Below are 56,725 nucleotides of genomic sequence, written 5' to 3'. Positions count from 1 at the left end.
TCGATCGTCGCCACGGTGCCCGCGGCGCCGACGACGATCGGGCTCTTGAGCTTCATCGCCTCCATGACGGCCACGATCTGGCCGGGGGAGACGGTGTCGCCGACGGAGACGCCGATCTCGACCACGACGCCGCTCATCGGCGCGAGGACGGCCGTGGCGCCGTCATCGCCGGCGTTCGCGCCCGTGGGGGCGGGTGCCGCCGGCCCGGTCGACGGGGAGGACCCGCCCAGGGCGTCGGGGGGCGCCGCGACGGGTGCGGTCACGGGTGCGGTGGCGTTCGTCGGGGTCATCGATCGATGGTCGGGATAGAGGTGGTTGCCGGTGTCCGTGAGGTCCTCGACGGTGACGTCGTAGGCGTGTCCCTCCACCGTCACGCGCAGGTGTCTCAGCATCGGTGGTCACTCCTGTGGGATCGGTCCGGCGGCGCGGCCGGGTGGGTCGGGTGGTGGGTGGTCGTCAGGCTCGGGTTCATGGCGTGCGGCGTCCCGGGTGGGTGCGGCCGACGTTGTGCGAGGTGTGGTGGGCGGTGCGGCCCTCCGCGGCCCAGCCGGCGCCACGGACGGGTTCGATGTGGACGACGACGGCGGCGTCGTCGAACACCCCGGCGACCGCGGCGGAGATCGCCGCGACGTGACGGGGGTCGTGCCCGGCGGCGGTGAGCGCTCCGGCGGTCCCTGCGGGACGTCCCCCCGCGGCGCCGGCGGGGGCGGCCGACGAGGCCCCGAGGCCGGCCGGGGCGGCCGACGATCCACCGTTGCGCCCGAGGATCGCGGTGAACCCCTTGATGAGGAGCGCGACGAGCATCGACACGACGATGACGATGACGAGGACCGAGATCGTCACCGATCCCGCCGACACCGGCTCCGTCACCGCCGGCGCGGGGGCCGCCATCGCGGCGCTCACGATCAGGAGAGCGCTCACAGCGGGATGTTCCCGTGCTTCTTGGCGGGCCGCAGCTCGCGCTTGGTGAGGCTCTTGCGCAGGCCGAGGGCGAGGGTGGCGCGCGTCTCGGAGGGGTCGATGACGTCGGTGATGTATCCGCGGGCGGCCGAGCGGTAGGGCGTCGCGTGTTCCTCGCGGTACCGCTCGATGAGTTCGGCCCGCGTCGCCTCCACGTCCTCGGCGTCCTCGAGTTCGCGCCGGTAGAGGATGTTGACCGCGCCCGCACCGCCCATGACGGCGATCTCGGCGCCCGGCCAGGCGTAGACGGCGTCGGTGCCCATCTCCTTGCTGCACATCGCGAGGTAGGACCCGCCGTAGGCCTTGCGCAGGATGACGGTGAACTTCGGCACCGTCCCGGAGGCGTAGGCGAAGAGCATCTTCGCGCCGTGACGGATGATGCCGCCGCGCTCCTGCTCGACGCCGGGAAGGAACCCGGGGACGTCGACGAGGGTGACGAGCGGGATGTTGAAGGCGTTGCAGAACCGCACGAACCGGGCGCCCTTGTCGGAGGCGTCGATGTCGAGGGCGCCGGCGAGGTGGGTCGGCTGGTTGGCGAGGAGGCCGACGACGATCCCCTCGATGCGGGCGAACCCGACGATGAGGTTCTTGGCGAAGTCGGCCTGCACCTCGAGGAGCCGTCCGTCGTCGACGAGGCGGTCGATGACGGCACGGACGTCCATCGGCATGGACGGGTCCTCGGGGACGAGGTCGTTCATGCCCTCGTCCCGGTCGAGGCGCAGCTCGCCGGTGAGACGGTGCGGGGGGTCCTCGGTGTTGTTCGTCGGGAGGTAGGAGAGCAGGTCGCGGACGATCTCGACGGCGTGCTCGTCGTCGTCGGCGAGGAAGTGGACGTTGCCGCTCACGCTCGCATGCATCTGTGCGCCACCGATCTCCTCCGCGGTGGTGGCCCGTCCCGTGACGGCGCGGATGACCTGGGGGCCCGTGATGAACATCTGGGCGTTCTCCCGGGTCATGACGATGAAGTCCATGAGCGCGGGGGAGTAGGCGGCACCGCCCGCGCACGGCCCGCAGATGACGGCGATCTGTGGGACGACCCCCGACATGAGGACGTTCTGGTAGAAGACCTCGCCGTAGCCGGAGAGCGCGTCGACGCCTTCCTGGATCCTGGCGCCGCCGGACTCCTGGAACGCGACGAGCGGGATGCCGAGGCGGGTCGCGGTGCCCATGAGCTCGACGATCTTCATCGCGTGGGTGTGGCCGAGGGTGCCTGCGGCGACGGTGGCGTCCTGCGCGAACGCGGCGACGAGTTCGTTGTCGACGTATCCGGTGCCGGTGACGACGCCGTCGGCGGGCAGGGTCTTGTCGCCGAGGTCGCGGCAGTCGTGGTGGGCGTGCATCCCCGACTCCTGGAACGTGCCGCGCTGGAAGAGGCGATCGAGCCGCTCGCGGGCCGTGAGCAGGCCCCGGGCGTGGCGCTTCTCCTGGGCGGCCTCGCCACCACCGGCCATCGTGTGGGCGCGGCGGCGGCGCAGTTCCTCGTGGTGGTCTCGTGACACGGCGTACTCCTTCGCCCCCAGGTGTGCGTCGGTGCCGGTGAGAGGAGCGACCCGTCGGCCCGTGGGGCATCGGAGCGGAGGTCGACCCTGGCCTCTGTTGCAGGGTAGACGCGTGGAGCGCAGCGAAGTCGGTCTGTGAGCAGGGACGGGACCTCAGGCCCGGTGCGATCGGGATCTTGGATCCGCACCGCCGCTAACGTGGATGGGTGACCGAGAAGAGGACGACCTGGCCGTCCCGGAGCCACGTGGTCGTGATCGCCGTCGTCGGCCTGATCGGCGGGGTGGCATACGCGGCGCTGTCACCGGCACTCACCGACGACATCGCGAGTTGGCCCCTCCGGCTGCTCGCCAAGCTCGGCATCGCGCTCGGCCTCGGCGCCGTCATCGCACTCGTGTCCGTCGTCGTCGATCGCCGCCGCTCCTGACCCCCCCGATCTCCCCGATGTCCCTGACCTCCTCCTGACCTCAGCCGACACCGCGGACACCACGGGGGCAGGGGGTGACGAGCGCCTCTCCCGTGGAGGGATGCCATGGGTGAGGGCGCTCGCTACCGTTGCCCGCATGGCCGACTACCCGCACCTGCTCGCTCCCATCGACCTGGGGTTCACGACCCTGCCCAACCGCGTGCTCATGGGCTCGATGCACGTCGGCCTCGAGGAGGCGCCGGACGGGTTCGAACGCCTCGCCGCGTTCTACGCCGAGCGGGCCCGCGGCGGCGTGGGTCTCATGGTGACCGGCGGCATCTCCCCCGACGAGAAGGGCCGGCCCTTCCCCGGCGGCGCGATGATGGTGAGCGAGGAGGACGCCGACAAGCACCGGGTCGTCACCGAGGCCGTCCACGAGGCCGGCGGCAAGATCTGCCTCCAGATCCTCCACTTCGGGCGCTACGCCTACCACGAGGACCTCGTCGCGCCCAGCCCCATCCAGGCGCCGATCTCCCCCCACGTCCCCAAGGAGATGAGCACCGAGGACATCGAGGCGACGATCGAGGCCTACGCCCGGTGCGCCGAGCTCGCGAAGTCCGCCGGGTACGACGGCGTCGAGATCATGGGCTCGGAGGGGTATCTCATCAACGAGTTCATCGCCTCCCGCACCAACCACCGCGCCGACGAGTGGGGTGGCCCCTACGAGAACCGCATGAAGTTCCCCGTCGAGATCGTCCGCCGCGTCCGCGAGCGCGTCGGCGAGGAGTTCATCATCATCTACCGCCTCTCCATGCTCGACCTCATCGAGGGCGGGTCCAGCCGCGAGGAGGTCATCCGCCTCGCCCGCGCCGTCGAGGAGGTCGGTGCGAGCATCATCAACACCGGCATCGGCTGGCACGAGGCCCGCATCCCCACGATCCACACCTCGGTGCCGCGCGCGGCGTTCACCTGGGTGACCAAGGGGCTCAAGGGTGCGGTCGGCATCCCGCTCGTCACGACCAACCGCATCAACACCCCCGAGGTCGCCGAGCAGGTCCTCGCCGAGGGCGACGCCGACATGGTGTCGATGGCCCGCCCGTTCCTCGCCGACCCCGAGTTCATGAACAAGGCCGCGGCGGGGCGCTCCGACCGCATCAACACGTGCATCGGCTGCAACCAGGCGTGCCTCGACCACACGTTCTCCGGGCTCACGACCTCCTGCCTCGTCAACCCGCGTGCCTGCCACGAGACCGTCCTCGTCATCGAGCCCACGACCCGCCCGCGCAAGGTCGCCGTCGTCGGCGCCGGGCCCGCGGGTCTCGCGGCCGCCACCACGGCGGCGCGGCGCGGGCACGAGGTCACGCTGTTCGAGTCCGACGACAAGATCGGCGGACAGTTCGACATCGCCCGCCAGGTCCCCGGCAAGGAGGAGTTCGCCGAGACCATGCGGTACTTCACGCACGAGCTCGAGGACAGCGGCGTGCAGGTGCGCCTGTCCACCCGCGCGGACGCCGACGACCTCGCCGGGTTCGACGCGGTCGTCCTCGCGACGGGCGTGACCCCGCGCGTGCCCGAGGTCGAGGGCATCGACCACCCCAAGGTCGTCACGTACTACGACCTGCTCAAGCACAAGGCTCCGGCCGGTCGCACCGTCGCCGTCATGGGCGCGGGCGGCATCGGGTTCGACGTGGCCGAGTACCTCACCCAGAACGGCCCGTCGGGCGCCGAGGACCCCGACGCGTTCGCCGCCGAGTGGGGCATCGACCGCGAGTACGCCCACCCCGGCGGCCTCATGACACCCGAGCGCCCCGAACCCGCCCGCCAGGTCACGCTGCTCCAGCGCAAGACGAGCAAGCTCGGCAAGGGTCTCGGCAAGACGACCGGATGGATCCACCGCACGTCGCTCGCCCACCGCGGGGTCGTCATGGTCCCCGGCGTCACCTACGACCGCATCGACGACGACGGTCTGCACGTCACCGTCGACGGCGAGCCGCGCACTCTCGACGTCGAGACCGTCGTCGTCTGCACGGGTCAGGAGCCGCTCCGCGAGCTGTACGACTCGCTCGCCGAGCGCCTCGGCGCCGACAACGTCCACGTCATCGGCGGCGCCGACGTCGCCGCGGAACTCGACGCCAAGCGCGCGATCAAGCAGGGCACCGAGGTCGCCGCCGCCCTCTGACCCCTCGCCCCTTCCGCCGCGGCGCCCCCACCCGGATGACGTCATCGACGACGTCATCCGGTGGTGGTGGGGGCGCACGGTGACAGAGTGGACCCATGCGCTTCCGCAACTTTCACGCCGGGTGCTGCGGGTACGTCCCCACCAGGGCGGACGGATCGGAGTGGTCCCACGTCCTCACCCTGCGTGACGGCAGCACGGTGTACGCCGACACCGCCGAGGAGGTCCTCGCCGAGCTCGTCGAGGGCTGGTCGGACATGTCCGAGGACGCCCGCGGGGAGGCCCTCGTGTCGCACGCCGCCGACGCCGCGCTCCAGGCGCAGCGGCAACGGATCGAGGCCGCCGCCCTGCAGGGTCGGCTCGACAGGTCCGACGCCGACGACCGGGCCCTCGTGCAGTTCCTCGAGGCCGACAAGCGTGCCTCGCTGCTGCTCGAACTCCCCGACGCACCGGGGGTGCAGGCCGACTGGTCGGCCGCCGTCGACCTCGTCCTCCTCACCACGAGCTACGCCCCGTACGGGGAGCACCCACCGATCGGCGGTCGCGTCGTGTGGCTCGACCCCACCGACCCCGTGTCCTACCTCGCGAGTCTGCGCACGGTGGGGCTGTACGACTACTGGACGCTCGCGGGCAGGACGGGGCAGGTGCGCCCCGCCTCGCGATGAGGCGGATCCCGGTGGTGCGCCACGAGGCCGGTCGACGCGGGCCGCTGCCGGTCGAGGGCGCGTGGTCGGTCAGTGACTCGCCGTGCTCCGGGACCGGGTGAACAGGAACAGGGCCATGGCCAGGATGAGCGTCGAACTCACGAGGATGAACCAGCCCACGGGTTCGAGACGCCCACCGGTGAGGAGCGTCCATGCCTGGGGACCGAGGATCAGCAGCATGCTGATCGCGATGAGCAGGTACACGCCCGGATTGGAAGTGTTCTCGGCAGCCACCCGGCGAGTCTAAGCGCGGGGACGCAGCCGTGCGGTCCACGAGACCGGCCCCCGGAGGACAGGCCCCGCAGGACAGGCGGGGCACCTCGACACGCGCCGCCGTGGCCGAGGCCGGAGCCGCCGCCCCGCCGTCGCGGGGTCCCCGTTCGGTCGAGCGACGGGGCCGAACGTCATCCTCGAGGATGATTCTGGCCGGGAGGCGTTGTCGAGAAACGGGTTCGGGCCCTTCGGCGCCCGTGTTGGTGCTCTGATGGGCGCATCACGCCGATCCCCGTCAAGGAGCTCCCGATGGATCGTCACACCCTCCGCTCCCGGTTGGTCGCCGGTCTCGGAGTCGCCTCTCTCGCCACCGCGCCGCTGATGGCGGCCACCGCTCCGGCAGGCGCGGCCGCGCCGACACCCGCACCCCCGCCGACCCCGGCCACGCCCGCCCCGACGCCGAGCCCCACGGGCCCCGTCCCGGCTCCTGCGCCTACGACGACCCCGGCGCCTCCCCCCGCGAAGGCGCCGATCACGTGGAGGCGATGCGGCTCCATGCAGTGCGGCGCACTCGACGTGCCCCTCGACCACGCCGACCCGCGCAAGGGCACGATCACTCTGGCGATCTCGCGTCGCCCGGCCGACGACCAGAAACGCAAGCTCGGTGTGCTGTTCGTCAATCCGGGTGGGCCCGGCGGGTCCTCGGTGACGGCGGTGCCGATGTTCGCGCAGATCCTCGGTCGGGACGTGCGGGCACGGTTCGACCTCGTCGGCGTGGACCCTCGGGGGGTCGGCGGCTCCGACCTCGCCATCTGCGAGGGCGTCAAGGGCGAGACGATGCCGACGACCGACGTGATGTTCCCGTGGCGGGCGCAGCAGGCGCCTCAGTTCCTCGCGGCGAACGAGTTCCTCCGCCACCTGTGTCGCACCTCGAAACCGAGGATCCTCCCGCACATGACCACGGCCGAGGTCGCCCGCGACATGGACCTCGTGCGCGCGGCCCTCGGGCAGAAGAAGCTCAACTACTACGGCGTCTCCTACGGCAGCTACCTCGGCGCCACGTACGCCAACCTCTACCCCCGGAACGTGCGCACGATGGTGATCGACGGCGTCCTCGACCCGGTCGCGTGGGCGACGGGCCGGGGGAACGAGGCGCGGAGCATCCCGGTGACCACCCGACTCCGCAGCGACATCGGCGCGCAGGAGTCTCTGATGTCCGCCATCGCCGAGTGCGAGGCCGTGGGGCCGACCGCCTGCCGGGAGCACGACACGATCCGCGACGACTGGGCGGCGGTCTCGGGGCGGATGCGCGACAAGGTCGTCACGGTGACGCCGGGGGACGAGGGCACGGAGCTCACCTACGACCTGCTCATCGCCATGACCCTGGGGTCCCTCTACGACCCCGAGGCCATCCCTGACCTGCTCGCGCTCGTCCACGAGTTCCGGGTGGCGGCGGATGATCCCGCGGCGAAGAAGACCAAGCCCGCCGCCTCGCTCACCCGGGCCTACGCCAAGGTCGTCGAGCGCGACCGGCGCAACCGCAAGGAACGCATCGGCTACGACCCGCCCACCCCCGAGCCGCCGGAGGAGGAGGCCCCGCCGACCTGGTCCCCGATGTTCGAGGGGGTCGTCTGCGGCGAGACGCGCAACCCGACCGATCCGGCGGCGTGGATCCGCGCCGGTGCGATGGCCGACCGACGCGCCCCGGGGTTCGGTCCCTTGTGGACGTGGGCGTCCTCGGTCTGCCCGGGGTGGCCGGCGAAGGGGGCCCGCGCCTACAGGGGTCCGTTCACGGCGCGTCCGGCGGGCGGACTCATGGTCATGACGACGGCGCACGACCCCGCGACGCCGTTCTCCGGCGCCCGGGCGATGCATGCGATGTCCCCCGGATCGCGGCTGGTCACCGTGCCCGGCTGGGGCCACGCCACCCTCGATGTGAGCGGATGCGCCAGCAAGACGCGCAACGATTACCTCCTCAGCGGCAGACTTCCCGCCACCGACAGGATCTGCCGCCCCGACCACCCGTTGTTCACCGACCTCGGTCGCTGATCTCCGCGCGCGACCTTCGGGCCGACCCGTCGGTCCCCGGACGCGACCACCGGTCGACGACCCGTCGACGCGCGTGCTCGACCCGGCCCGGCACCCCGCAGGTGCCGGGCCGGGTCGTGTCCGGGGCTTGTCGGTGGACGTGCTCGGCGACATGGAAGGAGGCCACCGGGGAGGCCGGCACCGGTCCGGGATCGACATGTGGGTCGCCCTCGGCCCTCGGGCCCTCGCCGGTGTCGGGAGACGTCCGCTCGACTCCGCCGCCGTCGCGGGTCGGGTGCGTGGGTGCGGGCCCGAGGTGGAGTCGTGCGCCGTCGCGGTCGGTCCCGGTCCACGGGATGCGTCATGCGCCGTCACGTGTCGAGCGTTCGGGGAGGTCGCCGCGGTGACTCACGCATGTCCCGGAGACCGCGGCGCGGCTCCCGTGTACCGCGGCGCGGCTCCGGGATGGCGCCGAGGTCACCCGGGGCCCGGCGCCCGCGAACTTCGAGGGCGTGGGCGAGCGCGCGGGACGGCACCGCGTGGGCCGCGGCACCGCCGTCCGCGGTGGCGACACGGTGGTCAGGACCGAGGGGCGAGGTCACGCGGGGCGAGGCGGACGGGGCCGGTCACGGTCGCCGGGTCGACGTCGACGCCCTTCTGTTGCACGCCCAGGACCCCGTCGGCCGCCAGCTCCGCGGCGACGTCGCGGGTCATGGGCATGAGGTCGCGCCAGTCGTCCCCGCCCACCACTCGTGCCGCCTCGCTCGGGCAGATCGTCGTGCCGCCCCGGTGCCGCAGCAGCGCCCGGATCGCTGCGCCGAGGCGTACGCGGCGTCCCGCATCGGTGGGGTACCACCACTCCTCCCCTCGCTCGCCGAGGGCCACCTTCGCGTCCTGGACCCGAGGTCGCGCCGCGGTCGGCTCGGTGCGGACGAGCCGTCGTGCCGCCATGAGCTCCTCGACGAGTTCGACCCGCAGCTTCTCCGGGATGCCGGGATCGCTCGCCCGCCAACGGCGCCCGGCGATCACGAGGTACCGCCCGTCGGGTGTGCGCTCGGGCACGGTCGCGTCGCGGTCGCTCCCGCCGGTCGGGGGTGACATGTCGGTCTCGCCGGTCTCGCCGGTCGCACGCCCGTCCCCGCGGCGGCGTCCGCCGGCATCGTTCGCCTGGCCGTCGTGTGTGCGGCCGTCGTGTCTGCCGCCGTCGTGGCCGCTGCCGTCACTCCCGCCGACGCGGGGCCTGCCCTCGGTCCCGCGGTGTGCCGTCGTCATGCCGTCAGCGTAGGCCCGCCCGCGTGAGCTGAACCACGCCCGCCGCACGGGCGCCGCCGCCGCGGGGCGGGGACCGGAATACCTCACCCCGGGGACCGGTTGCGGGGGCTGGCCGAGCCGCCCGGGTTCGGCAGTGAGGAGTGATGATGAGCGACACGATGCGTGCCGTCACCTACGAGCGTTACGGCGACCCCGAGGTGCTGACCGTCACGACGGCTCCCGTGCCGAAGGTCGGGCCGGGGGAGATCCTCGTGCGGGTCCGCTCGGTGTCGGTCAACCCCGTCGACTGGAAGATCATGGCCGGTGGTCTCGACGCGATGATGGACGCGGTCTTCCCGGTCGTTCCGGGATGGGACGTCGCGGGCGTCGTCGAGCAGGTCGGCATCGACACCCCGGAGTACGCCGTCGGTGACGAGGTCGTCGCCTACGCCCGCAAGGACGTCGTGCACGGAGGCACCTTCGCCGAGTTCGTCACCGTCCCCGTGCGGTGCGCCGCGCCGAAGCCGGCGTCCGCCTCGTGGAACGAGGCCGCCGGCCTCCCGCTCGCGGGACTCACGGCTCACCAGGTCCTCACCCGACTCGGCGTCGAGAAGGGCACGACGGTGCTCATCCACGGCGCGTCCGGTGGTGTCGGACGCATGGGGGTGCAGCTTGCGCGCGAGCTCGGGGCTCGGGTCATCGGCACCGCGTCGGAGAAGAACCACGACATGCTCCGCGAGCTCGGCGCCGAGCCCGTCACGTACGGCGACGGACTCGCCGACCGCGTACGCGAACTCGCGCCGGAGGGTGTCGACGTCGTCGCGGACTTCGTCGGAGGCGTCGTCGACGTGACGACCGCGGTCCTCGCGGAGGGTGGCCGCCACGGGTCCATCGCCGACCCCGAGGTGCTCGGATCAGGCGGCCAGTGGATGTGGGTGCGTCCCGACACCGAGGACCTCACCCACCTCTCCCGGCTGGTCGACGACGGGCGGCTCAGCGTCGAGGTCGCCGAGGTGTTCCCCTTCGAGAAGGCCGCCGACGCCTTCACCCTGAGCAAGGACGGACACACCTCCGGCAAGATCGTCGTCGTCGTCTCGGAGTGAGGCCGGGCGGGCGTCCGCGGTCGGGCCCGGCGTCACGCGCGCCCTTCCGTCGTACATCGATGAGAGGCGGACGGGAGCCACGACATCGTCGGCCTTCTGACCAGCAGTGTCGCGGCACCGCGTGCCGGGTCCGGCTCTACCGGCCCATCGACGTACGACGGAGCGGCGGTGCCTCGTCGATCGGGCCCGCTCCGGTCGCCGGGGGCGTCGAGGCGTGGGACTCTCTCAGAAGACCTCGTCGCCTCGTCCGAAGGAGTGAAGCCATGACCGCCGGCCCCGACACACCCCGCGACCACGCCCACGACCACCGGGACGGTGCGACATACGACGACGCGCACGCCCTGCGCGACGCCGACCGCGAGGCGGCCGGCGACGTCATCCTGCACGCCGAGGAGATGCGCGTCCGCACCGAACGCGTCCCCTCGGGGCGGGTCATCTTCCGCAAGCGGGTCGTCACCGAGGAACGCACCGTCGTCGTCACGGTCCGCCGTGAGGAACTCGAGATCATCGAGGATCACGACACGTCGAACCTCGACGCGGCCGACGTCGAACCCACGGTGGACGGCGACCACCTCGACGCCCCGGCCGGTGACGGGGACTCCCTGCGGGGCCTCCGGCGCACCGACGACGGCGACTACGAGATCGTCCTCCACGCGGAGGAGCCCGTCGTCACCGTGCAGACCGTCCCGGTCGAGCGCGTCCGCATCAGCCGCCGCACGGTCAGCGCCACCGAGAACGTCTCGGCCGAACTCGCGCGTGAGGAGGCCGTCGTCGAGCGTGACGGTGGCGAGGGCCGGCGCGTCCCGGGCCACGGTCGGAGCCAGGGGGCCGGTGACGACGTGCCCGCGCGCCACGATCACCGCTGACACCACCACTCCACGCCCCTGATCGACCAGCCGCCCATGGCCCACGACCCCGCCGCGGACCTCGGCCCCCCCGGGCCGGGGTCCGCGGCCGTGTCGCAGCCCACATCCGGGTGACATGCGCGGCGAGCGCCGCGCCGCGACACTCGTGATGCACGGGTGCATCGAGGTCGACGCCCCGCCTTTCGACAGCACAGGAGGATGCGGTGAAGCTCAGGCACGTCCACGAGGTCCAGGCGCCCGTGGCGGAGATGTACGAGGCCTTCACCGACGTCAGGCGCGTCGGTCGCGCGTTCCCCGGGGCGGAGATCACCTCGGTCGACGGTGACGACTTCACCGGGCTCCTCACGACGAGGATCGGCCCGTTCACCCTCACCTACGACGGCCGCGGCCGGATGACCGAGGCCGACCGCGAGGCCTACGTCGCCGCCCTCGAGGCCAGGGGCGGCGAGCGTCGGGGATTCGGTCGGGCGTCGATCGCGCCGCGGGTCCACCTCACGGCCCTCGGGGAGGACCGCACCCGGGTGGAGCTGGTGACGCGCCTGGAGGTCATGGGCGCGCCCGTCGATCTCGGCGGGGGAATCGCGCAGCGCGTGTCCGAGCCCCTCGTCGAACGGTTCGTTCGCACCCTCGCGGGCGAACCGGGGTCGCACGAGGAGGACTCCCTCGATGTCGCGGGCAGCATCGTCGCCGGGCTCATCGCCCCCGCCGGGCGCTCACTGGGCCGGTGGCTGCACCGCTGACCCGCCACGACGATGAGACCGCCCCACCGAGCGCACGGCGCGCGGTGGGGCGGTCTCGCTGTGAGGAGTGCGGTCAGTCGGTGAGGCCGAATCGGGCGAGGAGGTGGCTCACCTGGGGGTCGGCACCGCGGAAGCGGCGGTAGGTCCGGGTCGACTCGACCGACCCGCCCTTGGCGAGGAGGTCGCGGCGGAAGCGCTCCCCGGCCTCGCGGGTCATGCCGCCGGGGGAGTCGGGAGTGCCGTGCTCGCGGAACCACGCGACGGTGTCGGCGTCCATCACCTCCGACCACAGGTAGGAGTAGTACCCCGCCGCGTAGCCGCCACCGAAGATGTGGCTGAAGTACGTCGACCGGTAGCGCGGGGGGATGAGCGGGAAGGACACCCCGGCGCGGTCGAGGGCGTCGGCCTCGAACTGCTCGACGTCGTCGGGCCCCTCGGGGAGGTCCTCGGGGCGGGCCTGGTGCCAGGCCTGGTCGAGGATCATCGCCTCGAGCAGCTCGAGGGTGTCGTAGGCGGGGTTGGTGCGGCCGGCGACGAGGGCGTCGACCCAGGCGTCGGGAATCGGCTCACCGGTCTCGTGGTGGACGGCGAACCGTCGGATGAGCGCGGGTTCGAACGCCCAGATCTCGTTGACCTGGCTGGGGAACTCGACGAAGTCGCGCGGCACGGAGGTGCCGGAGCGCGAGGGGTACCGGACGTCGGAGAGCAGGCCGTGGAGGTCGTGCCCGAACTCGTGGAACAGGGTGATGACGTTGTCCCACGTCATGAGGCTCGGGCTGCCCGGGGCCGGCGGAGGCACGTTGCACGTGTTCGTGACGACGGGCGCGGTGTCGAAGAGCTGGGACTGCTCGACGATCGACGTCATCCAGGCGCCCCCTCGCTTGGTCGGGCGCGTGTAGGGGTCGAGGACGACCGCGCCGAGCGTGGTGCCGTCCTCCTCGGCCACCTCGTAGACACGTGCCTGGGGCGTGTAGCCGACGAGGTCGGGGCGCTCGGTGAAGGTGAGGCCGTACATCGCGGTCGCGGCGGCGAACACGCCCTCGGTGAGGACGCGCCCGAACTCGAGGTACGGCTTGAGCTTCTCGGGGTCGATGCCGGCCTCGCCTGCGCCCTGTGACGCGAGGTACTGCCAGTCCCACGGCTCGAGAATGGCGTCGGGATCGACGTCGGCGAGGCGCCGGCGCAGTGCGTCGGCCTCCCGCCCGGCGAGCTCGACGATGCCCGGGGCGAGGCTTGCGAGCAGCTCGTCGACGGCCGGGGTGGACCCGGCGCAGGTGTCCTCGTGGGCGTATGCGGCGTGGTGGTCGTACCCGAGGAGGGCGGCCCGCTCGGCCCGCAACCGGGCGATGCGCAGGAGGGTGGGCCGGGTGTCGAACTCCCCACCGAGCCCGCGCCCGATCGAGGCGCGGAAGATCGTCTCGCGCAGCGAGCGGTTCGCGAGGGTGTCGAGGACGGGCTGACCGGTCGTGTTGACGATCGGGATCACCCACCCGTCCTTGCCTTCGGCACGGGCGTTCTCGGCGAGGGCCTCGACGTCGTCCTCGGTGAGCCCGTCGAGATCGCTGCGCTCGGTCACGTGGACGTCGGCGGCGTTGCGCCCGGCGACGAGAAGGCGGTCGAACTCGTTTTCGGCGGAGGCGAGGGCGGTGTTGAGCTCCCGGAGACGGGCCTGGGCGTCCGTGGAGAGCGCGACCCCCGCCCTCTCGTGGGCGCGGAGGCGCTGGGTGAGGAGCCACTCGTCCTGTTCGTCGAGCGTGACCTCGCCGGCGTCGGCGCGCTCGCGAAGCGCCCGGAGTCGGGCGTGGAGGTCGGCGTCGAGGGTGATCGCGTCGGAGTGCTGGGCGAGCAGCGGGGCGACCTCCTCGGCGATCGCGTCGCGCTCGGGGGAGGTGTCGGCGGACCGGGCGACCCAGAACGCGTTCGACGCCCGCGTGAGTGTCGCGTCGCTCGCCTCCCAGGCGTGCAGGACGTTCTCGACGGTCGGCGGTTCGGGGTCGTGGGCGATCTCCCGCAGCGCGGCGAGCTGCTCGGCCATCCCCACCTCGAGCGCCTCGCGGTAGTCCGCGTCGGTGAGAGAGGCGTAGTCGGGGAGGGCGAAGGGCAGCCTCGAGGGCTGAAGGAGCGAGTTGGTCATGTCCTCCATGACACCACTCCGTCTCGTCGGACATGGCGCCTCTCGAGGAATGTCGACGCACCGCGCCTTCGCGGGCTCCCGCCGGCGGGCGGGGAGGCACTCTCCGCGCGCTGGTGCCACTCTCGGCGGGAGGAGGGCGCGGACGTGACACCACGTGGCCGGTCGGCACCTCGTCTCCAGCACCGCACCGATCAAGACCGGCCGATCCCTTGCGCGCAATTAAGTTGTGTGCAATTATTCAGGGGTGGAGCCGGACATCACCCTCGAGAACCAGTTGTGCTTCGCGCTCTACGCCGCCGCGCGGGCCTCGCAGGGCGCCTACCGCCCCGTGCTCGCCGAACTCGACCTCACCTACCCGCAGTGGCTCGTCCTGCTCGCCCTGTGGGAGGAGGACGGACTGTCGGTCGGTGCCCTCGGCACCCGGCTGCACCTCGACAGCGGCACGTTGTCGCCGTTGCTGCGGCGCATGGAGTCGCGTGGCGTCATCACGCGGCGCCGGGCCGAGTCCGACGCCCGCACGGTCACCGTCCACCTGTCACCGGAGGGCCGCGAGTTGCGTGCCCGCGCCGGTGACGTCCAGCGATGCCTCGTCCCCCTCGTCGACCTCTCGGCCGAGGAGGCGGGCACGCTCCGCGACCTGGCGCATCGCCTCGTCGCGTCCACCGAACGTCGGACCCTCACGGGTCGGAACGGAGAATCGGAATGAACGTCGTCTACACCGCAGAGTCCCTCGCCACCGGCGCCGGCCGCAACGGTCACGTGCGCAGCACCGACGGGCGCATCGACCTCGACCTCGCCATCCCGCGCGAGATGGGCGGCAACGGCGAGGGCGCCAACCCCGAGCAGCTCTTCGCCGCCGGTTACGCCGCGTGCTTCCACTCCGCCCTGCAGATGGTCGCCCGCGAGGCCAAGGCCAAGCTCGGCGACTCCAGCGTCGGCGCCAAGGTCGGCATCGGCCAGATCGAGGGTGGCGGGTTCGGCCTCGAGGTCGCTCTCGAGGTCGTCGTCCCCGAGCTGCCCCACGACGAGGCCCAGCAGCTCGCCGACCGTGCCCACCAGGTCTGCCCCTACAGCAACGCCACGCGGGGGAACGTCGAGGTCACGGTCACCGTCGTCGACGACTGATGACCACCCTCCACGACTTCCACGCCACCACGCTGACCGGTGAGGACCGCGACCTCGCCGACTACGCGGGCAAGGCCGTGCTCGTCGTCAACACCGCGAGCCGGTGCGGCCTCACCCCGCAGTACGAGGGCCTGCAGGCGTTGTACGACGCGTACGCGGGCCGTGGCCTGGAGATCCTCGGGTTCCCGTGCGACCAGTTCGCCCACCAGGAGCCCGGGTCGGCCGCGGAGATCGGCGAGTTCTGCACCCGCACCTACGGTGTGACGTTCCCGATGTTCGCGAAGGTCGACGTCAACGGCGCCGACGCCCACCCCTTGTGGGCCTGGCTCAAGCGTGAGCGGGGCGGGGTGCTCGGCGGCGCGATCAAGTGGAACTTCACCAAGTTCCTCCTCGACCCGAGCGGCGCCGTCGTGCGGCGCTACGCTCCGACCGTCGCACCGGCCACGTTGGCCGACGACATCGAACGTGTCCTTCCCACCGAAGGCGCCCCCCCGAAGGAGACCGCATGACCGACACCGCCGCCCACCCGTCCCGCGCCCTCGTGCTCGGTGGGGGTGGTGTCGCCGGGATCGCCTGGGAGTCCGGACTGCTCATCGGCCTCATGGAGGCCGGTGTGGACCTGGCGGCGGCCGACCTCGTCGTCGGCACGTCCGCCGGGTCCTCCGTGGGGGTCATGTTGCGTGCCGGACGTCTCACGCCCGAGCACCTCCAGGAGGCCCTCGCCGCCCCCGAGGAGGCGGTGGAGCACGGCGCGGGTGGCGCCCTCCCGCAGACGGAGGGGTCGCAGTCGTACGAGTCGCTCGCGTTCCACGAGGCGATGGCCGCCGCGACCCGCGGCGTCGCCGGCCACGAGGCCGTCCGCGCGCATCTCGGTGCGTGGGCCCGCTCGGCCACCGTCGACCTGGACGAGTCGACGTGGGTCGGGCAGATCGCGGCCCGCCTCCCGGCGGACTGGCCGCAGGGGCGTCTCGCGATCACGGCCGTCGATGCGGTCGACGGGTCCTTCCGTGCCTTCGGCGCCGAGGACGGCGTCGACCTTCCGCGCGCCGTCGCGGCGAGCTGCACCTTGCCGACGGTCTTCCCGCTCGTGACGATCGACGGCCGCCCGTACATGGACGGCGGGATGCGCTCGGCGACGAACGCCGACGTCGCCGCCGGTCACGACCGTGTCTTCGTCGTCGCCTGTTCCCCGGAGGGCGACTCGAGCAAGTTCGGGCTCGTCCTCGACGAGGCCGTCGTCCGATTGCAGGCCGAGGGCTCGGAGGTGATCGTCGTCGAGGCCGACGCGGCGAGTCGTCGTGCCTTCGGCCCCAACGTCCTCGATCCCGACTCCGCGGAGCCCTCGTTCTTCGCCGGGCTCGCCCAGGCGCAGGCGGTGGCCGACAGCATCACGGAGTTCTGGGGCTGACCGCTCCACCCGCCGACCTCCCAGGAGGACCCATGACCACCACCCCGTCCCGCGCCCTCGTCCTCGGTGGGGGTGGCGTCGCCGGAATCGCTTGGGAGAGCGGCCTGCTCGCCGGGCTCCTCCAGGCGGGCATCGACCTCGACGCGGCGGACCTCGTCGTCGGCACCTCCGCGGGGTCCAGCGTCGCGGTCTCGCTCCGTGACGGTCGGCTCACCCCCGAGCGGCTCGCGGAGCGGTTCGCCGCGACGTCCCCAGCTGCCGCCGCCCGGCCCGCCCACCTCGCCGAGGGCGGGGCCGCCACCGCCGACGGTGCGCCCGGCCGTGCGACTCCCGCGCAGGAAGTCCTCGAGTTCGACGGCATCGCGTTCTTCGAGGCGATGCGGGAGGCGGCCCGCGGCGGCGGCTCCGAGCAGGAGGTCCGAGCCCGCATCGGCGAGTGGGCCCGCCGGACTCCCGTGAGTACCCCGCTCGAGGCGTGGCTCACCCGCATCGGGGCACGCCTGCCGAAGGAGTGGCCGCAGGGTCGGCTCGCCGTCACGGCCGTGGACGCCGAGGACGGCGCACTGCGCACCTTCGGGGCCGAGGACGGCGTCGACCTCGTCCATGCGGTCGCGGCGAGCTGCACCGTCCCCAGTGTGTTCCCGCTCGTCCCCATCGAGGGCCGCCTCTACATGGACGGCGGCATGCGCTCGACGACGAACGCCGACGTCGCCGCGGGACATGATCGCGTGCTCGTCGTCTCCTGTGCCCCCGAGGGGCCTGCGGCGCCGCACGGGCCCGTGCTCGACGTGGCTGCGGCGGATCTTCGCGACCGGGGCTCACAGGTCCTCGTCGTCCAGGCCGACGAGGCGAGCCTGCGTGCGTTCGGCACCAACGTGCTCGACCCGGCCACCTCCGAGCCGTCGTTCCGCGCCGGGTTCGCCCAGGCGCAGGCGGTGGGCGAGCGCGTCCGGAGTTTCTGGGCAGGCTGAGGGGGGTCGACCTCTCACCACCCGCGCCGTGCGGGGTGGATCTGCGCCGCTGCCGTCCCCGGTCGAGGGCACGGCCCCGGGCGTCTGAGCCGGGCCGGCACGTGGCCGCCGCCACCCGGACGAGCAGGCGTCTTCACCCGCCGTGTCGCTCCTGCCGTCACGCGCCGACGCCGACTCACCCCGAGGCCGGTCTCTCGCCGAGAGTCGTGGTGCGGCGGGATTCCCGAGCCGTCAGACTGCCCGTGGACGGCGGCCACACACTGCCGCCACGAGAAGGGGAGTCGTCGTGCGGGTGGTCATCGCCGGGTCGGGATCCGAGGGTGACACCCGACCGTTCCTCGCCCTCGCGGCGGGCATGGCCGCGCGGGGGCATGGGGCGGCGGTCTGCCTCGACCGCAGCGGCGCCGAGTCCGCCGCCCACCTCGGCCTTCCCTACCGCGAACTCGACGCCGACTTCCGCGCCCACCTCAGCGGCGGACGGGCCGAGGAGGCTCTCGCGCGCGCAACCCGCGACGGCGGGCTCGCGGGACTCGCGTTCTTCGGCGACATCGCCCGCGCCCACACCGAGCGGTGGGTGGCAACCATCGAGGCGGCGATCGAGGAGCACCGGCCCGACGTCGTCGTCGGCAGTGGTCTCACCGTGTGGGCCGCGCAGACCGCCGCCGAGGGCCACGGCGTGCGGTTCGCGGCGGCAGCCGCCTTCCCCCTCGCGCCGACCCGGGCGTTTCCCTCACTCGTCACGCCGGGGGTTCCGCCCGCCCGGCTCAACCTCCTCACCCACCACGTCGCCACCGGGATGATGTCGGCGGTCTGGTGGCGTCCCGTCGCCCGGGCCCGCCGCCGGCGTGGTCTGGGGCGGTTCCGTGCGGTGTGGAACGACGTGCCGGTGCTCTTCGGGTACTCCCCGGCGCTCCTGCCGACGCCCGCGGACTGGCGGTCCAACGTCGCCGTCTGCGGCGACTGGCATCTCGACGACCCCGAATGGGCACCGCCGCCGGACCTGGCCGCGTTCCTCGAGGCGGGAGAGCCGCCGGTGTACGTCGGATTCGGGAGCATGGCCGGCACCGCGTCGCTGCTGCGCGCCGTCGTCGACGGGCTCGCCGGGCGTCGCGTCGTCGTCCACCCGGGGTGGGGCGACGTCGATCCGAGGGAGTGGGGTCTCGACGCCTCGCGTGTCCACGTCATCGGGCCGACACCGCACACGTGGCTGCTTCCCCGCTGCGCCGCGGCGGTCCATCACTGCGGGGCGGGCACGACGCACGCGGTCGCGCGGGCCGGCATCCCGTCGATCCCCGTCCCGTTCGCCGCGGACCAGCCCTTCTGGGCGCGTCGGCTCGCCGAGCTCGGCATCGCGTGCAGGCCGCTCGACCGACGACACGTCACGAGCGACGACATCCGCGCCGCCGCAACGGTGATCGACGACGAGCGCGTCCGGGACCGAGCCCGGATCGTGGCTGCGAGGATGGCGCGGGAAGACTCCGTCGGCGCCGCCGTCCACCACCTCGCCACCTGGTCGACCCCGGCGCGGTGAGCGGCGACCCGCCCCACTCGAGCGGTGGTCTTGGGGTCAGGGGGCTGTGGGCTCGACGGTCACCGCGCAGACCTTGTACTCCGGGATGCGGGCGTACTGGTCGAGGGCGGCGTTGGTGAGTTCGTTGACGGCGCCGTCGGCGAAGTGGAATGGCATCCACGTCTCGCCGGGAGAGACACGGGTGCCGATGCGGGCGGTGGTCTCGATGCGGCCACGGCGGGAGGCGACGGCCACGCGATCACCGTCGGCGACACCCATCCGGTGGGCGTCGTCGGCGTTGAGCTCGATGTAGGACGACCCGCTGATCTCCGCGAGACCGGGGGCGCGCATCGTCATTGTCGCGTTGTTGTAGTGGTAGAGCATCCGACCCGTCATGAGGATGAAGGGGTACTCGGCGTCGGGGACCTCCGCCGACGGGCGGTACGGCGCCGGGAAGAACCGCCCGAGGCCCCGCGTGAACCGGCCGATGTGGAGGATCGGCGTGCCCGGGTGGTCCGGGGTCGGGCAGGGCCACTGCAGGCTCTCGCCGCGCTCGAGGCGCTCGTGGGAGATGCCGCCGAAGCTCGGTGTCACCGAGGCGATCTCGTCCATGATGTCGGCGGGCGTGAGGGTCGGTTGCGGGTACCCCATGCGGCGCATGAGATCGGCGAGGACCTCGGTCTCGGGGCGCATCCCCGGCTCGGGGACCACGGCCTGCCGCACCATCTGCACGCGCCGTTCGGTGTTGGTGAACGTGCCGGTCTTCTCTGCGAAGCTCAACCCCGGGAGGACGACGTCGGCGTGCCTCGCCGTGTCGGTCATGAACAGCTCGATGATCGCGAAGAACTCGAGGTTCTCCATCGCCCGGATGATGTGCGCGGTGTCGGGGTCGGTGCGCACGGGGTCCTCGCCGTAGCTGAACAGCCCCTTCATCTCACCGCGGGCCGCCATCGCGAGGACGTCGGTCGCCATGATCCCCGGCTCGTGGTCGAGCTCGACACCCCACGCCTGCTCGAACTTCTCGACGACGCCGTCGGCGGCGACCTTCTGGTAGCCGGGGAAGTCGCCGGGCTGGGCGCCCATGTCGCACCCGCCCTGGACGTTGTTCTGGCCGCGCAACGGGTTGATGCCACATCCCGGACGGCCGAGCTTGCCTGTCGCCATCGCGAGGTTCGACAGGCTCATCACGCCCTCGGTGCCCGAGGAGTGCTCGGTGACGCCGAGACAGTAGATGATCGGCGCGCGCTCCGCTCCGGCGTACAAGCGCGCGGCCTCGCGGAGCATGTCGGGGTCGATGTGGCAGATCTCCCCGACGCGTTCGGGGGTGTAGTCGGCGACGAGTGCCTTCATCGCCTCGAACCCCTCGGTGCGCTGCGCGATGAACGCGTGGTCGACGAGGTCCTCCTCGATCATCACGTGGAGCATGCCGTTGGCGAACGCGACGTTCGTGCCCGGACGCACCCGGAGGTGCAGGTCGGCGTCGGCGCACAGGTCGATCTCGCGCGGGTCGACGACGATGAGACGCGTGCCGCGCTGCACGGCCTGTCGGATCTGCATGCCGACGACGGGGTGCGCCTCCTCGGGGTTGGACCCGACGAGCAGGATGGCGTCGACGTCGCCGGTGATGTCGGCGACGGGGTTCGTCATCGCGCCGGACCCCAGCGTCATCGCGAGCCCCGCCACCGACGCCGAGTGACACATCCGCGCACAGTTGTCGACGTTGTTCGTGCGTAGGCACGTGCGGACGAACTTCTGCGTGAGGTAGATGTCCTCGTTCGGCGACCGGCTGCAGGCGAACCCGGCGAGCGAGTTCGGCCCGTAGGTGTCGCGCAGACGGGTGAACTCTCGCGCGATGAGGTCGAGGGCCTCCTCCCAGCTCGCCTCCTCGAACTCACCCGTGTCGTGGTTCTTGATGAGCGGGGTGCGGATCCGGTCGGGGGAGTGGACGAAGTCGATCGAGCCCGAGCGTCCCTTCGCGCAGAGAAGTCCGTGGTTGACCGGGCCGTCGCCACCGACGGCGTCGACGATGCGGTTGTCCTTGACGCGCAGGTCGATCTGGCAGCCGGTGCCGCAGTGCGGGCACGTCGTCGACACCGTCTCGACCTCGCGGATCCGGTAGGTGTGTCGCCGCAGGTCGGTGATCGCCGCGGTCGGGCACGCCTGGACGCAGTTGCCGCACGACTCGCACAGCGTCGTGCGCCAGCCCTCGTGGAACGGGGCGTCGATGATCGTGTGGCGGCCCTCCTTGAAGGTGCCGATCGCGTGGCGCCCGACGACGTCGGCGCACATCGAGACGCAGCGCTCGCACGTGACGCAGAGCGTCGGGTCGAACCGGAGGAACGGGTGCCCCTCGAGCAGCGTGCGGTTGCGGTCGACCCGACCCTTGCGCCCGAGCGAGGAGTCCGCGGGCACGCCGTACTCCTCGCCCAGATCCTGCAGCTCGCAGTCCCCGGCCTTGACGCAGTCGAAGCAGTGCTCGCGGTGATTGTCCATGAGCAGCGAGAGCAGGCCCGTGCGGGTCGCCCGGATGCGCGGGTTCGTCGTCGTCACGCGCATGCCGGGTTCGACGACCGCGGTGCAGGCGGTGACGAGCTCGTCGCGTCCCTCGACCTCGACGACGCAGAGCCGGCACGAGCCGGTCTGGTTGACGCCGTCGAGCCAGCACAGGGTGGGGATGCGCCGCCCGTTCGCGCGGGCCGCGGCGAGGATCGTGGTCCCGCCCGGCACCTGGACCTCGCGACCGTCGATGAGGAGGTCGACCGTGCTCGGGGTCGGCGCGGCCGCGGCGCCCGCGAGGACGTGCTCTCCGTTCGTCGCCGCGACCAGCGGCGGAATCGTCGTCGTCATGTCAGGACCGTCCTCCCACGAGTGCTCCGCTGCCGTAGTGGTCACACCGCAGACAGCGGGAGACCTCCTGGCCGGCCTCCTGGGCCGTCATGCGCTCGCCCACATAGTCGAAATCGGTGCGTCGGAGGTCGGGTTCGCGCAGCGGCGCCTCGACCCGGCCGGTGGGCACGCGGTTGTTCGGGCCCGGGTGCGGCACCTCGATCCCGAAGTCGATCGTGTGGTGGTAGCCGAGCTCCTCGTCGATCGCGTACGCGGCGACCTTGCCCGCGGCGATCGCCTCGATGACCGTCGACGGACCGCTGACGCAGTCGCCGCCGGAGTACACGTGGGGGAGGACGCGGCCGGTGTCGTCGGCGACGAGGCGGGTCCGGTCGAGTGGAAGTGCGGACTCCGCGAAGTGGGTGCTCTCGATCCCTTGGCCGACGGCGATGAGGACGACGTCGGCCGGGAGGCGCACGGCCGGCTTGTCGGCGGGAACGGGGGTGGGCCGACCGGCGTGGTCGTGCGGCCCCGGCATCTGGGGCTGCACCCACAGCGCGGCGACGGCCCCGCGATCGTCCTTCTCGATGTGCGTCGGGGCGAACAACGCCGAGAGCCGCGCCCCCTCGCGCACCGCACCCACGATCTCGTGCGGCAGGGCCGTCATGTCCTCGCGCCGCCGCCGGTAGACGACGTGGACGTGCTCAGCGCCGCAGCGGATCGCCGTGCGCGTCGCATCCATGGCGACGTTGCCGCCGCCGATGACGACGACCCGCTTGCCGCGGAAGTCCGGCCGGTCGTCCTCGGCCAGTCCGTGGAGGACGTCGACCGCCGACATCACGCCCTCGGCGTCACCGCCCTCGATGTCGAGGGTGAGGCCCGCCTGCGCCCCGATGGCGACGTAGACGGAGTCGTACTCCTCCCGCAGGTCCTGCAGCGAGGTTCCCCGCCCGATGCGCACTCCGCAGCGGATCTCGATCGTGCCGAGCGCGAGGATCCCCGCGATGTCGGAGTCCAGACGGTGCTTGGGGAACCGGTAGCCGGGGATGCCGTACCGAAGCATCCCGCCGGGCTTCTCGTTCGCCTCGAAGATCACGACCTCGTGGCCCATGAGGGCGAGGAACCAGGCGGCGGTGAGGCCGCTCGGTCCGCTGCCCACGACGGCGATCCGCCGCCCAGTGGCGGGGCCGCGTGTCGGGACGGGTACCTCGTCGCCGGGCGCGTGGTCGACGGCGTACTCCTTGAGCCCGCGGATGTTGATCGGTTCGTCGATGAGGCGGCGACGGCAGTGCATCTCGCAGGGGTGCTCGCAGACGAGCGCGCACGCCGAGGGCAGCGGGTTGTTCTCGCGGATGAGGTTGATCGCCGCGGCGTGATCGCCCTTCTCGATGAGCGCGATGTAACCGGGCACGTCGGTGTGGGCCGGGCAGAGGCTCACGCAGGGCACGACCGGACGACGGTCGGTGAGACACCTGGTGTCGTGGACATGACTGTCGAACTCGCGCTCGAACGTCGTCATCGCGCCGAGCAGCACCGTTGCCGGCTGGTAGCCGATCGCGCAGTCGGAGGTGTCGCGAACGAGCTCGGCGAGGGCCCGCATCTCCTGGAGGCGCCGTTCCCGATCGGCGGGCTCCCCGTCGCCGTCGAGGAGCGACTGCAACATCCCCTCGAGCTGGGGGAGCCCGTCGCGACAGGGGACGCACTTGCCGCACGACTGCGTCTTCGCGTTGTGGAGCATCGTCAGCTCCATGGCGAGTGGACAGGTGCCCACCGGGTAGGCGTCCAGGGTGCGCCGGAACGTCTGCAGATGAGGCTCCATGGCTGCGTCGGTGCGATGTTCGTGCAGTAGTGGTGTCATCCGAGCGCCTCGCCTCCGGGTCGCAGCCATCTGGTCGTGGCTGACGAACGGCCCGCCCATCAGGACATCACCGGTGGTCGGCCGCTCGCAGGACCAAGGGCCTGTGGGCGTCGGGCCCCACGGGGAGGCGCGGAGAGATGCTCGACACATCACGTCAATTTGTTTTCCAACCGATAACGCCGCATGATGTTTGTCATGCGCTTCCCGGACCACCGCCTCACGCGGCCCCAGGCACCGGCTCCTCGGCTCCACCGCCGAATGCCGATGTGCTGCTGTCGCCGCTGACCCCGGTCCTCCGGCCCAGTCGCGCGTGAACGGCCCTTCGCGCCCACCCCTGCGCGAGGCCCCTGCACCCGAGGCCGACGTCCTCGCCCACCCGCGCCCCGTATCGCCGTGTCCCCCGGCGCCCTGCGCACCTCGACGCCCCGCGTCGGGGTGTCCCGCGCCGACGCCTCCACGTCCCCGTCCTCGAAGGTCTGGTCTCATGTCGATCGACACTCCCGCACGCGTCCGCCCGTCCCGCTCCGGCAAGCCCCAGGGGCAGTGGGCGGTCGACGGCCGCGCGCCGCTCAACCACAACGAGGAGTTCAAGGCCGCCGACAACGGCCTCAACGTGCGCGAGCGCATCGAGACGGTCTACGCACGAGAGGGCTTCGACTCCATCGCCGACGACGACCTCCATGGCCGTTTTCGCTGGTGGGGGCTCTACACGCAGCGCAAGCCCGGGATCGACGGCGGCCGCACGGCCCAGCTCGAGCCCAGTGAGCTCGAGGACCGTTACTTCATGCTGCGGGTGCGCATCGACGGTGGTGCGCTCACGACTCGTCAGCTGCGCGTCGTCGGCGAGCTCTCGGCCGAGTTCGCCCGTGACACCGCCGACCTCACCGACCGGCAGAACGTCCAGTACCACTGGGTGCGCGTCGAGGACGTCCCCGAGATCTGGCGGCGCCTCGAGGAGGTCGACCTGTCGACGACGGAGGCCTGCGGCGACACCCCGCGCGTCATCCTCGGGTCCCCGGTCGCGGGCATCGCCGCCGACGAGCTCATCGACCCCACCCCGGCGATCGAGGAGATCCGGCAGCGGTTCATCGGCGACCCCGAGCTCGCGAACCTGCCGCGCAAGTTCAAGACCGCGATCACGGGGCACCCCTCGCTCGACGTCGTCCACGAGATCAACGACGTCGCCTTCGTCGGCGTGAGGCACCCCGAGCTCGGTATCGGGTACGACCTCTGGGTCGGCGGGGGCCTGTCCACCGCACCGCGACTCGGGGAACGGCTCGGTGTGTTCGTCGCCCCCGACGAGGTGGCCGAGGTGTGGTACGCCGTCGCCTCGATCTTCCGCGACTACGGGTTCCGGCGCCTGCGTCACAAGGCCCGCATGAAGTTCCTCCTCGCCGATTGGGGCGCGGAGCGGATGCGTGAGGTCCTCGAGCAGGAGTACCTGCACCGCCGACTGCCCGACGGCCCGGCGCCCGCGGTCGCGACGACCCCCGGCGACCACGTCGGCGTCCACGAGCAGAAGGACGGACGCCGCTACGTGGGGTTCGCCCCCACGGTCGGACGCCTCAGCGGCACCGCCCTCACGCGTCTCGCCGACCTCGCGGAGGCCGCGGGGTCCGCCCGGGTCCGCCTCACCCCGCACCAGAAGGTCGTCGTCCTCGACGTCGACCCGGAGCGGGTCGAGGACCTGCTCGCCGGTGCCGCCGACCTCGGCCTCACGGCGCGGCCCTCGCCCTTCCGCCGGTCGACGATCGCGTGCACGGGCATCGAGTTCTGCAAGCTCGCGATCGTCGAGACGAAGGCGACGGCGGCCCAGGCCATCGCGGAGCTGGAGCGCCGGCTCGCCGATGTCGAGCCCGAGCTCGGCCGGCCGATCACGCTGCACATCAACGGGTGCCCCAACAGTTGCGCCCGCATCCAGACCGCCGACATCGGCCTCAAGGGCCAGATGATCGACGACGGCGGCGCCTCGGTGCCGGGCTTCCAGGTGCACCTCGGGGGCGGACTCGCCTCCGAGGGCCGCGAGGAGGCCGGGCTCGGCCGCACCGTCCGCGGTCTCAAGGTGACCGCCGAGAGCCTGCCCGACTACGTCGAGCGCATCGTGCGCCGCTACGTCACCACCCGCACCCCCGACGAGACCTTCTCCGCGTGGGTCCGTCGCAGCGACGACGAGGAGCTCCGATGACGACCACCCTCACCCCCGGCCCCACGACCGAGGCCCCGGAGGACCGGGAGCGCCGACTCCGCGCCCTCGCCGAGGAGGGCGCGCGGCGGTTCGCGCCGCTCGAGGCCGACCTCACCCCGGCGACCCTCGCCGATGCCGTGAGCGCGTGGGCCGCCGAGACGTTCGGCGCCCGGCTCGCGGTCGCGTGCTCGATGGCCGACGCCGTCCTGCCCCACGTCGTCTCCGAGCGGGCACCGGGTGTCGACGTCCTGTTCCTCGAGACCGGCTACCACTTCGCCGAGACGATCGACACGCGCCACCGGGTGGCCGACGCGCTCGACGTCACCGTCATCGACGTGCAGGCGCCCCGGTCCGTCGCACAGCAGGACGCCGAGTTCGGGCCGCGCCTGCACGACCTCGACCCCGGCGCCTGTTGCGCGATGCGCAAAGTCGAACCCCTCCGCGAGGCGCTCACGGGGTACGACGCGTGGGTGACCGGCGTCCGTCGGGAGGAGGGCCCGACCCGCGCCGACACCCCCCTGGTCACCTACGACGAGGCGTTCGGACTCGTCAAGATCAACCCGCTCGTCACGTGGAGCTTCGACGACCTCCTCGCGCATTCCGAGCGCAACCTCCTGCCCGTCAACCCGTTGCTCTCCCAGGGCTACCCGAGCATCGGCTGCGCACCGTGCACCCGCCGCGTCGCCCCGGGGGAGGACCCCCGCGCCGGCCGCTGGGCCGGCTTCGCCAAGACCGAGTGCGGACTCCACCCCGCCGCCACCGCACACCCCCTCGAGGAGACACGATGACCGCCGTCGCGACCCCGGCCGCCGATTCGTCGGCGACGCCCTCGCCGGACCTGCTCGACCTGCTGGAGAGCGAATCGGTCCACATCATCCGCGAGGCCGTCGCGGAGCTCGAGCGACCTGCGCTCCTGTTCTCCGGCGGTAAGGACTCCGTCGTCATGCTCCACCTCGCCGCGCTCGCCTTCTGGCCGGGTCGGGTGCCCTTCCCCGTCGTCCACGTCGACACCGGGCACAACTTCCCCGAGGTCATCGAGTTCCGTGACGCGACCGTCGAGAAGTTCGGGATCGAACTCGTCGTCGCCTCCGTGCAGGACTACATCGACGACGGACGCCTCGCCGAGCGCCCCGACGGCACCCGCAACCCCCTCCAGACCGTGCCGCTCCTCGACATCGTCGAGGCCCGCCGGTTCGACGGGCTCTTCGGCGGTGGCCGACGGGACGAGGACAAGGCCCGCGCGAAGGAGCGGGTCGTGAGCCTGCGCGACACCTTCGGGCGGTGGGACCCCAAGAACCAGCGCCCCGAACTCTGGCGGCTGTACAACACGCGGCACGCGCCCGGCGAGCACGTGCGGGTGTTCCCGCTGTCGAACTGGACCGAGCTCGACGTCTGGCGCTACATCGCCCGTGAGGGCATCGAGCTGCCGAGCCTTTACTACGCCCACGAGCGGGAGGTCTTCGAGCGGGACGGAATGCTCCTCACGCCCGGTGCCCACGTCGTCCCCCGGGCCGGTGAGGTCGTGCGGACCGCCTCGGTGCGCTACCGCACCGTCGGTGACGCGACGTGCACCGGCGCGGTCGAGTCCGACGCACGCGACGTCGAGGACGTCGTCGCCGAGGTCGCCGCCGCGACGATCACCGAGCGCGGCGCGACCCGCGCCGACGACCGCCTCTCCGAGGCCGCCATGGAGGACCGCAAGAAGGAGGGCTACTTCTGATGAGCGCCGTGACCACGCCCTTGGAAGCCCCCCACGACCTGCTCGGAGAAGCCGTGACCATCCTCGACGGACAGTCCTCGAATCACGTTGCCACACAGGTGCCGTCCGCGACCGGAGGGTTGCTTCGCCTCGCGACTGCCGGGTCGGTCGACGACGGGAAGTCCACCCTCGTCGGGCGGCTGCTCCACGACACGAAGTCGGTGCTCGCCGACCAGCTCGCCGCGGCCCACGTCGAGAGCCGCCGGCGCGGGTGGACCGGTGAACTCGCCGACCTCGCGCTGCTCACCGACGGCCTGCGAGCGGAGCGGGAACAGGGCATCACGATCGACGTCGCCTATCGCTACTTCGCGACCCCGGCACGCTCGTTCGTCCTCGCCGACTGCCCCGGGCACGTGCAGTACACCCGCAACACCGTCACCGGCGCCTCGGGCGCGGATGCCGTCGTCGTCCTCGTCGACGCCCGCAACGGGGTCGTCGAGCAGACGCGACGTCACCTCGCGGTCCTCGGTCTGTTGCGGGTGCCCCACGTCGTCGTCGCCCTCAACAAGATCGACCTCGTCGCCGACGCCCACGCCGTGCACGACGAGGTGTCCGCGCAGCTCACCGATCTCGCGCCGCGGCTCGGGCTCTCCGGGCTCACGGTCGTGCCGGTCTCGGCGCTGCACGGCGACAACGTCGTCGACCGCTCGAGCCGGACCCCGTGGTACTCCGGGCCGACACTGCTCGATCTCCTCGAGACGCTCCCCGCGGCGGAGGAGCGTGCCGCTGGATTCCGGTTCCCCGTGCAGACCGTCATCCGTCCCCAGCACGGCGCCGTCGACCCCGCCTACGTCGACTACCGCGGCTACGCGGGGCACGTCGCCTCGGGTGCCGTCTCCGTCGGCGACGAGGTCGTCGTCCTCCCCTCGGGGATCCGGACGACCGTCGAGGGCATCGACGTCTCCGGTCGCTCCGTCGAGCGTGCCGAGGCCCCCCTGTCCGGGACGCTGCGTCTCACCGACCAGGTCGACGTGTCCCGCGGCGATCTCCTCTCGTCCGCCGCCGACGCGCCGAGCGTGCAGACCCGGATCGAGGGCGTCGTGTGCTGGCTCGCGACCTCTCCGCTGCGGCCGGGGTCGCGCGTGCTCGTCAAGCACGGCACGCGCACCGTGCCCGCACGCGTCGGAGCACTCGGGGATCGCCTCGACGTCGAGACCCTCGAGGTCGAGCCCGCGACGGAGGCGACGCTCAACGACCTCGTCCGGGTCGACCTCACCCTCGCCGAGCCTCTCCCGATCGAGCCCTACGGCGAATCGCGTTCGGCCGGCTCGTTCCTCGTCATCGACCCGGCGAGCGGCGCGACGCTCGCCGCCGGGTTCGTCGGCGCCGGGTTCGACGGAGCGCGGGCCGCCTCGGAGGCGGGCGAGTCCGAGGCGGCGGCATGAGCGCCGCTCCGTTCCTGCTCGGGCTCTCGCTCGCCGGTCGGCGCGTCGTCGCCGTCGGCGGCGGTCCCGTCACCGCCCGCCGGGTCGCCGACCTGTCTGCGGCGGGGGCGCACGTCCACCTCATCGCCCCGACGATCACGCCGGAGATCGCTGCGCTCGTCGTCTCGTCCGGGCCCGCGGTGGAGACGTCGACGACAGCCTCCACAGAGCCGTCTGGGTCACCGGCGGTGCGGTCGGTGTCGGGCGAGGCGCAGGCGGACCCCGCGACCGGGCGACCGTGGCTCAAGGCCGTCGGCGACGCCACCGGACACGCGACCGGCGCCGGCACCACCGGACACGCGACCAGCGTCGGCACCACCGGCCGGGAGACCCACGGGCCGGGGGCCGAGCGTGGTGGGGTGGGACATGCCGCCCCGGGGGACGGCGCCACCGCCACCATGCCCGGTCGCGTCTCGTGGGAGCCCCGCGCCTACGCGGGGGAGGCGGACCTCGAGGGTGCCTGGCTCGTCCACGTCGCCACCGGTGATCCGGGCGTCGACGCCCGGGTGACCGCCGACGCCGAGCGGTCCCGCGTCTTCTGCGTCGCCGCGGGTGAGGCCGGTCTGGGGACCGCCCGCGTGCCGGCGCGTGCCGTCGTCGACACGGAGTCGGGCCCCATCTCGCTCGCCGTGCACGCGGCCGACGACCCGCGGCGCGCCGTCGCCGTGCGCGGCGCCGCGCAGGACCACCTCGCCGTCTGCGCCGCCACCCATCTCACCTCGGGCGCGGTCGACCTCCGGGCTCGCCGCCGCCCGGTCCCTGGGCGCGTCACCGCCCGCGAGGCGCGTCCCCTCCGCTCCTCCCCGCCGTCGAAGGAGGCCGTCGCATGATCGACCACCTTCTGTCGTTCGTCGCCGGTATCGGTGCCCAACTCGTGGACGGCTCCCTCGGCATGGGCTACGGGATCACCGCCACCACACTGCTGCTCGCCTCGGGCCTCACCCCGGCCCTCGCGTCGGCCTGCAGCAACATCGCCCAGCTCGGCACGACGCTGAGCTCCGGCATCAGCCACCACCGCGTCGGCAACGTCGACACCCGGATCGTCCGCCGCCTGTCGGTGACCGGCGGCATCGGCGCCTTCGTCGGCGCGACCCTCCTCTCGGGCCTGTCGACCGCCGCCGCGAAGCCGGTGATGGCGACGTTGCTCTGCCTTCTCGGCGCGGGTGTCATCCTGCGGTTCGCCATCCGGCGACCGGGGGCCGCGACGACGGGGTCGCCGAGGGCGATGCGCCGTCGGTTCCTCGCGCCGCTCGGCCTCGTCGGCGGGTTCGTCACCGCGACGGGCGGCGGCGGGTGGGGTCCGGTCGTCACCTCGACGCTCCTCTCGACGGCGCCGGTGCCGCCGCGCACGGTCATCGGGTCGGTCTCGGCGTCGGAGTTCGTCGTCACCGTCTGCGCGAGCATCGGGTTCTTCACCGGTCTCGGTCTCGCGGGACTGCCGTGGGCGACGATCGTCGCGCTCGGGCTCGGCGGGGTCGTCGCGGCACCGGTCGCGGCACGTCTCGCCGGCAAGCTCCCACCGCAGGTCCTCGGCGTCGTCGTCGGTGGCCTCATCATCACGCTCAACCTCGGGGCCGTCCTCAGCTGGATGGGCGTGGACGCGGGAGCCGCCGTGCACGTCCGCCTCCTCGCGCTCGCCGGCGTGGTCGCCGTCGTCGCGACGACCGTGCGCCGCCACCAGCGTGCGGTGAAACTCGAGGACGAGGCGAACGTGGAGGCTCTCGTCGCATGACCCGACCGTTGGTCCTCGCCGCCCACGGCACCGTCGATCCCGCAGGCCGCGCCGTCACCGTCGAGGTGGCGGCGCGGTCCGCTGAGCGTCTGGGAGTGAGGGCCGAGGTCGCCTACGTCGACGTCTGCGGTCCCGAACTCCTCGACGTGCTCGGCCGGTATGCGGACGATCCCGGGCGCGGCGAGGCGCCCGTCGTCGTCCCGTTCTTCCTGGCCGCGGGCTACCACGTGCGTCACGACGTCCCGACCGCCGTCCGCTCGGCCCTGCCGGCGGCGCTCGTGACGCCGTGGTTGGGGGACGCGCCTGAGGTGCTCGACGCCCTCGCCGGGCGGGTGGCCGAAGTCGCTGCCGCCCCGGACGGGGTCGTCCTCGCCGCCGCGGGCTCCTCCGACGCCGACGCGCGCGGCGAGGTCGAGGGCGTCGCCGCCGCGCTCACCGTGCGACTCGGGGTGCCGGTCTCCGCGGCGTTCCTCTCGGGGCCGGGGACGAGGCCGATCGAGGCGGTGGCCGCCCTGCGTGACCGCGGCGCCGCCGACATCGTCCTCGCCGCGCACCTCCTCGCCCCCGGCGTGTTCCTCCGGCGCCTCGCCTCGACCGCGGCCGACCTCAGCGTCGCCGCCACCGGCGCGATCGGTGCTCACGACGCCATCGTCTCCCTCGTCGCCCGCCGCCACCGCGAGGCGATCTGACGGTCCACCGAGAGGCGGGCACGATCGCAGCCGGCAATGCGGCGAGGTGGCTGTCATCACGACCGCGTCGCTGCATCGTTGCCTGCGATTTCGACTCGGGAGGCGGAGGCGCGCGGCCGGGCACCGCATCGGGCAGAGTGGGCACACCATCGCGCCCCCGCCCGGGGCCGGACGACCCGATGGGTGAGCAGCCTCGTAGGGGTCGGGTCGCTCTCCGGGGAGCACGGTCGCCCGGGTGCCGGAGTCCGTACGCCCGAGGTGCGGGTGCCGGACGAGGGTCGGGGCGCAGCGTCGAGCAGGAGGAGCCGTCCATGTTGTCCCAGCCGCAGGTCCACGAACCGCGTTTCGACGACGTCAAGCGCGGTGACCTCAAGACACGACTGGCCGGCCTTCAGCGACGCTGCGAGGAGGCGGGTCTGCCGGTGCTCGTGCAGATCGACGGCTGGGAGTGCTCGGGCAAGGGGTACGTCCTCACCCACCTCCTGCGCGACCTCGACCCGCGGTCGACCTCCGTCCACGTCTTCGAGGACCTGAGTGACGAGGAGCGGGAGTACCCGCCGTCGTGGCGGTACTGGCGGGCGATTCCCGCCCAGGGGCAGATCGCCGTCTTCGACCGCAGCGTCTACACCGCGCTGATGAACCGGCTCGACCTCGACGAGGCCGACGACGAGGCGCGGTTGGCGGCCTTCGCGGCGACCGAGCGGGCGCTGACTGATTCCGGGATGGTCGTCGTCAAGGTCTTCCTCGACATCGACCGCGACGAACAGGCCAAGCGCATCGAGCAGTACGCCTCCGACGCACGCGAGGTCCTGCTCGACAAGCGGGACCGGTGGCAGAACAAGCGGTTCAAGGCGCTCTCAGAGCGGTTCTCCGACGTGCTGTCGCGGTCGAACTTCGCCTTCTCGCCGTGGCACGTCATCGACGCCCGACACCGCAAGCAGGCCTCGATCGAGGTGCTCGGCGTGACCTGCGAGGCGATCGAGGCCGCTCTCGCCGCCCGCGAGGGGGTCGCCCAGCCACCGATCGAACGTGCCTACGGCACGCCGCCGTCGATCGTCGGACAGGTGGACCTGAGCCTGGCCCTGGACGACGACGAGTACGACGACGTGCTCGACGACCTCCAGAAGGAGGCCGGAGCCCTCGCCTACCGCTTGGCCGAGGCCCGCATCGCGACGGCGATGGTGTTCGAGGGGATGGACGCCGCCGGCAAGGGCGGAACGATCCGCCGACTCGTCAAGCGCATCGACCCCCGACTCCTCACCATCAACCCCACCGCCGCGCCGTCGGACATGGCCAAGGAGCATCACTACCTGTGGCGCTTCTACAACAACCTGCCTCCCCGTGGGCGGATCGCGGTCTTCGACCGGTCCTGGTACGGCCGGGTCATGGTCGAACGCGTCGAGGAGTTCGCGACCGTCCCCGAGTGGGAGCGCGCCTACGGTGAGATCAACGCGATGGAGAAGGAGTTCACCGACGACGGCGGGCTGCTGCTCAAGTTCTTCCTCTACATCGACCCCGACGAGCAGCTCGCCCGTTTCGAGGCCCGCGAGCGCGACAAGCCGTGGAAGCTCACCGACGAGGACTGGCGCAACCGCGAGAAGTGGGACGAGTACGTCGCGGCCGTCGACGAGATGCTCGGACGCACGAGCCCCGACGACGCGCCCTGGACCGTCGTCGCGGGCAACGACAAGCAGTACGCCCGCGTCTCGGTCCTCCGGACGTTCATCGAGGCGGCGACGGCGGCGCTGGGCTCTTCCGACGGGTCCGGCAAGGACGACTGAGGCGACTGCCGGTCGAACCAGGAGCGCGTCGTCACAGCTCCGTCGGAGCGGCACCCGGCGGCGTGTCCGCCGCCCTGCCGTCCGTCGCGTCAGGCGGAGGTGAGGGCGTCGTGACGCTTGCCCAGGACGCGTCGCAGGTCCCGCAGGACGTGCGGGGCGAGGGGGAGCGCGTCGGCGGGCAGGTCTCGCAGATCGGCGGTGGCCGTGAGGATCTCGTCCACGGCGCGGTCGGCGGCGCGCGGGGGGAGGCCCGCCCCCCCGGCGAGGGCGAGGACGCGTCTGCGGGAGAGGGAGTCGTCGCGACCGGCCACCGTGAGGGCGAGCCGGTGGTCGCCGTAGGGGAGCGTCGAGGGGATGTCGTAGATCGGGGCGACGCGCCACTCGCCCCCCGACCTCACGACCGAGACGTTCTTCGCGTGCAGATCGCCGTTCCCCGTGAGCCAGGCCAACACCACCTGTTGGAGGACGGCCCGCACGGCGGGGAGACGTGCGGCGGCGACCTCGCCGACCCGGGCGAGCAGCGCCTCGGTCGTCACCGTGTACTTGTCCGCCGGGTAGCGCCCGAGCAGTTGCGCGCCGTCCTCCACGGCGAGGCGCCGGACGCTCCCGTGCTGCACGATCCGGTCGAAGCGGGTGACGAGGAGACCCGCACGACCCGACCGGTCGCGGACGACCGCCGCTTCGACGACCGGGTGGCGCAACCGGCGCCGGGCCAGGTCGAGGAAGAACGCCTCGTTCTCCACGACGCTCGGGTACTCCGGGGGCGTGAGTTTGAGCAGGTGGAACCGGCCCCCGTGGACGAGCGGCAGGGTGAGCATCCGCCCCGAGACCTTCTCCTGCACCCCGGCCAACGCCCCCGGATCGACGCCAGAGGCCGCCGCGAGGTCGGCGAAGTCGAGCTCGGCCCAGTCGTCGTCGGCGACGACCGGGCCGGCGCCGGACTCCGGGTAGCGGCTGCTCCCGGTGAGCGGTCCACTTTCCGGGTCGCTGCCGGCGGGGAGGACCTGGACGTTGCCGACCGGGTCGCCGCCGACGGCGAGGAGGAGCGACAGCTCGTCATCGGCCGAGGTCTTCACCGCTGACCTCAGGGCGGTGAGCCGGCGCCCCTCGGGCAGGAGCCCGGAGAAGAACGGCGGCACGGCGCCACCGACGGTGCGCACGGGTTCCTCCGACAGCGGCAACGTCGTCGCCACCGCGGGCCCGGCGGCCTCGAGATGGTCGTCGCGGTAGGCGAACTCGACGAGGCCGTCCCGACGGGTGAGGGTCGCCGCGGGAACGCCGTCGACGAGGACGTCCGCCTGCGCGATCCGGCGGGGGTCGGCCTCACCACCCCTCGTGCCCCTGCCGTTCGTGGACCGGGGGAGGTTCGTCGACCCGGGGCGCGGACCGACGGCGGTCATCCCGCCCCCCGGAGGGTCGCGTGCAACTCGAGGCCGAGGACGTCGAGGACGGCGACGAGCTTGTCGAGCCGGACCGTCGGTTTGTCGTGCTCGACCTCGCGGACGAAGCGCTCGGAGACCCCCGCCAGGTCGGCGACGTCGACCTGGAGGAGCCCGAGCGTGGCGCGGCGCGTGCGGATCTCTTCGCCGAGATTCATGGCCACCTCACGCTCATCTCACTCCACCTTCGTCACCGGCACGATCGTGCCGCTCTGGAGAGTGTCGCCGACGGCGAGGTGCTCGCGCAAGGCTGATCGGCACGATCGTGCCGATCCAGGGGGAGGAAGGGCTTGATGCGCCCCGGACATTCCGCGATCGGCACGATCATGCCGATCAAGCCGGTGAGGGCCGATCTCGTCGCGGCGCGACCGACCTGATGAACGCATCGGTGAGGTCGACGATGTCGGTCTGGATCGCCTCGTGGGGTCGGGTCTCCGTGCCGTCGCCGCGGGCCGGGCCGTAGTCGGAGAACGACGTGTGGACCGCCCCGTCGACGGGGACGTGGCGGAGGGTCGGGGTGTCGGGCCCCGTCGCGTCGGAGGGCGGGATGAGTCGGTCCGCCGTGCCGTAGAGGGCGAGGGTCGGGACGGCCGGGGTGGCGTGGCCACGGGCGTACGTCGCCCACACGACGACGCCGACGACGCGGGCATCTCCCGATTCGCCCGTGGCTCGAGCGGGCACGCCGCCGAAACTGTGGCCGCCGGCGACCCACCGCGTGACCTCGGGGTGGGAGGCGAACGCCTCCTCCGCGCGCCCCTGGGCGAGCGGGGCGATCGACAGTGGTTGTTTGGCGATGACGACGACGTGGCCGCGCTCGGCGAGGCGGCTGAGGATCGGCACGTAGGACCGCGCGTCGGTGCGCGCCCCGGGCTGGAAGATCACACCCGTCGAGGTCGGTCGGGTGGGCGTGAGGGTGATGCTCGTGGCGTCGTCCGTCACCCTGACCGCGGCCGTGCCACGCATCGCCGCCACGGCGTCGGTGTGCGGTGGGTGGGGGCGGCCGGCGACGACGAGCCCGACCATGAGCACCGTGACGAGCAACGCCGCCGCCACCCCGAGCACCCGGACGACCCGACGGCCCCGGGAAACGGGAGCGACGTCGGCGTCGACGTCGCCGTCGGTGACGCCCCGCCGCCCGTGCACGACGAGCACGACCCCGACTAGGAGGCACGCCGCGAGGAGTGTCGGGTAGGCGGGATGTCCGTCGACGACGGACCCGAACGCCGATGCCGCCGCGACGACGGGCACGGCGATCCAGACCAGCCCCAGGGCCGAACGACGCCTCGAGCGCGCTGCCACCGTCATTCCTCCGATGATGCCGCACCCTCGGGTGCGCGCCCGGTGGCGCCGGGGATCCCCCGCCACGTGGGGGCGGATGGTCGGGACCCCGACGCTCACCGACATGGGGGGTCGTCCGGCCGGCCGCGCAGACGTCGGGTCCGAGAGCGGAGACGACGAACCCCTCCGAGACGGGCTCGCTCGGAGGGGTTCGTCGTGCGCCCCCCGCTCAGGGGTGCTCGCTGCGCTCCCCGGGGTGCTCGGGCCCGGTGTCACCCGGGACGGCTTCTTCGGTGTCCGTCGCCGAGGCCTTGACGCCGGCGAGGATGTCACCGTCGTCGGCGCCGGTGATGCGGCCGTCGATGACGCCGTCGGCGCCCTCCTCCGCGGTCGGGGCCTCGGACATGACGAGGCCGCTGTCCCCGGTGCTGCTCGTGCCGGTCTGGCTCGCCCCCTCCTCGGCCATCTGGGATTCGGGGTTGTTGCGCGGGTCGATGCTCGGGGTCTCGTCGCTCATGTCGTCACCTCTCGTGGACGGGCGGACTGTCGTGCCTTTCCGGGAAGCCTCTCACGGCGACGCGGGTGGGGCGCGGACGGAGCCCGAGGGGCGGCGCGGGCGCCCGCGGGGACGATGCCGCCAGGGCGGGGGAGCTGCCGCATCGGAGCGACGACCTCACGGCGCTGCGCCGACGCCTCACCGGGAGCCGCCGCCCCGGCCAGGTCCACCACGACGACCGCCGGTACCGCCGGGCAGGCCGATCCGACCGGCGAAGACCACCATCCAGGCCGCGCCGGCGAGGGCGACGCCGCCGATCGACATCACCGCGGCCACCACCGTGGTCGTCTTGACCAGCGCCGAGACGAGCAGCGGCCCGCTGAGCCCGCCGACGTTCGAGAACAACGCCCAGACCCCGAGGAACCGTCCGCGCCCCGCACTCGGGCTGAGGTCGCCGCCGATCGTCATGTTGACGCCCGCGCCGAGGCCGTTGCCGATCGCCATGACGACCACGGCCGCGACGAGCCCGGGTGTGCCGAGCAGGTCGGTGAGGGGGACGAGCAGGAGGAAGCCCCCGCCGTAGACGACGAGACACGTGACGAGGATGACGGCCCGCCCGAGTCGGTCCTTGAGGTGACCGCCGGGGAACATGAGGACGATCTCGACGGCCGCGCCGACGGCGACGAGGAACGAGATGCGGGCCGGTGACAACCCCGAGTGCACGCCCCACAGCTGGATGACGACGGGCTGGGCGATGCGTGCCATCGCGAGGCACGTGATCGCGACGCCCGCGAGGACGACCCGGGTCCAGTCGACCGTGAGCCCGGCGGCGAGGCGGTGATCGTGCTCGGTGCCCCCTGCCGCGGGCCCGGTCGCCCTCGTCGACCCCACGCGCCCGTCATCGCCACCGAGCGACGGGATCTGGAGCACGAGGAGGGCGAGGGCGGCGCAGGCGACGCTGAGGAGGTAGACCGACCACAACGGCAGGCGCAGGAGCAGGAGGCTGCCGAGCAGGGGGCCGACGAGCGCGCCGAGGCGCATCGTCCCGCCGAGTCCCGTCATGGCTCGCCCGAGTTCGTTCGACGCCACGCGCTCGGCGACGAACGCCTGACGGGCGAGGCTCCAGACGTTGAGGGCGGGGGCCCGGAGCACGCTGGTGGCGATGAACAGGGCGAGTGCCGACGACCCGTTCCACATCAGGGCTGCGACCGACCCGAGCTCGAGTGTCCCCGCACCCACCGACGCGACCACCATCGCGCGGCGGTCGCCTACCGCGTCGATGAAGCGCCCCGCGTGGACGGTGGTGAGCAGTTGCATCGCCCCGATGACCGCGACGACGAGCGCCGCGAGGGAGGGGGATGCGCCCAGGTGGATCGCGGCGACGACCTGCACGGGCACCGTCGCCCCGGCGGCGATCCCGAAGAGGATCGAGGGCGCGTAGACCGGCCAGAACAACCGGCCGTAGAGATCGCCCCTCATGTCGCCCCCTCAAGTATCTCGATATCAAGATACCTTACGTCGGGGCTGGGTCAGGCGGAGGTGTAGAGGTCGGCGTACGTGCGTCGGAGCTCGGCCTTCTGCACCTTGCCCATGACGTTGCGGGGCAGCTCGGGCACCGGGACGACCCGTTTGGGCTGCTTGTAGCGGGCGAGGCGACCGGCGAGGGAGTCGATGACCGCCCGCGGGTCGATCTCGTGGCCCTCGCGGGGGAGACGATCGCGGTGACGCCCTCCCCGAGATCGGGGTGGGGCAGACCGATGACCGCACTCTCGAGAACCCCCGGGAGCGCGTCGATGGCGTCCTCGATCTCCTTGGGGTAGACGTTGTACCCGCCGGAGATGACGAGGTCCTTGTCGCGGCCGACGAGGCGGAGGTAGCCGTCCTCGCCGATGAGTCCCACGTCCCCCGTGATGAAGAACCCGTCGTCGCGGAACTCTGCGGCGGTCTTCTCCGGCATCTGCCAGTACCCCTCGAAGACGCCGGGACCGCGCACCTCGACCATGCCGATCTCCCCCGGTGGGAGCAGGGTGCCGGACTCCCGGTCGGTGACACGGACCTCGACGTCCCGCAGGGGCATCCCGACGGACCCCGGAATCCGTTCGCCCTCGTAGGGATTCGAGGTGATCATGCACGTCTCGGTCATCCCGTACCGCTCGAGGATGGCGGCGCCGGTGCGTTCGGTGAACGCTCGATGGTCCTCGGCGAGCAACGGCGCGGACCCAGAGACGAAGAGGCGCATCCCGCTCGTCGTCCCGGGGGAGAGTCGAGGCGAGCGCAACAGTCGGGTGTAGAAGGTCGGGACGCCCATGAGGACGGTCGCCTCACCCATGAGGTCGAGCACCTGCTCGGGGTCGAAGGAGTCGAGGAGGATCATCGTCGCGCCCGCGACGATCGCCATGTCGGCGGCGACGAACAGCCCGTGGGTGTGGAAGATCGGCAGGGCGTGGAGGAGTCGGTCCGCCTCGGTGAACCGCCAGCACTCGATGAGCGCCTCGCAGTTGGAGGCGAGGTTGCCGTGGGTCAGGACGGCTCCCTTCGACCGGTCGGTCGTGCCCGAGGTGTAGAGGATCGCGGCATGGTCGGTCATCGCGACCGGGACGGGGTCGGTGCGAGGGGGGCTCGCCCCGGCGAGGTCCATGAGGGAGCCATCGCCGTCGCTCCCCAGGGTCTCGACGGCGAGGCCGCCCGTGGCCCGTCGGCGGTGCTCCGTGGCGGTCTCCGGTGCGCAGACGAAGAGCCGTGGGGCCGCGTCGTCGAGGAAGTGGTCGATCTCGGCCCCGGTGTAGGCGGTGTTGAGCGGCAGGTAAACCCCGCCGACGGCGAGGGTCGCGAGGTAGAGGCAGATCGCCTCGGGGCTCTTCGGCACCTGGACCGCCACCCGGTCCCCGGGGGTGATGCCGATCGCGCTCAGCGCCCCGGCGAGATGCTCGACGGTCGCCTTCGCCTGGGCGTAGGTGAGGTCGGGGCGGCCCGGACGCTCGAAGAGCGCCTTGTCGGGGTGGGCGGCGGCGGATCGCAGGAAGCTCTCGTGGATGGTGGGCATCGGGTGATCCCTTCGTCGGGACGGGCCGGGGGAGCGAGGATCGACGTGGGTGCGGGCGGGAGTGGGGGTCGGTGGCGGGTGGCGTGCGCCGCGCATGGTCGCGAGCCGCCGGACGGAGGGCTCGCGCCCATCACGACGACGCCGTCGACGAGGTCATCGACCACCGTACGGATCCCGGAGGCGAGCGAGGGGGAAGCGTCCCGGGCGTTCGGCGCAGTGGTGGGCGGGGCTCCTGCCGACTCGGGCCCGCTGCGAGGATGACCCGCATGCCCCTCCCGCCCATCCGCCTCGGTCAGCGGTACTCCGTGCGCGTCGTCGACGAGGGCGGTGAGCGCCGTGACCTCGTGGGGACACTCGTCGCCGCCGAGGCGTCGACGTGGACACTCCTCCCCGAGGATCGCGGGCCCGAGGTCGTCGAGGTCGCCGCCGTCCGCGGGATGCGCGCCGTGCCGCCGCGCGTCGTCCGTCCCGCCTCGTCGGCCGACGCCGTCCAGCGGCTCGCCGCGCGCGGCTGGCCCGGGTCGGCGCAGCGACGCCTCGGTGGGTGGCTCCTGCGGTTCGGGGGTGGGGACACCAAGCGGGCCAACTCGGTCCTCGTGGCGGGGACGTTGGATCGTCCGCTCGGCGACGCGATCGAGGCCGTCCGCGACGCCTACGAGGCCGAGGGGCTGCGACCGACGGCTCAGATCTCCTTCCCCCTCACCGGACCGACCGATCCGGCGACCGACGTGGACGCCGAGCTGGCCCGCCGCGGATGGGAACTCGTCGAGCCATCGATCACGTACGTCGCGGACCTCCGGCGCCTCCCCACCCTCACGCCCGGCCCGGCGCCCGACGTGCGGACGTCGTGGCGCGACGCGCCGTCTCCGGAGTGGTCGGCGCTCGCGGACGCCGACCGCCGGGGTCCTGCCAAGGACGTCCTGACGGCTGCCCCGGCCCGATACCTCGTCCTCACGGGCGCGGACGACGGGCGGCCGGTCGCCCGCGCGCGGCTCGCGATCGTCGACGACTGGGGCGGAGTGTCCGATGTCGTCGTCGCCCCGGCCCTCCGGCGTCGGGGTCTGGGCCGTGCGGCGATGGACGCGGTCGTCGTGGAGGCGCGACGGCTGGGCCTGCGGTTCGGCTACCTCCAGGTCGTCCAGGCCAACACGGCGGCCGTCGGTCTCTACGACGCCGGCGGGTGGCGTCCGCATCATCGCTACCACTACCGCGTCGCTCCGGCGCGGGGGTGAGCCTCGGGGTCCGTCCCCGTGCCGTCGGCGGGCGCCTCGTGGGCTGCCTGAGGGTGACCGGCCGCCCGGTGCCCGATGACAGCGGTCCTCCGCCTCACGGCCGCCACCGAGGAGCCTCCGAGGAGGACACGGCCTGCGCCCGCCGGCGACCGCGGGGCAGCACCGCGAGGAGGAGCAGGAGGAGCGGGACATCGGGACAACGGAGATCCGGACATCGGGGGGGTCGGGGGCGTTGCCCCCGCGCGGGCGGCGCCGTAGCGTCGGGTCATGGCCGTGCATCCGCAGGTGTCTCAGACGGTCCTGGACGCCGTCGACGTCCGCGAACTCGCCGAGTTCTATCGCGAACTACTCGGGTACACCTACCGTCCCGGCGACGAACCGCCGGTCGACGGCTCCCCGGACGACGCCGACTGGCTGGTCCTCCGCGGGCAGGACGGCGGTCCCACGCTCGCCTTTCAGCAGACCGCACAGCTCACGCCGACGACGTGGCCCTCCCCCGAGGTGCCGATGCAGCTCCATCTCGACATGACCGTCACCGACCGCGAATCGCTCGAGGCCGTCCGACGCCGCGCCGAGAGCCTGGGTGCGCGTCTGGTGTCGGATGAGTCCGACGACCCCGACGAGCAGCTCTACGTGTTTGCCGACCCGGCCGGCCACCCCTTCTGCGTGTTCGTCGCGTGAGTCACCCCCGCGGGGAGTGATCGACGGACGCGTCGCGGCGGGCTCGCGACCCTTCGTGCGACGGCGGAGCGGCGTCATGCGGACGACTCGCGATGTCGACAGGGGGTGGACAGGGCGCCCATGGCCCGTTCACAGGTTCGGCGCGTCGGATGGGTGTGTCGTACCCCCAGGGGTATGAGTCCGCACGGAAGGAGCACCCGATGTCTCTGTCCCAGAGGGTCCTGTCCCAGGCCGTGGCCACGGCCCTTCTCGTCGTGTGCGCCGGAGCCGCGCCCGCCTCCGCGAGTCCCGCCACCCCCGCGGTGGCGGGTGAGTCGTCCTCCTCGGTCGTGACCGCCCCGACGCCGCCCTCGACGGCCGGCCCGGCCGCCCGCGCCGTGTGGGAGGCCCTGATGAACCGGGACGGCGAGTACGCGGCCCTCGCCGAGTACGCGGCCGTGATCGAGCGCTACGGCCGGGTCGAGCCCTTCATGTCCATCGCCGCGTCCGAGGAGCGGCACGTGAACGCCCTCGTGCGTCAGCTCGACCGGCTCGGTGTCGCGGTTCCCGCCAACCCGTACGTCGGCGCGATCCCCGCCGCGGACACACTGCAGGCCGCGGCACGGAAGGGAGCCGAGGGTGAGGTCGCCAACGTCGCGCTCTTCGACCGGCTCCTGACGTCCGCGGCAGGCGACCCCGGCGTCGTTCGCGTCTTCACGAACCTGCGCCGGGCCTCGCTCGACCAGCACCTGCCCGCGTTCCAAGCCGCTGCCGCCGATGGTGGAACGCTCGCCGCCCGACCCGTCGGGCGTGGCGGCCGGGCAGGTCGGGCGACGGCCGCCACTTCGCGGCGCGGGCAACACGGTGCCCCGAGGCGCGAGGCCCCCGGCCGGGGTGACTGCCTCCTCCAGTCGCGACGTACCTCGTCCACCTGATCACGCACGGCGCGGCCCGGGGTGGGGCCGGACTCCCCGCACCACCCCGGGCCCCGTGACGAGCTCCGGATGCTCCCGTCTTCGGCACGCCGAGTTCGACGATCGCCCGGTCGAGAGCCGGACGGTGAATGCCGGTGCGGCCGTGAGCCGGCGTGCCGTAGCCTCCGCGAATGGAGACGGCCCGACGTCCACATCCGGCTCGCGGCACCATCGTCACCCTCGGGGGCGGAGGATTCTCGGACTCGGCGGACGGTCGCTCCCCCCTCGGCGACCACCTTCTGGAGCGGACGGGCGTCACGTCCCCCGCCGTCTGCTTCGTGCCCACGGCGAGCGGCGACGCTGTGGGGTACGGCGAGCGGTTCGAGCAGGTCTTCGCGGGACGGGCACGAACATCGGTGCTGTCGCTGTTCGGCCAGGCCCCGTGGGGGTACACCGATCCGGCGATGGTTCTCGAGCAGGACCTCGTCTACGTCGGCGGTGGCTCCACCGCCAACCTCCTGGCCGTCTGGCGTCACCACGGCCTCCCCGACATCCTCCGGCGTGCCGCGGAGCAGGGGACCGTTCTCGCGGGGATCAGCGCCGGGATGAACTGCTGGTTCGAGGCGTCCTCGACCGACTCGTACGGCCCCTTGGCGCCGCTGTCCGACGGGCTCGGCTTACTGCCCGGCGCGGCCTGCCCGCACCTGCTCGGGGAGGAGGGGCGCCGCGACAGTCTGTGCCGTTGGGTCGCCGCCGGTGACCTGCCGACCACCCATGCCGCCGACGACCATGTCGCGTTGGTCTGGCGCGACGGCGCCCTCGTCGAGGCGGTCGCTGAGGTGGACAACGGCCTTGCGCTGCGCATCGAACGTGTCGGCGACCGTGCGGTCGAGCACGAGATCCCCGTGCGGCGGCTTCGGTAGTCCTCGTCGCGGCGCGTGACGCCACGACGGTGCCGAGTGCACCGTTGTTGTGGCGCGGGCCGGGGGGCGCAGCAGTAAGGGTGCCGAGTGAACCGTTGTGGTGGGGGCTGGTGCGCCGGGACCGGGCAAAGGGTGCCGAGTGAACCGTTGTGGTGGGGCTGGTGCGCCGGGACCGGCAAGAGGATGCCCGATGAACCGTTCGGGCTGGGGCCGGCGTCTCGTCGCGTCATCCTCATCGGCCGGGCCGAACCGGATCGATCGACGATGGTGGGGGGCCAAGGCGCGGGAGGTCGCAGGCCCCGTGCTCGCGGCGAGGGGGGGCACCGGCTGACGTGAGCGTGGCCAGGGGCCAATCGGGAGGGGCCGGTCGCCTCAACGGGTTCGCGCTGCGGCGTCCTTTCGGTGGGCGCGGTCGGACGGATGGTGGGTCTCGACGATCACGCGGGTGCGGGTGGCGCCCTCGTCACCGATGTGGCGATATCAGCGGACTCGACGGGCGACCCACGAGCGCGGCTACGACATCTGCGCAGGTCAAAGCTGTGTGGACATCCGGGCTTGGCCATCGAGTCCGCTGAAATCGCCGCATCGGCCCGACGAGACCCGCGTAGATTGCCGTCATGGAGGGCGTCTACGTCATCACCGGCGGCACCCGAGGCATCGGCGCCGCGACGGCGCGGCTGCTCGCCCGCCCGGGCACCGCGCTGGTGCTCGGATTCCACGCCGACCAGGCGGCCGCAGACGACCTGGTCGAGGAGCTGAACACCGGCGACCACCCGGTCGAGGTCGTGCGGTGCGAGGTCGCGGACCCCGCCCAGATCGGCGACCTCTTCGCGAAGGCGGACGCCCTGGGTCCGCTGCGCGGGCTCGTCAACAGCGCCGGGACGACCGAGACACAGTCGCGTTTCGTCGACATCGACGCCGACCGGTGGACCCGCATCCTCGCGACCAACGTCGTGGGGACGGCGATGTGTTGTCGCGAGGCGGCTCGTCGCATGCTCGATGCGTCCGCGGGCCGACGGGGGGCGATCGTCAACGTGTCGTCGCGGGCCGCCGCGCTGGGCTCGCCGGGCGAGTATGTCGACTACGCGGCGAGCAAGGCCGCCATCGAGACTCTCACGCGGGGGCTGGCGCTGGAGTTGGCGCCGGAGGGGATCAGGGTCAACGCCGTCAGCCCCGGGATCATCGACACCCACTTCCACGCCCGCGGTGGCGACCCGGATCGGGCCGCCCGTCTCGCGTGGGACCAGCCCCTGCGGCGATGCGGCACTCCCGAGGAGGTCGCCGAAGCCATCGTCTGGCTGCTGTCGGAGAAGGCGAGCTTCACCACCGGCGCCGTCCTCGATGTCAGCGGCGGCCGCTGACCACCACCGGCCGACAACGTCGCGAGGCGGGGTCGGTCGGTCGACTCCCGGGCGGTGGGCGCCACCGGTCCAGGGCACGAGGGGGGCGGGTGCAGCGAGGGACCACTGGTCTGGCGGGTGCGGCAGCGGGTGTCCGCTGGAAGCGGATCGGGCGTGAGGCGAAAGCTGCGGCCGAACGATGGACGACCGGCAGGGGACGACCATGGTGACCGCTGTCGGCCAGGGATGCCCGACCGTTCACACACCGCTGCCCGGAGTGTCCTTGGCCGCCGCCGCACCGGTGGCCGCTCACGGCAGCGGGCCGCGCACCATCCGGAGTTCGTGGACGCCGTACTCCTCGTCCCATGGACGGTCGGCGACGGTGAACCCGTGACGCCGGTAGAAGGCGATGGCTCGCTCGTTCTGTTCGACGACCCACAGGTAGGCGGGTCCGTCGCCGACGAGGTCGGCCATCATGAGGTCGGCCAGGCCCGTGCCCTGGGCGCGGCGGGTGACGTTGATGGCGCGCAGTTCGTGCGGCGTGGGCGCGTCCTCAGCACGGCCCGGACCCGCGGAGGCCAGAGCGACGATGTCGCCGTCGGGGTCGACGGCGACCCAGACCGTACGGTCGAAGGAGTCCCCGCCGAGGAGGTCGCGCCAGCGGTCCGCGGCGGCGATCGGGTTCAGGGCGTCCAACACGTCCTGACGCATGAGTCCGGTGTAGGTGGCGCGCCATACCTCGGCGTGGACGTCCGCCATCTGCTCGGCGTCCTCGGGGCGGGCGACCCGTGTTGCATAGCCGACGGCGCGGGCCCGGTCTGAACGGTCGGTCATCGGGCCAGTGTGATGCACCCCGTCGGTGGGAGAGCAGGAACCGCTCGCCGTCCAGCCGCAGAGTGGACGAATCGCGCGCGTGTGAGCTCGAGGGGAGAACGGCGTCGGTGCACGGTGGCCCGGCCTCGAGGAGGCGCCGGTGTTCGCTCGTCCCGGAACTGCCGTCGCGGACGAGGGGAGGGAGGTCCCGCGGACGGCCTCGAGGACCGGGCGCGGCCGACTCCTGCGCGCGGGCCTGGCGCAGGCAGGACGGCTCGGACTGCCGTCCGTCAGGCTCGCGGCGACGTCTCACCGATGAGGTCGGCGCGTCGGGCGTCGTTGTCGTCGGCGTTGAGGGCCGCGAGGGACTCCTTCGAGAAGCCGAAGAAGTAGGTCGCGACCCAGCCGGCGACGTAGCCGATGAGCAGGCCGCCGCCGTAGACGAGGATCGCCGCCCCGATCCCGGCGTCGCCGGTGACGAGCGGGAACAGGGCCCAGCCGCTCGGCCCGATCGCGGTCGAGCCGACCGTCGTGCCGATGGCATCGAAGAACCCGATGAAGGCGCCACCGAACGCGCCGCCGACGCAGGCCGTGACGAACGGGCGCCCGAGCGGCAGGGTGACGCCGTAGATGAGCGGTTCGCCGATCCCGAGCAGCCCCGCCGGGAGCGCCGACTTGATCGTCGTCCGCAGGGACTGGTTGCGCGTGGCGCGCATGTACACGGCCACGGACGCCCCGACCTGCCCGGCGCCGGCCATCGCCAGGACGGGCAGCAGGATCGTGAAGCCCGACTGTGAGATGAGCGTGGTGTGGATGGGGATCAACGCCTGGTGCAGCCCGAACATGACGAGCGGCAGGAAGAGACCTCCGAGGACGAACCCCGCCGGGGCGCCGCCGGTCTGCAGGAGTCCGTTGGCGAGGACACCGATCCCGCTCGCGATCCACCCCGCGACCGTCATGAACACGTACACGGTCACGAGCCCCGCGAGAAGCACGGTGACGGTGGGGACGACGAGCATCGCCGCCGATCGGGGGCACCAGCGACGACACCACCGTTCGACGTAGGCGGCCAGTACGGCCGCGAACAGCGCCCCGATGACGCCCCCCTGGCCCGGGGCGAGGGCCTGGCCGAACGCGGTGACCTTCGCGATCCCCGCGAAGGGGATGATCGCCGCCACGGCACCACCGAGGATCGCGGTGCCGCCGAACTCCTTGGCGGCGTTCATCCCGACGAACACTGCGATGAGACTCATGAATCCGTTCGCGATCGCTGCGAGCGCGACCGTCGCGTCCGCGGCCCACGGCGTGACCCCGCGGGTCGTGAGGTTGGTGAGGACCCCGTTGAGGCCGGCGATGATGCCGCAGGCGATGAGCGCGGGGATGAGGGGCAGGAAGATGTTCGCGACCCGGCGCAGGAACTGCTTGACCGGGGTTTCGTTGCGCGCTTTGCGCTCCGCGCGCAGGTCCGCGCCGCGGGCGGCGAGCGCCTCGGCGCTCGTGCCCCCCGTGGCCGACTCCGGATCCTCCTGCGCGGGGTGGGGCGCGCCCTCCTCGCGCACCGCGACGTCGGCCAGGCGCCCCATCTCGTCGGCGACCTCGTCGACGAGTCCCGGTCCGAGGACGACCTGCATCGTCGGACCCGGAACGACCCCGAGCACCTCGGGGATCGCCTGGAGAGCGGCGACGTCGACCGCGTCGACGTCGCGGACGCCGATGCGCAGGCGGGTCATGCAGTTCTCGATGTCCTCGACGTTGCGGGTGTTCCCCAGCGCGTCGAGCACCTTCTGGGCAAGCGGCGTCACTGAACTCATGTCGGATCTCCGTGTCGGGTCTCGTCGTTCGGCGTGGACGTGGGGCTGGATCCGGGCGACCGGACGATGGTGCGCAACCTGTCGGGGGTCCCCGTCTGCAGGGGTGGGCCGTCGTGATCCGACACGGAGGAGCGGTCCTCCGCGTTCGGTACGGCCGCCCGCAGCACCCCGTGCGTCCGCGCGAGCTCGGCGTCGACCCGCTCGCGCGGCCAATCCGTGAGCAGCGCGAGGACGGCGTGCTTGGCGCGGCCGTCGTGCTCGGCCAACGCACGGCTGACGGCCTGCTCGTCGGCGCCGGTCGCGGCCGTGACGATGCGATGTGCCCGGTCCTTGAGCTTGGCGTTGGTGGCGCGGACGTCGACCATGAGGTTGCCGTAGGTCTTGCCGAGTCGGACCATCGCGCCGGTCGTCAGCATGTTGCAGACGAGTTTCTGGGCGGTGCCGGCCTTGAGGCGCGTGGACCCGGCGACCACCTCGGGGCCGACGACGACCTCGATGGCGACGTCCGCCGCCTCGCCGAGGGGTGAGTCGGCGTTGCAGGCCAGTCCCACCGTGCGGGCACCGCGTCGGGTCGCCTCCTGTACCGCGCCCACGGCGTACGGGGTGCGGCCGGATGCCGAGATTCCCACGACGACGTCGTCCGGTCCCACATCGAGACGTGCGAGGTCCGCGTGCGAGCCGGCGCGGTCGTCCTCCGCGCCCTCGACGGCCGTGGTCAAGGCCGCCGGACCGCCCGCGATCAGCCCGATCACCTGCGAGGGGTCGGTGTCGAACGTCGGCGGGCACTCGGAGGCGTCGAGGACGCCGAGTCGACCCGCCGTGCCGGCGCCCGCGTAGAGCAGGCGGCCTCCTGAGCGGAGGGCGTCGACGACGAGGTCGACCGCCTCGGCGATGCGTGGCAACTGTGTCGCCACCGCCTGCGCGACGGTGGCGTCCTCGGCATTGAGAAGCCGCATGAGGTCGAGGGTCTCGAGCCGGTCGACCGCGGCGAAATCTCCGGAGACCGCCTCGGTCGTCAGCCCGCCGAGCCGTTCGGCGCGCACGTCGACCGGCACGTGGGTGGTGCCGCGGGCCTGGTTTACGGCTGCGGTGGAGTCGCTGATCATGACTTCTCCTGCGGGTCGTGAGCGTGTCCGTGGCGGGGTGCGAGGGCTCGCCAGGACTCCTCGATGGCGGCGTGGGCCCGGTCGAAGGTGCGTTGCGAGACGAGCGTGAAGACCACGTCGATGACGAACATCTGCCCGGTGCGGGAGGCCATCGCCGCAGGTCGCAGTGCACTCTCCTTGGAACTCACGCTGAGGAGCGTCACGTCCGCCGCAGTCACCGGACTACCCGGACGAGCCGTCACGGCGACCGTCGGCACCCCGCGGGCGTGGGCGCGCTGGAACGGCTCGACGACGTCGGTCGTCGACCCCGAGGAGGAGACGACGACGAGGAGGTCGTCGGGTCGCAGCACCACGGCCGCCGTCATCGCCGCGTGTCCCTCGGTGACGGCCTGCGCGACGACGCCGATCCTCGCGAGCTTGCCCGCGAGGTCGAGGGCGACGAGTCCGGACGCGGCGATACCGATGACCACGACGCTCCGGGCGGCGACGATCAGGTCGGCAGTACGGCCGAGGGCGTCGTGGTCGAGCGTCGCGGCGGTGTCGGTGATCGCGCCGCATTCCTCGGCGGCGAGCTTGGCGACCGTGGTCTCGACGTCGTCGTCCCGACTGATGTCGCTGGTCACGTGGGTGGGGGGTGGGCCGGCGTCGCGGCCCGCGGCCACGGCCACCGCGGTCCTCAGCTCGCGGTAACCGCGGTACCCGGCGGTCGTCGCGAGGCGCGTGATCGTCGACTCGCTCGCGCCCGTGCGCTCGGCGAGGGCCGACAGGCTGAGGCCGGCATGAGAAGCCGGGTCCTCGAGGATCTGCTGCGCCACCCGCCGGGGGCCGGGCGAGAGCGTCGGCAGCACCCGGCGTAGTGCCGCCGAGGCCGACTCGGCCGGGGGCGAGGTCCTCACGGGTGGCGCCTCGTGTGTCGGTGCGCCCGTCGGTGCCACACGGTCATCGTCATCTCCTCGCGTCGTTGCGGTGAGTGAAAAGTAGTCAGACCCTACCAGAAGATTGACGAGTTTCACCTCTTCCGGCGACGGCCGAACAGCGGGCCGGAGGCGTGGAGGCGATGGTCTCGGGTGCTGTCATGCGCTGGGTGGTGCGTGAGGGACCTGTCGACGGGGGAGAACGCCCGGCGCCCGACATCGACGCCTGATCGGTCGCGGCGGCCTCCCCGCCTGCGGGTCGGGGTCCGCCCGGCGTGAGCCCCCCGGGTGACGAGGTGGCGATCGGGGCCGGGCTCACTAGCCTGGCCGGGTGCTCGGTGTGCTCCAGGGGTTCGCGACGCTGGCGTTCGTCGTCGCCGTCGGCTGGTTGCTGGCCCGGTTCCGGGTCGTCGGCGCGGAGGCGCAGCGCGTGCTGTCTCTCGTCGCGTTCTGGGTGTGCTCCCCGGCCCTGCTGCTGGCGGTCATGCAACGCACCCCGCTGGACCAGGTGTTCTCGGTCAACCTGGCGGTGACGACGATCGCCGTCGCCGTCACCGGGGGCCTCGCGCTGGTGGCGTTCGCATTCTGCTGGCCGCAGGCCGATGCGGGAACGCGGGTCATGGCCGCGCTGTGTGCCTCCTACGTCAACGCGGGCAACCTCGGCATCCCGATCGCGCTGTACGTCCTCGGCGATGTCGCGTGGATGGCGCCGGTGCTCCTGCTGCAGCTCCTCGTCATCACGCCGATCGTCATGACGATCCTCGACCGGTCGGCGGCGCGGTCCCGACCCTCGTGGGGGCGGAGCCTCGTCTCGTTGGTGCGCAACCCCATCACCCTCGGCGCGGTGGGTGGATTGCTGCTCGCCCTCACCGGCCTGCGGTTGCCGCCCGTCCTCGCCGACCCCGTCGACCTCCTCGGGGGCATGGCCGTGCCCGCCATGTTGCTCGCCTTCGGGATCTCGCTCCAGACGGGTCCCCGCGCCGGTGCGGGTGGTTCGATGCCGCAGGTGGCCGCCCTCGTCGCCCTCAAGCTCGTCGTCATGCCCCTCGTCGCCCTCGCGGTGGGAGCCGTCGGGTTCGGGCTCGACGGACCCACCCTCTTCGCGGTCGTCGTCACGTCCGCGCTCCCGGCCGCGCAGAACATCTTCACGTACGCCGTGCGGTACGACCGTGCCGTCGCCCTCACCCGCGATGCGATCTTCTTCTCCACCTTCGGCTCGCTGGCCGTCATCCTCCTCGTCGCCGCCGCCTTCCACGCCGCCGGGTGGGTGTGAGTCGGTCCGGGCTGGATCGTGCGGTCGAAAGGGTGCGCCACGGGCGGCCGATGGCCGTGCGGCGGGGTGTCCGCGGGCCTCGCGCTCGGGCGGCTCGTCCGCGTCGCGGGCCCCGTGCGGCGACCCTCCGACCCGTGGTGTCGACGACCGCCCATCGGCGCGCCGCCGGGCGTGAGGACGTCTTCGCGCGTCACCGTCATGACCGCATGCCGGCCTGGTGAACAGGAGGGGCGACGGAGCCCCGCACCTCGCTAGTCGGTATGGCTCAGCAGCGAGAACGCGGGATTGCCGTCGGTGCCCTTGGACAGACGGTAGGTGGATTCGCCGCTCTGGTTCGCGCCTCCGGCGTTCGCTCCGGTGCCGATGATGCGCAGCGTCACGGAGGTGTCGGTGACGGCGGGGAAGGTCGCTCCACCGCGTGGGTCGCCCCCGGCGTCTCCGGAATCCCAGGCCCACACGACGCGACCCGCCTGATCGTAGGCGACGACGGCATCGGGCCAGGGCACGCCCCCTCGTGAGCGGGACAGGAGGACGACGGCCTCACGTTCCGGACCCCCGGCGATGTCGGCGTAGCGGACGGTCGCGCTCTTCCAGTCCGAGGTCTCCCGCGCGATCTTCACGTACGCGCCGGGGTTGTCGGGTTCGAAGCCGTCGTACGTCCCGTTCTTCATCCGGCCGGCCGGGCCGTGTTCGGGCACGATCGTGGACGGGATGAGACCCGAGAGGATGGTCGCGTCGGAGGGGTCGCCGGCGCGCGCCGTCGACACTGCACCGGAGCCGTTCGACGAGGAACCCCGCGCGTCGTCGGACGACACGTCCTTGGTGAAGACACGGATCCCCCGCCCACGGCTCATCACCGCGGCGGCGCCGGTGGCGCGGTTCCAGCACGTCATGCCCGTCTGTTCGCTCGTGCAGGCGAAGTGGTCGGTGGCGACCGTCGTGCCGTACTCCACGACCTGGGTCTCGCGACTCACGTCCCCGTAATACGGCGCGTCGTCACGGGACGACGTCCTGGCCGTCGTGCCCTCGAGAAACACCCACGAGTACCCGTCCTGCGAGGACGGACGCGTGTCGTCCTCCATCACCCCGCAGCCGCCGGCCGAGCCGTCCTCGGCGAACTCGCACCCGATGTTGCGGGACGGTGAGAGCAGGACGCCGATCCTGCCCGTTCCGTACTCGGGGGTCCGCCACGTCCGCAACGGCAGGTACGCCACTGCGGGCTTCGCCGCGACGGGAGCGGTCTGAGCGTCCCCGGCCGTCGACGTCGCGGCGACGGCCGGGCTCGCCGCGGTCGGGGACGCCGGCGAGGCACTCGGGGTCGAGTCGGGCCGGCTCGCCGTGGGCGGGTGCGCGTCCGGGGAGCCCTCCCCGCCGCAGCCGCCGACCAGACCGACGACGACCGCCGTCGCCAGCGTCCATCCGGCGGACCGCCGACGTGATCGCTCGGTTCGTTCCATCACTGACCCTCCCCGTCGGTGGCCACGCGGTCTCGGTCCGTCACCGCGAAGATCTGGGTGTCGTCGGGCGTTCCGTCGGGACGGCGCGCGACACCGATGCCGATCTCGGCGCACCGAGCGTTCAGCAGGTTCGACCGGCCGGGGGAGTTCATCCACCCGTCCATCACCTCGTCGGCGGACGAATACCCCATCGCGATGTTCTCGCGGGTGTGTGGACGACCACCTGCCTCACCGCGGGTGTCCGGTGAGTGCTCGAAGGCGCCCCCGCCGGCCAGATGCACCGACCATGCGCGTGCCGCCTCGGGCAGACACGGGTCGAGGGTCGGAGGCGGCAGCCCGGCCGCCGTCCGGTGGGCGTTCGTCACGCTGTGAATGCGGGCCTCGGTGTCGGCGACGCTGACGCCGGCGCCGTCGCCGAGGGGTTCGACCTCCTGCGCGGAGGCCGCGCGCGGAACGGCGACGGCCGCCCCCGCGGCGAGCGATGCCGACGAGGCCGAGGCGGGAGTGCGATGCAGCATGTGACGTCCTTGTCCGGGGTGACGCGTCCGCGTCATCCGTGCGGGAACACCGGGCGTGCCGTGTCCTGCCATTCGACGGGTGGGGCGCCGACCTGAGCCGGGCCGCCGCGCCGACGGCGAGAGCTGCTTAGTCTCGGTGGCCGGAAGATCCGCAGGGCGGCGCCCGGGGAGGGCGAGGACCTCGGACGTGACCGGGCTGCGGCGGTCTCGGAACGGGACCCCGCCCCCCGCCTGACCGCGGCGCCGGTGCGTCGGAGGGCGGGTGAACGCCCTGCAGCCGTGCTGTCGAATCGTCCCCCCGACGATGTCGAATCTGATCGGATGGCTCCGACGTTCGGGTGTCGGCGCGATCGGCGCGCCGGCACGAGAGGAGACCAGCCCATGAAGTACGTCATCCTGATCCACTCGAACCCGCAGCCGTGGGCGCACCCGACCAGCGACCACACCGCCGCCTACCAGGCGCTGCCGCAGGCCGAGAAGGAGGCGCTGGGTGCGCACTGGGAGAAGGTGTTCGCCGAGGCGGACGCGGGCGGGGAGATCGTGTACGGGTGCGCGCTGGGAGATCCCACGAGCTCCCGGATCTTCGAGTACGAGGGCGCACCGCTGCCCACCGACGGCCCCTATGCCGAGACCAAGGAACACCTCGCAGGGTTCTTCGTCATCGACGTCGCCTCGCAGGAACGGGCCGAGGAGATCGCGGCCGCGTTCTCCTGCCCCGGCGACACGATCGAGCTGCGCCCCACGATGCGCCCCGGCTGCGAGGCCTGACCGGGTCCGGCCATGACGCTTCGCGGGTCCGATCCCCGGCAGGTCGTGGAGGACGTGTGGCGTCGCGAGGCGCCGCACGTCCTCGCCGCCCTGCTGCGACGGGGTGACTCGCTCGACGATTGCGAGGACGCCGCGCAGGAGGCCCTGGCGGCGGCACTCGACCAGTGGCCCGACGAGGGCGTCCCCGGTCGGCCGCGCGGGTGGCTCGTCACCGTCGCCTCTCGCCGGCTGGTCGATCAGCGCCGTGCCACCAGCGCCCGCGTGCGTCGAGAGCAGCGCGGCGCCCGTGCCGAGGGCCGCGACCGCAGGGGCGGGAGCCTCACCGCGGGGTGGGCCGGTCGGGCCTCCGACATCGACGACTCGCTGCAGATGCTCGTGCTCTGCGCCCATCCGGTTCTCTCGCCGGCGTCGGCGGTGGCCCTGACCCTGCGCACGGTCGCGGGGCTCACGACGAGGCAGGTCGCGGCCGGGCTGCTCATCCCCGAGGCCACGGCGGCGCAGCGGATCAGCCGCGCCAAGAAGGCTCTGAGCGACGCGGGGGCGACGTTCGGTCCCGTCCCCGCCGCGGAGTTGCCGCGCCGCCTCCACGCCGTGCGTCACGTGCTGCATCTGATCTTCACCGCCGGATCCACTCTCGCGGCCGGTGAGGCCCTCATCGACGGCGACCTCACCGCGGAGGCGATCCGTCTCACCGAACGCCTGCATCGCGCCGTGCCGCGTGACCCCGAGACGTCGGGCCTTCTCGCGCTCATGCTCCTCGTCGATGCCCGCTCGGCGGCTCGATGCGGCGGCGGCAGGCTCGTCCCCCTCGCCGAGCAGGACCGCACACGGTGGAACCGCGCCGCCATCGCCAGGGCCGAGTCCCTGCTGGAGGAGGCGCTGCCGCGGGGGAGGGTCGGGCCGTTCCAGCTCCAGGCCGCCGTCGCGGCCGTCCACGCCGACGCCCCGCGCGTCGAGGACACGGACTGGGCTCAGATCCTCGCGCTCTACCGGATGCTGCAGACGATCGCACCGGGCCCGGCCGTGGACCTCGCCGCCGCGGTCGCGCTCGGCGAGGTCCACGGGCCGCGCGCGGGACTCGACGCGATGGGGCCCCTCGCGCTCGCGCGACCCCATGACCACCGTGTCGTCGCCGCGCAGGCGCACCTCCTCGATCGCCTCGGCGACCCCGGCGCCGCCGCGTCCTACGACCGTGCCGCGTCCCTCACCGACTCGATCCCCGAACAGGCCTACCTGCGTCACCGTGCGGACGCGGCCCGTCGGGCGTCGTCCTGACCGGCCCGTGTCCGGCCGCCACACGGTACGGGGGTGGAGGATCGACCGGTCCGATCGGTGGGGTGACGTCGAGGTCCGTCGTGGACAGCCGGCTGTGGCGGGCCCGAGGGGGCACCGATGGTGGTGGGGTCTGCGGGGGCGGCGACGCTCAGCCCTCCTCGCCCGTGGCTCCGTCCTCGAGTTCGCGGACGATGTCGAGGTGTCCGGCGTGGCGGGCGTACTCCTGCAGGACGTGGAGGAGGATCCAGTGCAGCTGTGGGCACTCCTCCGGCGTGGGGAACCGGCCTCCCGGTCGGGCACGGTCGGACAGGTCGTGGGCCTCGACGATCACGCGCGTGCGCGTGGCGACCTCGTCAAGTCGTTCCAGCAGCGTGTCGAGGTCATCCGTGGGGGTGCGCCACCCTCGGCCGTCGGGCGCGCGGTCACCCCACGGCTCGCTCACCGCCTCGCCCTCGAATCCCCACTGCAGCCAACGCCGCTCCATGAACGTGAGGTGGGTGATCAGCCCGGCCGGCGTCCAGCCCGAGGGGAGTTGCGACCCCCGCAACGCGGACGGAGCACACCCGCGCGCCTTTGCCGCGACGACGCCGCGGTAGAAGGCGAGGTAGTCCAGCAGCAGGCCTCGCAGATCTTCGGTGGATCCGGGCTCGAGAACGGTACGCATGTCCTCATCGTCGCGCGTGCGGCCACGAGGGTGCCGAGTGAACCGTTGTGGTGGGTGCGGGGCGGAGGTGGCCGTCGTGAGGGTGCCGAGTGAACCGTTGTGGCGGACGCGGGCCGGGAGGGGGCGCAGCAAGGTGCCGAGTGAACCGTTGTGGCTGTACGAGGTGGCTCACGGCCCCGGCAGACGCCTCACCCTCGTGCGGGAAAGTGCCGCCGCCACCGGGGGTTCGGTGTGACCGCGACACCGCGTTCCCGGAGGAGTCGGGTGACCTGGGCGACCGTGTGTTCCGGCTCCGCGTAGATGCCCGTGGAGAGCACCACGACCACGCGCCAGCCCTCGTCGTCGGTGAGGTGGCGGCGTTCGATGTCGCGGGCCCACTGGCGATCGTTCTCGGCGTGTTGGCGTCCGTCGTATTCGACGGCCAGCCGGATGCTCGGGTAGGCCAGGTCGAAGCGCACCTGCCAGTCGCCGTTCTCGGTCCGCAGGATGTGGTTGACCGTGGGTTCGGGCAGCCCGGCGAGGACCAGCAGCAGTCGCAGGCGCGACTCCATCGGTGAGTCGACGCCGGACTGGACGTAGGCCGCCGCTGCCCGTGCCTGCCTGGCGCCGCGTCCGACGAGCCCGGCCACCGCGGCCGCGAGCGCTGCCGGGGTGGTGACCTCGCGTGCCACCAGGGAGTCTCCCAACACGACGAGATCCACGAGGGGCAGTGAGGCGGCGAGCTGGCAGAACGTCTCCTCCGGAGTGCTGACGAGCAGCCCGTGGCGGCGCCGGTGAGCAGGCAGGGTGTGGTGGCGGCTGGCGCGGACGCCCTCGAGGGTCGCACGGTGCGCGGCCGGGATCGCGATGTGCACGTCCGGGGAGTGCGGGACGACGCCGCCCCAGAGTCGAGCTGCGGTGTGTCGCGCGATGACCACCGTGGTCGGTGCCGCGCGGGTGACGGCGGCCTGCGCGAGAAGAAGAGGGGTGCGGCGCGTACCGGCCGCCACGTAGACCCCGCGGACGAGCACCTCGTAGGATCCGCCCCGCAACTGGGCTCTCGTGATGCCGGCGGCGAGCGCCTGAGCGCGGGTGAACGGGATCCTCACATCGAGGCGGGTGGCCGACGGCTCGGGCGGGGGCGCGGCAGCGCGAGATCCGGGGATGGTGCCATTCGATGCGCGGACTGGTGCGGTGCCGGTGCTCACCTGGCCGACGATGACGGATGTCGGTACGGCGTGCCGGGCACGGACGCCGGTCTGTGGATAAATAGCCCGTCGTCCAGAGGGTGCCCAGTGAACCGTTGTGGCCGGGGCTGGTGCGCCGGGACCGTCCGGAGGGTGCCGAGTGAACCGTTGTGGTGGTGCTGGGGCGCCGTGACCGTCCGAACGGTGCCGAGTGAACCGTTGAGGCCGGGGCCGGAGCGCCGGGACCGTCCGGAGGGTGCCGAGTGAACCGTTGTGGCTGGGGCTGGGG

At 72.6% G+C, this 56,725-nt stretch carries 51 protein-coding genes and 1 pseudogene (1 of these 52 cut by a window edge); 29 read left to right on the top strand and 23 right to left on the bottom strand.

The genetic code is table 11. The features are described from left to right. From RT054_RS12030 to RT054_RS12020, 3 genes are all read right to left on the bottom strand, one after another. A protein-coding gene (locus RT054_RS12030; protein WP_312722245.1) for a biotin/lipoyl-containing protein crosses the window boundary here: on the bottom strand, positions 1-392 show its 5' portion. It extends 55 nt beyond the left edge of the window; 392 of the gene's 447 nt are visible here — the first part of the coding sequence; its start codon is at positions 390-392; its stop codon lies off the left edge, out of view. 76 nt (positions 393-468) lie between these two features. After that, positions 469-921 carry a hypothetical protein gene (locus tag RT054_RS12025; protein WP_313023823.1) on the bottom strand — a complete coding sequence of 151 codons (453 nt, stop codon included), beginning with the start codon at positions 919-921 and terminating at the stop codon, positions 469-471. Continuing rightward, positions 918-2,411, bottom strand: coding sequence for an acyl-CoA carboxylase subunit beta (locus tag RT054_RS12020; protein WP_396837289.1), 1,494 nt, complete (start codon positions 2,409-2,411; stop codon positions 918-920). Before RT054_RS12020 ends, RT054_RS12025 begins: the two co-directional genes overlap by 4 nt. 254 nt (positions 2,412-2,665) lie before the next feature. Here RT054_RS12020 and RT054_RS12015 point away from each other — a divergent pair, with 254 nt between their 5' ends. From RT054_RS12015 to RT054_RS12005, 3 genes are all read left to right on the top strand, one after another. Beyond that, entirely contained in the window at positions 2,666-2,884 is a 219-nt protein-coding gene (locus tag RT054_RS12015) for a hypothetical protein (RefSeq protein WP_313023818.1), read from the top strand. Between the two features lie 136 nt (positions 2,885-3,020). After that, complete coding sequence (locus RT054_RS12010; RefSeq protein ID WP_313023816.1) at positions 3,021-5,042, top strand: NADPH-dependent 2,4-dienoyl-CoA reductase; 2,022 nt, start codon at positions 3,021-3,023, stop codon at positions 5,040-5,042. A gap of 95 nt (positions 5,043-5,137) precedes the next feature. Next, a complete protein-coding gene (locus tag RT054_RS12005; RefSeq protein ID WP_313023812.1) occupies positions 5,138-5,704 on the top strand; it encodes a hypothetical protein in 567 nt (188 codons plus the stop codon). A gap of 69 nt (positions 5,705-5,773) precedes the next feature. On the opposite strand, the gene RT054_RS12000 is transcribed toward RT054_RS12005, so the two are convergent. After that, positions 5,774-5,977: a hypothetical protein gene (locus RT054_RS12000; protein WP_313023810.1), complete on the bottom strand. Its 204-nt coding sequence runs from the start codon at positions 5,975-5,977 to the stop codon at positions 5,774-5,776. Between the two features lie 288 nt (positions 5,978-6,265). On the opposite strand from RT054_RS12000, the gene RT054_RS11995 reads away from it, so the two are divergent. Then, a complete protein-coding gene (locus tag RT054_RS11995) occupies positions 6,266-8,005 on the top strand; it encodes an alpha/beta hydrolase (protein WP_313023808.1) in 1,740 nt (579 codons plus the stop codon). Positions 8,006-8,563: 558 nt separating this feature from the next. Here the strand turns inward: RT054_RS11995 and RT054_RS11990 are convergent. Further along, a complete protein-coding gene (locus RT054_RS11990; protein ID WP_313023805.1) occupies positions 8,564-9,256 on the bottom strand; it encodes a DUF3253 domain-containing protein in 693 nt (230 codons plus the stop codon). A 158-nt stretch (positions 9,257-9,414) separates the two neighbouring features. Between RT054_RS11990 and RT054_RS11985 the strand changes: the two genes are divergently transcribed. The 3 genes from RT054_RS11985 to RT054_RS11975 all read left to right on the top strand — a co-directional run bounded on the left by RT054_RS11985 (position 9,415) and on the right by RT054_RS11975 (position 11,944). Next, the gene (locus RT054_RS11985; protein WP_312720074.1) at positions 9,415-10,338 is read left to right on the top strand and encodes an NADP-dependent oxidoreductase; all 924 of its coding nucleotides are present in this window, start codon (positions 9,415-9,417) and stop codon (positions 10,336-10,338) included. Positions 10,339-10,601: 263 nt separating this feature from the next. Continuing rightward, on the top strand, positions 10,602-11,204 hold the full coding sequence (locus RT054_RS11980) for a DUF2382 domain-containing protein (RefSeq protein ID WP_313023802.1): 603 nt from the start codon (positions 10,602-10,604) through the stop codon (positions 11,202-11,204). A 203-nt stretch (positions 11,205-11,407) separates the two neighbouring features. Beyond that, a complete protein-coding gene (locus tag RT054_RS11975) occupies positions 11,408-11,944 on the top strand; it encodes an SRPBCC domain-containing protein (RefSeq protein WP_312720062.1) in 537 nt (178 codons plus the stop codon). Positions 11,945-12,017: 73 nt separating this feature from the next. Here RT054_RS11975 and RT054_RS11970 read toward each other — a convergent pair whose 3' ends face one another. Beyond that, complete coding sequence (locus RT054_RS11970; RefSeq protein WP_313023798.1) at positions 12,018-14,087, bottom strand: M3 family metallopeptidase; 2,070 nt, start codon at positions 14,085-14,087, stop codon at positions 12,018-12,020. A 235-nt stretch (positions 14,088-14,322) separates the two neighbouring features. On the opposite strand from RT054_RS11970, the gene RT054_RS11965 reads away from it, so the two are divergent. From RT054_RS11965 to RT054_RS11940, 6 genes are all read left to right on the top strand, one after another. Then, entirely contained in the window at positions 14,323-14,784 is a 462-nt protein-coding gene (locus RT054_RS11965) for a MarR family transcriptional regulator (RefSeq protein WP_312720058.1), read from the top strand. Then, a complete protein-coding gene (locus tag RT054_RS11960; protein ID WP_312720057.1) occupies positions 14,781-15,203 on the top strand; it encodes an organic hydroperoxide resistance protein in 423 nt (140 codons plus the stop codon). The genes RT054_RS11965 and RT054_RS11960 overlap by 4 nt, the downstream gene beginning before the upstream one ends. Then, positions 15,203-15,712, top strand: a complete 510-nt coding sequence (locus RT054_RS11955) for a glutathione peroxidase (RefSeq protein ID WP_313023794.1) — start codon at positions 15,203-15,205, stop codon at positions 15,710-15,712. Before RT054_RS11960 ends, RT054_RS11955 begins: the two co-directional genes overlap by 1 nt. After that, on the top strand, positions 15,709-16,611 hold the full coding sequence (locus RT054_RS11950) for a patatin-like phospholipase family protein (RefSeq protein ID WP_312720054.1): 903 nt from the start codon (positions 15,709-15,711) through the stop codon (positions 16,609-16,611). The genes RT054_RS11955 and RT054_RS11950 overlap by 4 nt, the downstream gene beginning before the upstream one ends. 32 nt (positions 16,612-16,643) lie before the next feature. Then, entirely contained in the window at positions 16,644-17,582 is a 939-nt protein-coding gene (locus RT054_RS11945; RefSeq protein WP_313023790.1) for a patatin-like phospholipase family protein, read from the top strand. A gap of 286 nt (positions 17,583-17,868) precedes the next feature. After that, a complete protein-coding gene (locus RT054_RS11940; protein ID WP_313023788.1) occupies positions 17,869-19,113 on the top strand; it encodes a glycosyltransferase in 1,245 nt (414 codons plus the stop codon). A 36-nt stretch (positions 19,114-19,149) separates the two neighbouring features. Here the strand turns inward: RT054_RS11940 and fdhF are convergent, their stop codons facing one another. Both fdhF and RT054_RS11930 read right to left on the bottom strand, forming a co-directional pair. After that, complete coding sequence (gene fdhF, locus RT054_RS11935) at positions 19,150-21,939, bottom strand: formate dehydrogenase subunit alpha (protein ID WP_313023785.1); 2,790 nt, start codon at positions 21,937-21,939, stop codon at positions 19,150-19,152. A 1-nt stretch (position 21,940) separates the two neighbouring features. Beyond that, positions 21,941-23,737: an NAD(P)-binding protein gene (locus RT054_RS11930; RefSeq protein WP_313023783.1), complete on the bottom strand. Its 1,797-nt coding sequence runs from the start codon at positions 23,735-23,737 to the stop codon at positions 21,941-21,943. Positions 23,738-24,260: 523 nt separating this feature from the next. On the opposite strand from RT054_RS11930, the gene RT054_RS11925 reads away from it, so the two are divergent. The 8 genes from RT054_RS11925 to RT054_RS11890 all read left to right on the top strand — a co-directional run bounded on the left by RT054_RS11925 (position 24,261) and on the right by RT054_RS11890 (position 33,346). Next, the gene (locus tag RT054_RS11925) at positions 24,261-25,961 is read left to right on the top strand and encodes a nitrite/sulfite reductase (protein WP_313023781.1); all 1,701 of its coding nucleotides are present in this window, start codon (positions 24,261-24,263) and stop codon (positions 25,959-25,961) included. Then, positions 25,958-26,749, top strand: coding sequence for a phosphoadenylyl-sulfate reductase (locus RT054_RS11920; RefSeq protein ID WP_313023778.1), 792 nt, complete (start codon positions 25,958-25,960; stop codon positions 26,747-26,749). The genes RT054_RS11925 and RT054_RS11920 overlap by 4 nt, the downstream gene beginning before the upstream one ends. After that, entirely contained in the window at positions 26,746-27,681 is a 936-nt protein-coding gene (gene cysD, locus RT054_RS11915) for a sulfate adenylyltransferase subunit CysD (protein WP_312720043.1), read from the top strand. The genes RT054_RS11920 and cysD overlap by 4 nt, the downstream gene beginning before the upstream one ends. Next, positions 27,681-29,105, top strand: coding sequence for a GTP-binding protein (locus tag RT054_RS11910; protein WP_313023774.1), 1,425 nt, complete (start codon positions 27,681-27,683; stop codon positions 29,103-29,105). The genes cysD and RT054_RS11910 overlap by 1 nt, the downstream gene beginning before the upstream one ends. Then, entirely contained in the window at positions 29,102-29,974 is an 873-nt protein-coding gene (locus RT054_RS11905) for an NAD(P)-dependent oxidoreductase (protein WP_313023772.1), read from the top strand. The genes RT054_RS11910 and RT054_RS11905 overlap by 4 nt, the downstream gene beginning before the upstream one ends. Next, the gene (locus RT054_RS11900) at positions 29,971-30,876 is read left to right on the top strand and encodes a sulfite exporter TauE/SafE family protein (RefSeq protein ID WP_312720037.1); all 906 of its coding nucleotides are present in this window, start codon (positions 29,971-29,973) and stop codon (positions 30,874-30,876) included. The genes RT054_RS11905 and RT054_RS11900 overlap by 4 nt, the downstream gene beginning before the upstream one ends. Continuing rightward, on the top strand, positions 30,873-31,565 hold the full coding sequence (locus tag RT054_RS11895; protein ID WP_312720035.1) for a CbiX/SirB N-terminal domain-containing protein: 693 nt from the start codon (positions 30,873-30,875) through the stop codon (positions 31,563-31,565). The genes RT054_RS11900 and RT054_RS11895 overlap by 4 nt, the downstream gene beginning before the upstream one ends. Positions 31,566-31,876: 311 nt before the next feature. Next, entirely contained in the window at positions 31,877-33,346 is a 1,470-nt protein-coding gene (locus tag RT054_RS11890; protein ID WP_313023768.1) for a hypothetical protein, read from the top strand. An 89-nt stretch (positions 33,347-33,435) separates the two neighbouring features. On the opposite strand, the gene RT054_RS11885 is transcribed toward RT054_RS11890, so the two are convergent. The 6 genes from RT054_RS11885 to RT054_RS11860 all read right to left on the bottom strand — a co-directional run bounded on the left by RT054_RS11885 (position 33,436) and on the right by RT054_RS11860 (position 39,602). After that, positions 33,436-34,746 carry a HipA domain-containing protein gene (locus RT054_RS11885; RefSeq protein ID WP_313023766.1) on the bottom strand — a complete coding sequence of 437 codons (1,311 nt, stop codon included), beginning with the start codon at positions 34,744-34,746 and terminating at the stop codon, positions 33,436-33,438. Further along, on the bottom strand, positions 34,743-34,943 hold the full coding sequence (locus tag RT054_RS11880) for a helix-turn-helix transcriptional regulator (protein WP_312720072.1): 201 nt from the start codon (positions 34,941-34,943) through the stop codon (positions 34,743-34,745). The genes RT054_RS11885 and RT054_RS11880 overlap by 4 nt, the downstream gene beginning before the upstream one ends. 175 nt (positions 34,944-35,118) lie before the next feature. Continuing rightward, complete coding sequence (locus RT054_RS11875) at positions 35,119-36,090, bottom strand: alpha/beta hydrolase (RefSeq protein ID WP_313023763.1); 972 nt, start codon at positions 36,088-36,090, stop codon at positions 35,119-35,121. 202 nt (positions 36,091-36,292) lie between these two features. Beyond that, positions 36,293-36,580: a hypothetical protein gene (locus tag RT054_RS11870; protein WP_313023761.1), complete on the bottom strand. Its 288-nt coding sequence runs from the start codon at positions 36,578-36,580 to the stop codon at positions 36,293-36,295. 177 nt (positions 36,581-36,757) lie between these two features. Further along, a complete protein-coding gene (locus RT054_RS11865; RefSeq protein ID WP_312720026.1) occupies positions 36,758-38,038 on the bottom strand; it encodes an MFS transporter in 1,281 nt (426 codons plus the stop codon). Between the two features lie 34 nt (positions 38,039-38,072). After that, the gene (locus RT054_RS11860; protein WP_313023758.1) at positions 38,073-39,602 is read right to left on the bottom strand and encodes an AMP-binding protein; all 1,530 of its coding nucleotides are present in this window, start codon (positions 39,600-39,602) and stop codon (positions 38,073-38,075) included. A gap of 266 nt (positions 39,603-39,868) precedes the next feature. Here RT054_RS11860 and RT054_RS11855 point away from each other — a divergent pair, with 266 nt between their 5' ends. The 5 genes from RT054_RS11855 to RT054_RS11835 all read left to right on the top strand — a co-directional run bounded on the left by RT054_RS11855 (position 39,869) and on the right by RT054_RS11835 (position 44,692). Further along, positions 39,869-40,834: a GNAT family N-acetyltransferase gene (locus RT054_RS11855; protein ID WP_313023755.1), complete on the top strand. Its 966-nt coding sequence runs from the start codon at positions 39,869-39,871 to the stop codon at positions 40,832-40,834. A 267-nt stretch (positions 40,835-41,101) separates the two neighbouring features. Next, positions 41,102-41,515: a VOC family protein gene (locus tag RT054_RS11850; RefSeq protein ID WP_313023753.1), complete on the top strand. Its 414-nt coding sequence runs from the start codon at positions 41,102-41,104 to the stop codon at positions 41,513-41,515. A gap of 200 nt (positions 41,516-41,715) precedes the next feature. Continuing rightward, positions 41,716-42,429, top strand: a complete 714-nt coding sequence (locus RT054_RS11845; protein ID WP_313023750.1) for a hypothetical protein — start codon at positions 41,716-41,718, stop codon at positions 42,427-42,429. Between the two features lie 170 nt (positions 42,430-42,599). Then, on the top strand, positions 42,600-43,331 hold the full coding sequence (locus tag RT054_RS11840) for a peptidase E (RefSeq protein WP_313023747.1): 732 nt from the start codon (positions 42,600-42,602) through the stop codon (positions 43,329-43,331). Positions 43,332-43,948: 617 nt separating this feature from the next. Continuing rightward, a complete protein-coding gene (locus tag RT054_RS11835) occupies positions 43,949-44,692 on the top strand; it encodes an SDR family oxidoreductase (RefSeq protein WP_313023745.1) in 744 nt (247 codons plus the stop codon). A 288-nt stretch (positions 44,693-44,980) separates the two neighbouring features. On the opposite strand, the gene RT054_RS11830 is transcribed toward RT054_RS11835, so the two are convergent. The 5 genes and pseudogenes from RT054_RS11830 to RT054_RS11815 form a co-directional block, all read right to left on the bottom strand. Next, on the bottom strand, positions 44,981-45,505 hold the full coding sequence (locus RT054_RS11830) for a GNAT family N-acetyltransferase (protein ID WP_313023743.1): 525 nt from the start codon (positions 45,503-45,505) through the stop codon (positions 44,981-44,983). Positions 45,506-45,774: 269 nt separating this feature from the next. Then, positions 45,775-47,043 carry a PTS transporter subunit EIIC gene (locus tag RT054_RS11825; protein WP_396837287.1) on the bottom strand — a complete coding sequence of 423 codons (1,269 nt, stop codon included), beginning with the start codon at positions 47,041-47,043 and terminating at the stop codon, positions 45,775-45,777. Positions 47,044-47,181: 138 nt separating this feature from the next. After that, a pseudogene (locus RT054_RS16535) lies at positions 47,182-47,295 on the bottom strand (PTS transporter subunit EIIB); the annotation flags it as partial. Beyond that, the gene (murQ, locus tag RT054_RS11820; protein WP_312722297.1) at positions 47,292-48,401 is read right to left on the bottom strand and encodes an N-acetylmuramic acid 6-phosphate etherase; all 1,110 of its coding nucleotides are present in this window, start codon (positions 48,399-48,401) and stop codon (positions 47,292-47,294) included. The pseudogene RT054_RS16535 and the gene murQ, both read right to left, overlap by 4 nt. Beyond that, positions 48,398-49,297: a MurR/RpiR family transcriptional regulator gene (locus RT054_RS11815; RefSeq protein ID WP_312722296.1), complete on the bottom strand. Its 900-nt coding sequence runs from the start codon at positions 49,295-49,297 to the stop codon at positions 48,398-48,400. The genes murQ and RT054_RS11815 overlap by 4 nt, the downstream gene beginning before the upstream one ends. Positions 49,298-49,646: 349 nt before the next feature. On the opposite strand from RT054_RS11815, the gene RT054_RS11810 reads away from it, so the two are divergent. Continuing rightward, the gene (locus RT054_RS11810) at positions 49,647-50,588 is read left to right on the top strand and encodes an AEC family transporter (protein WP_312722294.1); all 942 of its coding nucleotides are present in this window, start codon (positions 49,647-49,649) and stop codon (positions 50,586-50,588) included. Positions 50,589-50,839: 251 nt separating this feature from the next. Here the strand turns inward: RT054_RS11810 and RT054_RS11805 are convergent, their stop codons facing one another. Then, a complete protein-coding gene (locus RT054_RS11805) occupies positions 50,840-52,045 on the bottom strand; it encodes a hypothetical protein (protein WP_312722292.1) in 1,206 nt (401 codons plus the stop codon). Next, positions 52,045-52,563 carry a CAP domain-containing protein gene (locus RT054_RS11800; protein ID WP_312722290.1) on the bottom strand — a complete coding sequence of 173 codons (519 nt, stop codon included), beginning with the start codon at positions 52,561-52,563 and terminating at the stop codon, positions 52,045-52,047. The genes RT054_RS11805 and RT054_RS11800 overlap by 1 nt, the downstream gene beginning before the upstream one ends. Before the next feature lie 381 nt (positions 52,564-52,944). On the opposite strand from RT054_RS11800, the gene RT054_RS11795 reads away from it, so the two are divergent. Then, a complete protein-coding gene (locus tag RT054_RS11795) occupies positions 52,945-53,331 on the top strand; it encodes a YciI family protein (protein WP_312722288.1) in 387 nt (128 codons plus the stop codon). A gap of 12 nt (positions 53,332-53,343) precedes the next feature. Further along, entirely contained in the window at positions 53,344-54,606 is a 1,263-nt protein-coding gene (locus RT054_RS11790) for a DUF6596 domain-containing protein (protein ID WP_312722286.1), read from the top strand. 148 nt (positions 54,607-54,754) lie between these two features. Here the strand turns inward: RT054_RS11790 and RT054_RS11785 are convergent, their stop codons facing one another. Next, positions 54,755-55,270, bottom strand: coding sequence for a DinB family protein (locus RT054_RS11785; RefSeq protein ID WP_312722285.1), 516 nt, complete (start codon positions 55,268-55,270; stop codon positions 54,755-54,757). 188 nt (positions 55,271-55,458) lie between these two features. Then, positions 55,459-56,358, bottom strand: coding sequence for a DUF559 domain-containing protein (locus RT054_RS11780; RefSeq protein ID WP_312722283.1), 900 nt, complete (start codon positions 56,356-56,358; stop codon positions 55,459-55,461). Between the last annotated feature and the right edge of the window lie 367 nt (positions 56,359-56,725).

The sequence above is a fragment of the Mobilicoccus sp. genome, from assembly GCF_032060985.1.
Classification (GTDB): domain Bacteria; phylum Actinomycetota; class Actinomycetes; order Actinomycetales; family Dermatophilaceae; genus Mobilicoccus.
This window is presented reverse-complemented; position numbering and strand designations above follow the sequence as displayed.

Bases quoted from the DNA above. Each gene is read 5' to 3' on its own strand.
- RT054_RS12020 (WP_396837289.1), bottom strand. From the start codon at position 2,411: ATGGCCGGTGGTGGCGAGGCCGCCCAGGAGAAGCGCCACGCCCGGGGC.
- RT054_RS12010 (WP_313023816.1), top strand. From the start codon at position 3,021: ATGGCCGACTACCCGCACCTGCTCGCTCCCATCGACCTGGGGTTCACG.
- RT054_RS12005 (WP_313023812.1), top strand. From the start codon at position 5,138: ATGCGCTTCCGCAACTTTCACGCCGGGTGCTGCGGGTACGTCCCCACC.
- RT054_RS11995 (WP_313023808.1), top strand. From the start codon at position 6,266: ATGGATCGTCACACCCTCCGCTCCCGGTTGGTCGCCGGTCTCGGAGTC.
- RT054_RS11990 (WP_313023805.1), bottom strand. From the start codon at position 9,256: ATGACGACGGCACACCGCGGGACCGAGGGCAGGCCCCGCGTCGGCGGG.
- RT054_RS11985 (WP_312720074.1), top strand. From the start codon at position 9,415: ATGCGTGCCGTCACCTACGAGCGTTACGGCGACCCCGAGGTGCTGACC.
- RT054_RS11980 (WP_313023802.1), top strand. From the start codon at position 10,602: ATGACCGCCGGCCCCGACACACCCCGCGACCACGCCCACGACCACCGG.
- RT054_RS11970 (WP_313023798.1), bottom strand. From the start codon at position 14,087: ATGGAGGACATGACCAACTCGCTCCTTCAGCCCTCGAGGCTGCCCTTC.
- RT054_RS11960 (WP_312720057.1), top strand. From the start codon at position 14,781: ATGAACGTCGTCTACACCGCAGAGTCCCTCGCCACCGGCGCCGGCCGC.
- RT054_RS11955 (WP_313023794.1), top strand. From the start codon at position 15,203: ATGACCACCCTCCACGACTTCCACGCCACCACGCTGACCGGTGAGGAC.
- RT054_RS11950 (WP_312720054.1), top strand. From the start codon at position 15,709: ATGACCGACACCGCCGCCCACCCGTCCCGCGCCCTCGTGCTCGGTGGG.
- RT054_RS11945 (WP_313023790.1), top strand. From the start codon at position 16,644: ATGACCACCACCCCGTCCCGCGCCCTCGTCCTCGGTGGGGGTGGCGTC.
- fdhF (WP_313023785.1), bottom strand. From the start codon at position 21,939: ATGACGACGACGATTCCGCCGCTGGTCGCGGCGACGAACGGAGAGCAC.
- RT054_RS11930 (WP_313023783.1), bottom strand. From the start codon at position 23,737: ATGGAGCCTCATCTGCAGACGTTCCGGCGCACCCTGGACGCCTACCCG.
- RT054_RS11925 (WP_313023781.1), top strand. From the start codon at position 24,261: ATGTCGATCGACACTCCCGCACGCGTCCGCCCGTCCCGCTCCGGCAAG.
- RT054_RS11920 (WP_313023778.1), top strand. From the start codon at position 25,958: ATGACGACCACCCTCACCCCCGGCCCCACGACCGAGGCCCCGGAGGAC.
- cysD (WP_312720043.1), top strand. From the start codon at position 26,746: ATGACCGCCGTCGCGACCCCGGCCGCCGATTCGTCGGCGACGCCCTCG.
- RT054_RS11910 (WP_313023774.1), top strand. From the start codon at position 27,681: ATGAGCGCCGTGACCACGCCCTTGGAAGCCCCCCACGACCTGCTCGGA.
- RT054_RS11905 (WP_313023772.1), top strand. From the start codon at position 29,102: ATGAGCGCCGCTCCGTTCCTGCTCGGGCTCTCGCTCGCCGGTCGGCGC.
- RT054_RS11900 (WP_312720037.1), top strand. From the start codon at position 29,971: ATGATCGACCACCTTCTGTCGTTCGTCGCCGGTATCGGTGCCCAACTC.
- RT054_RS11895 (WP_312720035.1), top strand. From the start codon at position 30,873: ATGACCCGACCGTTGGTCCTCGCCGCCCACGGCACCGTCGATCCCGCA.
- RT054_RS11890 (WP_313023768.1), top strand. From the start codon at position 31,877: ATGTTGTCCCAGCCGCAGGTCCACGAACCGCGTTTCGACGACGTCAAG.
- RT054_RS11885 (WP_313023766.1), bottom strand. From the start codon at position 34,746: ATGACCGCCGTCGGTCCGCGCCCCGGGTCGACGAACCTCCCCCGGTCC.
- RT054_RS11880 (WP_312720072.1), bottom strand. From the start codon at position 34,943: ATGAATCTCGGCGAAGAGATCCGCACGCGCCGCGCCACGCTCGGGCTC.
- RT054_RS11875 (WP_313023763.1), bottom strand. From the start codon at position 36,090: ATGACGGTGGCAGCGCGCTCGAGGCGTCGTTCGGCCCTGGGGCTGGTC.
- RT054_RS11870 (WP_313023761.1), bottom strand. From the start codon at position 36,580: ATGAGCGACGAGACCCCGAGCATCGACCCGCGCAACAACCCCGAATCC.
- RT054_RS11865 (WP_312720026.1), bottom strand. From the start codon at position 38,038: ATGAGGGGCGATCTCTACGGCCGGTTGTTCTGGCCGGTCTACGCGCCC.
- RT054_RS11860 (WP_313023758.1), bottom strand. From the start codon at position 39,602: ATGCCCACCATCCACGAGAGCTTCCTGCGATCCGCCGCCGCCCACCCC.
- RT054_RS11855 (WP_313023755.1), top strand. From the start codon at position 39,869: ATGCCCCTCCCGCCCATCCGCCTCGGTCAGCGGTACTCCGTGCGCGTC.
- RT054_RS11850 (WP_313023753.1), top strand. From the start codon at position 41,102: ATGGCCGTGCATCCGCAGGTGTCTCAGACGGTCCTGGACGCCGTCGAC.
- RT054_RS11845 (WP_313023750.1), top strand. From the start codon at position 41,716: ATGTCTCTGTCCCAGAGGGTCCTGTCCCAGGCCGTGGCCACGGCCCTT.
- RT054_RS11840 (WP_313023747.1), top strand. From the start codon at position 42,600: ATGGAGACGGCCCGACGTCCACATCCGGCTCGCGGCACCATCGTCACC.
- RT054_RS11835 (WP_313023745.1), top strand. From the start codon at position 43,949: ATGGAGGGCGTCTACGTCATCACCGGCGGCACCCGAGGCATCGGCGCC.
- RT054_RS11830 (WP_313023743.1), bottom strand. From the start codon at position 45,505: ATGACCGACCGTTCAGACCGGGCCCGCGCCGTCGGCTATGCAACACGG.
- murQ (WP_312722297.1), bottom strand. From the start codon at position 48,401: ATGATCAGCGACTCCACCGCAGCCGTAAACCAGGCCCGCGGCACCACC.
- RT054_RS11805 (WP_312722292.1), bottom strand. From the start codon at position 52,045: ATGGAACGAACCGAGCGATCACGTCGGCGGTCCGCCGGATGGACGCTG.
- RT054_RS11800 (WP_312722290.1), bottom strand. From the start codon at position 52,563: ATGCTGCATCGCACTCCCGCCTCGGCCTCGTCGGCATCGCTCGCCGCG.
- RT054_RS11795 (WP_312722288.1), top strand. From the start codon at position 52,945: ATGAAGTACGTCATCCTGATCCACTCGAACCCGCAGCCGTGGGCGCAC.
- RT054_RS11790 (WP_312722286.1), top strand. From the start codon at position 53,344: ATGACGCTTCGCGGGTCCGATCCCCGGCAGGTCGTGGAGGACGTGTGG.
- RT054_RS11785 (WP_312722285.1), bottom strand. From the start codon at position 55,270: ATGCGTACCGTTCTCGAGCCCGGATCCACCGAAGATCTGCGAGGCCTG.